The 57,671-nt window shown below is 67.6% G+C and carries 47 protein-coding genes and 7 pseudogenes (1 of these 54 running past the window's edge); 29 read left to right on the top strand and 25 right to left on the bottom strand.

Translation table 11 applies throughout. The features are described from left to right. Both OG206_RS00265 and OG206_RS00260 read left to right on the top strand, forming a co-directional pair. Positions 1-267: the 3' end of an SMI1/KNR4 family protein gene (locus OG206_RS00265; RefSeq protein ID WP_327110914.1), read on the top strand. The gene continues 384 nt to the left of window position 1, outside the view; the window shows 267 of its 651 coding nt (coding positions 385-651); the start codon falls outside the window, past its left edge; it ends in the stop codon at positions 265-267. 249 nt (positions 268-516) lie between these two features. Continuing rightward, positions 517-960, top strand: a complete 444-nt coding sequence (locus OG206_RS00260) for a hypothetical protein (RefSeq protein WP_327110912.1) — start codon at positions 517-519, stop codon at positions 958-960. A gap of 10 nt (positions 961-970) precedes the next feature. On the opposite strand, the gene OG206_RS00255 is transcribed toward OG206_RS00260, so the two are convergent. The 6 genes from OG206_RS00255 to OG206_RS00230 all read right to left on the bottom strand — a co-directional run bounded on the left by OG206_RS00255 (position 971) and on the right by OG206_RS00230 (position 6,357). Beyond that, on the bottom strand, positions 971-1,399 hold the full coding sequence (locus OG206_RS00255) for a hypothetical protein (protein WP_327110910.1): 429 nt from the start codon (positions 1,397-1,399) through the stop codon (positions 971-973). Between the two features lie 379 nt (positions 1,400-1,778). After that, positions 1,779-2,711, bottom strand: coding sequence for a hypothetical protein (locus tag OG206_RS00250; protein ID WP_327110908.1), 933 nt, complete (start codon positions 2,709-2,711; stop codon positions 1,779-1,781). Next, positions 2,711-3,265 (bottom strand): hypothetical protein, encoded by a 555-nt coding sequence (locus OG206_RS00245; RefSeq protein ID WP_327110906.1) that lies wholly within the window; start codon positions 3,263-3,265, stop codon positions 2,711-2,713. Before OG206_RS00245 ends, OG206_RS00250 begins: the two co-directional genes overlap by 1 nt. A 405-nt stretch (positions 3,266-3,670) precedes the next feature. Continuing rightward, the gene (locus OG206_RS00240) at positions 3,671-4,336 is read right to left on the bottom strand and encodes a hypothetical protein (RefSeq protein WP_327110904.1); all 666 of its coding nucleotides are present in this window, start codon (positions 4,334-4,336) and stop codon (positions 3,671-3,673) included. After that, positions 4,333-5,340 carry a hypothetical protein gene (locus OG206_RS00235; protein WP_327110902.1) on the bottom strand — a complete coding sequence of 336 codons (1,008 nt, stop codon included), beginning with the start codon at positions 5,338-5,340 and terminating at the stop codon, positions 4,333-4,335. Before OG206_RS00235 ends, OG206_RS00240 begins: the two co-directional genes overlap by 4 nt. A 129-nt stretch (positions 5,341-5,469) precedes the next feature. Continuing rightward, positions 5,470-6,357, bottom strand: a complete 888-nt coding sequence (locus tag OG206_RS00230; RefSeq protein ID WP_327110900.1) for a hypothetical protein — start codon at positions 6,355-6,357, stop codon at positions 5,470-5,472. Positions 6,358-6,692: 335 nt separating this feature from the next. Between OG206_RS00230 and OG206_RS00225 the strand changes: the two are divergent. Next, positions 6,693-6,818: pseudogene (locus OG206_RS00225) on the top strand (telomere-protecting terminal protein Tpg); the annotation flags it as partial. Between the two features lie 143 nt (positions 6,819-6,961). Next, positions 6,962-7,717, top strand: coding sequence for a transposase family protein (locus OG206_RS00220; RefSeq protein ID WP_327110898.1), 756 nt, complete (start codon positions 6,962-6,964; stop codon positions 7,715-7,717). A 283-nt stretch (positions 7,718-8,000) separates the two neighbouring features. On the opposite strand, the gene OG206_RS00215 is transcribed toward OG206_RS00220, so the two are convergent. From OG206_RS00215 to OG206_RS00200, 4 genes are all read right to left on the bottom strand, one after another. Next, positions 8,001-10,634 carry a tetratricopeptide repeat protein gene (locus OG206_RS00215; RefSeq protein WP_327110896.1) on the bottom strand — a complete coding sequence of 878 codons (2,634 nt, stop codon included), beginning with the start codon at positions 10,632-10,634 and terminating at the stop codon, positions 8,001-8,003. 107 nt (positions 10,635-10,741) lie between these two features. After that, positions 10,742-11,218: a hypothetical protein gene (locus tag OG206_RS00210; protein WP_327110894.1), complete on the bottom strand. Its 477-nt coding sequence runs from the start codon at positions 11,216-11,218 to the stop codon at positions 10,742-10,744. 862 nt (positions 11,219-12,080) lie between these two features. Continuing rightward, on the bottom strand, positions 12,081-12,851 hold the full coding sequence (locus OG206_RS00205) for a transposase (protein ID WP_327110892.1): 771 nt from the start codon (positions 12,849-12,851) through the stop codon (positions 12,081-12,083). Between the two features lie 239 nt (positions 12,852-13,090). Further along, positions 13,091-13,291 (bottom strand): hypothetical protein, encoded by a 201-nt coding sequence (locus tag OG206_RS00200; protein WP_327110890.1) that lies wholly within the window; start codon positions 13,289-13,291, stop codon positions 13,091-13,093. 317 nt (positions 13,292-13,608) lie between these two features. On the opposite strand from OG206_RS00200, the gene OG206_RS00195 reads away from it, so the two are divergent. From OG206_RS00195 to OG206_RS00180, 4 genes and pseudogenes are all read left to right on the top strand, one after another. Then, positions 13,609-17,391 carry an NACHT domain-containing protein gene (locus OG206_RS00195; RefSeq protein ID WP_327110888.1) on the top strand — a complete coding sequence of 1,261 codons (3,783 nt, stop codon included), beginning with the start codon at positions 13,609-13,611 and terminating at the stop codon, positions 17,389-17,391. A gap of 377 nt (positions 17,392-17,768) precedes the next feature. Further along, positions 17,769-18,086 carry a transposase gene (locus OG206_RS00190; RefSeq protein WP_327110885.1) on the top strand — a complete coding sequence of 106 codons (318 nt, stop codon included), beginning with the start codon at positions 17,769-17,771 and terminating at the stop codon, positions 18,084-18,086. After that, a pseudogene (locus OG206_RS00185) lies at positions 18,083-18,772 on the top strand (IS3 family transposase); the annotation flags it as partial. The gene OG206_RS00190 and the pseudogene OG206_RS00185, both read left to right, overlap by 4 nt. Before the next feature lie 45 nt (positions 18,773-18,817). Continuing rightward, positions 18,818-20,205, top strand: a pseudogene (locus OG206_RS00180) (IS1380 family transposase). A gap of 209 nt (positions 20,206-20,414) precedes the next feature. On the opposite strand, the gene OG206_RS00175 reads toward OG206_RS00180, so the two are convergent. Together OG206_RS00175 and OG206_RS00170 are read right to left on the bottom strand one after the other, a co-directional pair. Next, a complete protein-coding gene (locus OG206_RS00175) occupies positions 20,415-21,488 on the bottom strand; it encodes a hypothetical protein (RefSeq protein ID WP_327110883.1) in 1,074 nt (357 codons plus the stop codon). Positions 21,489-21,666: 178 nt separating this feature from the next. Further along, the gene (locus tag OG206_RS00170) at positions 21,667-22,344 is read right to left on the bottom strand and encodes an ankyrin repeat domain-containing protein (protein WP_327110881.1); all 678 of its coding nucleotides are present in this window, start codon (positions 22,342-22,344) and stop codon (positions 21,667-21,669) included. Between the two features lie 277 nt (positions 22,345-22,621). Here OG206_RS00170 and OG206_RS00165 point away from each other — a divergent pair. Then, a protein-coding gene (locus tag OG206_RS00165; RefSeq protein ID WP_327110879.1) for an IS5 family transposase occupies positions 22,622-23,532 on the top strand; the annotation gives its coding sequence in 2 pieces (ribosomal slippage) (positions 22,622-22,970 and positions 22,970-23,532; 912 coding nt in all). Here OG206_RS00165 and OG206_RS00160 read toward each other — a convergent pair. After that, positions 23,529-24,485, bottom strand: coding sequence for an IS481 family transposase (locus OG206_RS00160; protein ID WP_327110877.1), 957 nt, complete (start codon positions 24,483-24,485; stop codon positions 23,529-23,531). The genes OG206_RS00165 and OG206_RS00160 overlap by 4 nt on opposite strands. Before the next feature lie 160 nt (positions 24,486-24,645). On the opposite strand from OG206_RS00160, the pseudogene OG206_RS00155 reads away from it, so the two are divergent. Continuing rightward, a pseudogene (locus tag OG206_RS00155) lies at positions 24,646-25,520 on the top strand (IS5 family transposase); the annotation flags it as partial. A 690-nt stretch (positions 25,521-26,210) separates the two neighbouring features. Here the strand turns inward: OG206_RS00155 and OG206_RS00150 are convergent. Continuing rightward, complete coding sequence (locus tag OG206_RS00150; protein WP_327110875.1) at positions 26,211-26,696, bottom strand: NUDIX hydrolase; 486 nt, start codon at positions 26,694-26,696, stop codon at positions 26,211-26,213. Between the two features lie 108 nt (positions 26,697-26,804). Beyond that, positions 26,805-27,014 carry a hypothetical protein gene (locus tag OG206_RS00145; protein WP_327110872.1) on the bottom strand — a complete coding sequence of 70 codons (210 nt, stop codon included), beginning with the start codon at positions 27,012-27,014 and terminating at the stop codon, positions 26,805-26,807. Positions 27,015-27,754: 740 nt separating this feature from the next. Here OG206_RS00145 and OG206_RS00140 point away from each other — a divergent pair. Continuing rightward, a complete protein-coding gene (locus tag OG206_RS00140; RefSeq protein ID WP_327110870.1) occupies positions 27,755-27,964 on the top strand; it encodes a hypothetical protein in 210 nt (69 codons plus the stop codon). A 181-nt stretch (positions 27,965-28,145) separates the two neighbouring features. Here the strand turns inward: OG206_RS00140 and OG206_RS00135 are convergent, their stop codons facing one another. Together OG206_RS00135 and OG206_RS00130 are read right to left on the bottom strand one after the other, a co-directional pair. Then, positions 28,146-29,426 (bottom strand): MFS transporter, encoded by a 1,281-nt coding sequence (locus OG206_RS00135; RefSeq protein WP_327110868.1) that lies wholly within the window; start codon positions 29,424-29,426, stop codon positions 28,146-28,148. Positions 29,427-29,939: 513 nt separating this feature from the next. Then, on the bottom strand, positions 29,940-30,908 hold the full coding sequence (locus OG206_RS00130) for a hypothetical protein (protein ID WP_327110866.1): 969 nt from the start codon (positions 30,906-30,908) through the stop codon (positions 29,940-29,942). Positions 30,909-31,979: 1,071 nt separating this feature from the next. Here OG206_RS00130 and OG206_RS00125 point away from each other — a divergent pair. From OG206_RS00125 to OG206_RS00075, 11 genes and pseudogenes are all read left to right on the top strand, one after another. Further along, the gene (locus OG206_RS00125) at positions 31,980-32,318 is read left to right on the top strand and encodes a hypothetical protein (RefSeq protein WP_327110864.1); all 339 of its coding nucleotides are present in this window, start codon (positions 31,980-31,982) and stop codon (positions 32,316-32,318) included. 160 nt (positions 32,319-32,478) lie between these two features. Further along, positions 32,479-34,089: a carboxylesterase/lipase family protein gene (locus OG206_RS00120; protein ID WP_327110862.1), complete on the top strand. Its 1,611-nt coding sequence runs from the start codon at positions 32,479-32,481 to the stop codon at positions 34,087-34,089. Between the two features lie 417 nt (positions 34,090-34,506). Further along, positions 34,507-34,734: a hypothetical protein gene (locus OG206_RS00115; RefSeq protein ID WP_442805979.1), complete on the top strand. Its 228-nt coding sequence runs from the start codon at positions 34,507-34,509 to the stop codon at positions 34,732-34,734. A 329-nt stretch (positions 34,735-35,063) separates the two neighbouring features. Further along, on the top strand, positions 35,064-35,339 hold the full coding sequence (locus tag OG206_RS00110) for a hypothetical protein (protein ID WP_327110860.1): 276 nt from the start codon (positions 35,064-35,066) through the stop codon (positions 35,337-35,339). A gap of 502 nt (positions 35,340-35,841) precedes the next feature. Further along, positions 35,842-36,441: a hypothetical protein gene (locus tag OG206_RS00105; protein WP_327110858.1), complete on the top strand. Its 600-nt coding sequence runs from the start codon at positions 35,842-35,844 to the stop codon at positions 36,439-36,441. Positions 36,442-36,604: 163 nt separating this feature from the next. Continuing rightward, positions 36,605-37,090, top strand: a pseudogene (locus tag OG206_RS00100) (transposase family protein); the annotation flags it as partial. A gap of 147 nt (positions 37,091-37,237) precedes the next feature. After that, complete coding sequence (locus OG206_RS00095) at positions 37,238-38,269, top strand: DUF1963 domain-containing protein (RefSeq protein WP_327122137.1); 1,032 nt, start codon at positions 37,238-37,240, stop codon at positions 38,267-38,269. Positions 38,270-38,413: 144 nt separating this feature from the next. Continuing rightward, positions 38,414-38,713: pseudogene (locus OG206_RS00090) on the top strand (transposase family protein); the annotation flags it as partial. 27 nt (positions 38,714-38,740) lie between these two features. Beyond that, complete coding sequence (locus OG206_RS00085; RefSeq protein WP_327110856.1) at positions 38,741-39,355, top strand: hypothetical protein; 615 nt, start codon at positions 38,741-38,743, stop codon at positions 39,353-39,355. Between the two features lie 28 nt (positions 39,356-39,383). Beyond that, positions 39,384-39,695: a hypothetical protein gene (locus OG206_RS00080; protein WP_327110854.1), complete on the top strand. Its 312-nt coding sequence runs from the start codon at positions 39,384-39,386 to the stop codon at positions 39,693-39,695. Between the two features lie 217 nt (positions 39,696-39,912). Continuing rightward, positions 39,913-41,070 (top strand): hypothetical protein, encoded by a 1,158-nt coding sequence (locus tag OG206_RS00075; protein ID WP_327110852.1) that lies wholly within the window; start codon positions 39,913-39,915, stop codon positions 41,068-41,070. 63 nt (positions 41,071-41,133) lie between these two features. Here OG206_RS00075 and OG206_RS00070 read toward each other — a convergent pair whose 3' ends face one another. Together OG206_RS00070 and OG206_RS32520 are read right to left on the bottom strand one after the other, a co-directional pair. Then, a complete protein-coding gene (locus OG206_RS00070; RefSeq protein WP_442805932.1) occupies positions 41,134-42,093 on the bottom strand; it encodes a helicase associated domain-containing protein in 960 nt (319 codons plus the stop codon). Positions 42,094-42,384: 291 nt separating this feature from the next. After that, positions 42,385-42,510 (bottom strand): annotated as a pseudogene (locus OG206_RS32520) (helicase-related protein); the annotation flags it as partial. Between the two features lie 216 nt (positions 42,511-42,726). Between OG206_RS32520 and OG206_RS00065 the strand changes: the two are divergent. The 4 genes from OG206_RS00065 (at position 42,727) to OG206_RS00050 (ending at position 47,651) form a co-directional block, all read left to right on the top strand. Continuing rightward, positions 42,727-44,034: an AAA family ATPase gene (locus OG206_RS00065; RefSeq protein ID WP_327110850.1), complete on the top strand. Its 1,308-nt coding sequence runs from the start codon at positions 42,727-42,729 to the stop codon at positions 44,032-44,034. A 137-nt stretch (positions 44,035-44,171) separates the two neighbouring features. Then, entirely contained in the window at positions 44,172-45,782 is a 1,611-nt protein-coding gene (locus OG206_RS00060) for a Mu transposase C-terminal domain-containing protein (RefSeq protein WP_442805931.1), read from the top strand. Next, positions 45,782-46,525, top strand: a complete 744-nt coding sequence (locus OG206_RS00055) for an AAA family ATPase (protein ID WP_181493997.1) — start codon at positions 45,782-45,784, stop codon at positions 46,523-46,525. Before OG206_RS00060 ends, OG206_RS00055 begins: the two co-directional genes overlap by 1 nt. Positions 46,526-46,538: 13 nt before the next feature. Further along, positions 46,539-47,651: a hypothetical protein gene (locus OG206_RS00050; protein WP_327110846.1), complete on the top strand. Its 1,113-nt coding sequence runs from the start codon at positions 46,539-46,541 to the stop codon at positions 47,649-47,651. Between the two features lie 32 nt (positions 47,652-47,683). Here the strand turns inward: OG206_RS00050 and tpg are convergent, their stop codons facing one another. Then, complete coding sequence (gene tpg / locus OG206_RS00045; protein WP_111381700.1) at positions 47,684-48,241, bottom strand: telomere-protecting terminal protein Tpg; 558 nt, start codon at positions 48,239-48,241, stop codon at positions 47,684-47,686. Positions 48,242-48,919: 678 nt separating this feature from the next. On the opposite strand from tpg, the gene OG206_RS00040 reads away from it, so the two are divergent. The 3 genes from OG206_RS00040 to OG206_RS00030 all read left to right on the top strand — a co-directional run bounded on the left by OG206_RS00040 (position 48,920) and on the right by OG206_RS00030 (position 50,530). Then, positions 48,920-49,753, top strand: coding sequence for a hypothetical protein (locus OG206_RS00040; RefSeq protein WP_327110840.1), 834 nt, complete (start codon positions 48,920-48,922; stop codon positions 49,751-49,753). 141 nt (positions 49,754-49,894) lie between these two features. Further along, the gene (locus OG206_RS00035; RefSeq protein ID WP_327110838.1) at positions 49,895-50,203 is read left to right on the top strand and encodes a hypothetical protein; all 309 of its coding nucleotides are present in this window, start codon (positions 49,895-49,897) and stop codon (positions 50,201-50,203) included. Between the two features lie 6 nt (positions 50,204-50,209). Beyond that, complete coding sequence (locus OG206_RS00030) at positions 50,210-50,530, top strand: hypothetical protein (protein ID WP_327110836.1); 321 nt, start codon at positions 50,210-50,212, stop codon at positions 50,528-50,530. A 151-nt stretch (positions 50,531-50,681) separates the two neighbouring features. Here the strand turns inward: OG206_RS00030 and OG206_RS00025 are convergent, their stop codons facing one another. The 5 genes from OG206_RS00025 to OG206_RS00005 form a co-directional block, all read right to left on the bottom strand. Then, a complete protein-coding gene (locus OG206_RS00025; RefSeq protein WP_327110834.1) occupies positions 50,682-52,442 on the bottom strand; it encodes an ABC-three component system protein in 1,761 nt (586 codons plus the stop codon). Beyond that, complete coding sequence (locus tag OG206_RS00020) at positions 52,420-52,686, bottom strand: ABC-three component system middle component 6 (RefSeq protein WP_285573716.1); 267 nt, start codon at positions 52,684-52,686, stop codon at positions 52,420-52,422. The genes OG206_RS00025 and OG206_RS00020 overlap by 23 nt, the downstream gene beginning before the upstream one ends. Beyond that, the gene (locus OG206_RS00015) at positions 52,683-53,618 is read right to left on the bottom strand and encodes an ABC-three component system protein (protein ID WP_327110831.1); all 936 of its coding nucleotides are present in this window, start codon (positions 53,616-53,618) and stop codon (positions 52,683-52,685) included. Before OG206_RS00015 ends, OG206_RS00020 begins: the two co-directional genes overlap by 4 nt. 268 nt (positions 53,619-53,886) lie before the next feature. Then, positions 53,887-54,912, bottom strand: a complete 1,026-nt coding sequence (locus OG206_RS00010; RefSeq protein ID WP_442805930.1) for a YaaC family protein — start codon at positions 54,910-54,912, stop codon at positions 53,887-53,889. A 298-nt stretch (positions 54,913-55,210) separates the two neighbouring features. Beyond that, the coding region (locus OG206_RS00005; RefSeq protein ID WP_327110825.1) for a DEAD/DEAH box helicase at positions 55,211-57,671 on the bottom strand (2,461 nt) is incomplete at its 5' end.

Raw genomic sequence — 57,671 nt, 5'->3', positions numbered from 1 at the left:
GCTACACACGGTCAGCTTCACGCCTTCGTACATGGCATCTCTTGGCCCGGATACCTGTCGAAAGGCGTCTTCACCAAGGTTGCTGACGGCTTCGACGCCTACCTCGACAGTCTGGTCATCGATCCGGAGTTGGCGGCGGACGCGTGGGCTGAAATCGCCGACAGCGACACTACCGACCCGTGGCGGCGGACCGTCGAGGAGTGGCTGGACAAGGACTTGCCGTATTGGCGTGCCGAATTCGGGACCGCGACCCCTACAAGCATGTGAGGTCACCGGGACTTGAAGCCAGTGATCGGGCGACCCGAGCATGATCACCGGTCCATTTGCAGAGGTTCCGTCTGATCGTTGCAGGGGCCGGGCGGAGGTGAAGGTGCTGTCGGGGACTCGGACGTGCTGCTGGTGGAGCGGCAACTCCGGCATGGCCGATATAGGCGTGGCCTCGCCGTCTTCATCGCAGAATGCGGGTTCGGGGACGTACAGCCGGAAACGCAACCGCTCAAGCTGCCTGGAGGTTCCGTGGGATCCAGAGACGCCGACATTGACTTCACCTTCACGCGACCGACCACCGTGCGCGCGCTTCTGGACGCCCTGATCGCAACGGGTTGGTCCGCCGTGGTACCGGTCGGCCACGTTGCGTACATGCTCAATGACGGGGACGACTCGTACGAGTGGTACGACAGCAAACCCGAGCTCATCGACGAGGCGCTGGCGGTGCTCGACGCGACAGCCAACCTGCCGTACACCGTGGCCCTCAACGTCTACCACGCGGAGGCGAAGACGGGTGGCATGCTCATGTTCCACCCCGGTCGAACGGATGTCTCCTTCGTGCCCAGCATTGAACGTCGGCTCGTTCCCTCGGCACCGCAATTCACCGACCTTGCCTGGTACCTGCACGCGCTCGTCCCCGCCCTCATTACAGCGGGACTCAGGGGGTACGAGGCGCGCGAGGTGCGCTACTGAAGGTGTCGGCTCAGCCGGTGTCCGTAGTGGTGAGCCTTGTCGAGGAAGGCGCCTCGATTCCGGTTGCGGAGGCGGCGATCTCGGCGATGCGTTGAAGTGCGTCTTGGTACGCGGCCGCGTTGCCTGGCACCTTCTGCCAGGCGCGGATGGTGACGGTCGCGGACTGTAGGGCGCCGGGGCTGATGCCGAGGTAGCGGGCGGCTGCGGCGCGGGATCCGCCGCGGGCCATCTGGACGAGGCGGATCGCAGCGTCTCGGCGCAGTTGTCTTGCGGGCGCGTCCAGTTCGTCGAGTGGCCAGGCCCAGGCGTACGGCATGAGCTGCGGGATCTTGTTCGGGTCGAGCAGGCCATGGTGGGTCGGGGGCTGGGGGAAGAGCGCGGGCGGACCGACACCGGTTCCGTGGCGCAGGTGGCTGCTCTCGCCAATGGCGGCGTTCATGCCTGGTGAGCAGTGTGGGGCGAGGCGTTTCAATCGTCGGTATCCGGCACGGCTGGAGGGAAGCCGAGACAGAACGTGGGCGAGGGCTTTCTGGCCGCCCGGGTCGTCGAGGATCTGGACGACGAGGGCCATCAGGGCAGCCGCCCGCAACGGATCGCCAGGTGGATGGTCAACGGAGCGAGCCAGCCAGCCGTCCCCTTGAGGTCCGGCTCGCTCGGCAGGCGCTCGGTTCAGGGTCTCGGCGTGAGCGGCGACCGCATCCAAGTGTCCAGCACCGATGAGGACTTCCGCTGTGGCCGGCCAGGTGCTGCAGATGGCGAGCGTCGTGGCACGGATGTCGTTGAGGAACCGCTGGGGTGAAGTAGGGCGGCCCAGGCTTTCAGCATCCGGGCCTTGACCCCGAATCATGAACATGGTCTCGCGCAGCTTCACCGGCATCGGTGTCGAGTCCAGCACCAGGACCTGGCCCGGGCGGTGGACGACCATCCGGCCCGAAACGCCGGCTTCCGTGGCGGCCTGCGCCGTCCGTCCGTAGCGTGGCCGGGCGCCTCCGGGCCCGAACCACTCCTTCCAGCCGTCCGCGAACGTCCCAACGGGAAGGGATCTTCTCGGTTGGAAACGCCGGAAACCGCTCGCGCATGTACTGGTGCATCAACCGGTGCCGGGCGGCCAGACTCAGGCGGGCGCGTTCCCCGCACTCGGCCTTGACCGCGAAGATCGCCTCACGGACCTCCTCGGTGACGCTGCGATGGCCACTGCGTCGCCGGGTCCAGCGTCCGTCCGCGCAGGTCAGCAGGAGACTGTCGCCCGCGAGTCCCGACAGACGCTCCAGCGTGCGGAAACTGAGGTGCTGCAGACCGAGCCGGGCCGCCTCCGGCCGGGGCATCGCCTTCATCTCCGCCGCCTTCGTGTGCCGCCGCTGGGTCAGCGTCGTGCGGTCCGGGTCGTAAGCCGGGCCAGGCTCTCCGGGCAGGGCCCGAGCCGGGTGCCCCTCCCGGAATCCCGTCTCGGCTTCCAGCACATGCGCAGCCCGTAGCCGGGCCCGTTCCAACTGGTCCTCGGTCAGGTCGGCCAGTGTCCTAGGCTGCCGGGAGACCGGCGCCGCCGGCCTCCCCGGGGCTTCGGCCGCGGGCAGGAATCGCAGGTCGGCGTGGTTGATGAGCCAGCGGAAAGAGCGGGTCTCAGCGTGACCGTCGCCATCCACAAGCACGAGCCGGCCGTGCTGGCCGTGGACATCCTCAACCGTCCACTCGACACCGTTGAGCGCGAGCCGCCTGCCCGGCGCGACCTGCAAAAATCCTCTCGCCGCCATCACACCCCCCAGATCAGTGAGGTGTCGCGCAAGGGGCTGCCCAGATCGACGCCGAGCTCGCGCTGCCAGAGCAGCCGGACGATGTGGGCCCGGCCAACGGAAGGCACGCTGGTCGCGTCCGCCAGCGCGGAGAAGGTCATCACGCGCCCTTCCCGGCCGCCGATGATCGTGAGCAGCTGGTCCCGCATGCCCAGCAGATCCCTCACCGGCCGACCACGCGAAGACAAGTGGTCAAGAACGCTCCAGACATGCGGGCGCCAGCCCGCGACCACCGAGTACTGCCAACCGCAAGCCGCCGCCATCCCCCTGGCCGCCGCGAACTTCAGCGCGTCCTCGTCCTTGATCAGTCCCAGCGGGCGTACGTCCATCAGCCACATCCCGCCACCGATCACGGCCAAGTAGTCCGGGATGTGCCAGGACGACCCGCCCACGCGCGCAAAGTCCAGCCGGAACGGCTGCGACAGCACCTCCGACGCCCCCACGAAGTCCAACGCGACCAGCAGCCGCACTTCCTCCAGCGACTCGAAGCCGTGCCCCCTGCCCGTGGACGCCATCACCTCCAGGCCAGGACGATGCCGCTGCTTCGCCCGCCACGTGAACCCCCGCATCGGCCGCGACGACAGCACCGGAACTTGAGCCATGTCGCGAACCGGCCAGCAGACCTCACCGGAACCCACCCGCCACGTCGAACTCCACCGACAAATCCAGCCATCCGCGAGATCGAGTTCATCCCGAAATGCGGCACCCCCGCTGTACCCCGCGACAAGCTCGTCGAGGCGACTCGAGTCCGACCGGATCCTTGCCCTGGCTACCTCGCTCACTCACTCAGAGCATCACCACCCGCATGGCGACAAGGCACGGTCTTCGGAACTGATCACAACTGTCACTTAGCGCTGTAATGTGGCCCCTGTGGCAACCCGAACGCTCGGCGGTGGGACCAAGGGCTCGGCCTTCGGGAGTCAGTTGCCGGCCAGGCCCCATGCATCGAGCCCGCCGTAGATATGGGCCCTCAGGCAATGGGGGGCGCTGAAGCCTGAGGCTTCGCCGCGGTAGATGGCGATGAGCGAGTCCTTGCCCCGCCACCAGGTGTCAGCGAGTCCCTGGACTTCGGGTACCGGCTCGAATCCGTCGAGGTTCAGGTCCTCGACGGCACTGCCTTTGATCTTCGTGATGGTCTTGGCCCAGTAGCCCGCGTGGCTGGCCAGTGCCAGGGCTTCCACCCATCCCTCTGTGCTGGCGTGCAGCGGCGTCCAGCGGTCAGCGTCGATCCCGAACTCACCTCCTGGCCCGATCATGAACCCGTGGGCCATCGAGACGCGACAGCTGCCGGCCGGGAACCGCCACCCGTTCGGGGCCGAGCCCTCGGGGGCATCGGCTTCCAGAACGCGCGGGCCGCCCTCATACTCGGGGGCCGGGGGCAGGGCGAGACCGCCCCAGCGCTCTTGGAAGGCGACAGCCCGGTCGATCTCGGCATCCGGAATCCCTTGCTTGAGCCATGCCTCCCGAAAAAGCTTGAGGTCGCGGTGTGGAACACGCAGCCCGTGTCCCTCGACGAAGTACCGAGCTCGTCGACTCAAGCCTTCAGGCGCCTGAGGAATCAGCGGCACTCGGGGGTCTGCCGTCACGGTTGCTGCCTCTCGTATGGAGAGGTTGGTGCAGCCGGGTGCGGCGGTGCCGAGGGCTGTGGAGCGCTGGACCAACGGACGGGGTCGCCGCCGGCGCCGCCGGTGAGCCAGGAACCGTCGCCCAGGGGCACCAGCTCGTACGGGTTGCTCGCCTCGACGGTGAACTCGCCGCTGAGGGTGCCCGTGCGTACGTCGACCAGGTGGTGACGGAACCACTCCTCCTGGTCCTGACTCTCACCGCCCAGGGTGACGATGGCCGTGTCCTCGGTCAGGTAGCCGCCGCTCCATTCCACGAAGGACTCCTCCGGGTCGTACCCGAAGGCTTCGACGGGGAGGATGAAGAGCACGTCCCCGTTGGGGTGGTCGTGGAAGGCGACGTCCGCCTGCCCGTGGTCCACGGTCATGAACTGCTGCCCGGACGGAGCCAGGTCGATCAGGCAGCGGTCCTGCCACGGGTACGTCACGAACTCCGGTTCGCTGTCCGCCCCGACCGTGCCCCGGAGAATGACGGAGCCGTCCTGGCCCTCACCGATGTCGAGGTAGATGCTGCCGTCCACGGGATGCACGTGGTGGAAAGCGCCGTGCCCGACCGTCTCAAGCTCCCGGCGGGCGAGCACCGCCCCGCTCTCAGCGTCGTGCACGACCCACTGGTCCCCGCCCCCGCGGCCCGCCATCGCGTCCGGCCGGTAGACCCACACCGTCCGGCCGTCCAGAGACAGCACGCAGCCAGGCCGGTGGCCATGGCGTACGTCAGAGTGCGGCTGGAAGTCCGCGGCCCACACGAGGTCGCCGGCACGCGTGAGGCAGACGACTCCGTTCAGCGTCGTGTACACGACCCGCTCCAAATCCTGCCGGACCACCGACGCTACGACCTCCTCGCCATCCCGCGGCTGGAAAACCGCTGCGGGCTCCAGCGTCCCGTAGACGCCGGCGCCCACGACGTAGGCGTGGATCCGCCCGTCGCGGAGACGCGTGATGACCTTCGGTGGCGGCTCAGGAATCATCCGCTGAGGCTAACGCCCAGCTCAGGAACCTCATGAGCCGGGGCGGTGGGCGCCCGAGTCGGGTAGTCGGGCCGAGCACGGTAGTTGGCCTCACTGGACAATTCCGATGCACGACCACAGATCGGTTGCTCAGAGCAAGGAGTCCCAGAGGACCTCTTCCGGGTCAGATTCTTCTGGGTGGAGCATGCAGCGTCTGCAGCGCAGGAGTCCTGGTTCGTTAGTGCCCGAGGCGGCGCTCATCCACGGCAGGGCCTCCATGGCGTGTGCGCGTTCGTTGTCGGCGAGGGTGTCGACGGCCCGGCGGAGCTCCTCCGGTGCGGATTGGTCGGTGAGGCAGAGCCAGCCGACCGCCGCCGACAGACGGGCTTCGGGGGCCTCCGCTCGGTCGTGCCACCGTTCGCGCAGCCACCTGACAGTCGGCGGGTGCGGGTGGGCCCGGGTGATCTCGGCGGCGGCCAGGAGCAGGGCGGCGCGGACCATGGCGTCGCCTTCGGTGGCGAATTCGTTGGCCAAGGCAGTCCGGATGGTGTGGGCGGGGTCGGCGGCGGTCGCCAGGACGTAGGCGGCGTCGACCCGGACGGTGGGGTCGGAGTCTCCAAGAAGGGGCAGGAGCGCGGTGGTGGCGGTGGTGATCGCGGCTCGGGCGGCGGCCACCGACCAGCCGGCCGGGTAGCCGGTCACCTCGTAGCCGTAGTCGTCGTGGGTATCGGGGGCGTGGCGCCGGGGATTGTTCCGGTGGAGGAGGAATTCCTCGCGAGAGGCGACGCCGTGGTGCCTGGCACGGGCGGGGCCGGAGAGGACTGCGAGGGCGGCGGTGCGGTGTGGGTGGCGGGTGTTGATGGCGAGGGGAATGAGGAACGGCACGGCAAGGGCAGCGGCGGCCCGACTGCCGTCCGCGCACAGGCCCCACAGCACACCCGTCGCGTCCACGACCGGTTCGCCGCCAGCGCGCAGGAGGGAAACCGCCTCCCGGACGTCGTACCCATGGGGGAAGTTACCCCACGGGACGGCATCCAAGTCCAAGGACTGTCGAGGCTCGGGCGGGATGCTGGCCACCGCCGCCCGCACGTCGAACGGACCCCCCGAGAACGAGGCCAGGTCCGCCCCGTCCGTCACTTTCCGACACATCTCGAACGTCGGATCGGTCCGCCAGTCCACGTCACACCCCAACCGTCGAATCCCCGGAACTTGATCATGGCTGGCCCGGCGGCCCACCGGAAGCCTCTCGGCGGTGATCCAGCGGCTCGTACGGGGCCACCCATCATGCACAGGGGCCAACCGGAATGCTCAGACCGGGAACTGGGTGTCGGGCCACAACCCAGGCTCTCTGGGCGCGCAGCCGGTGGATCCTGCGCAAGATGCGCGGAATCATCGCCGAAGGATTCAAAGACGTCTATTTCCAGGACGGCGGAAACCGGGCCCTCGGAATCTCAGACGTCGCCATCAACGATATTGATTACCTGGACCTGGATTACTAGAAACCAGCTACACGGCCTCGCGAATGAATGAGCCTCTTCCAAGCTGGCGGCGCTGACCGCGAGGTGGACAGTTCTACACAACGACGAAGCTCCTGGTAGACGGGTTCTCGACCAAGATCACCCGTGTCCGCCAGGAGCTTCGCGTGCTTGTCTACCCGTCCTCGATCGACTTGTCCACCCGCACCCTGCGGTTCCTGGCCGGACAGCTGACGGCCAGGCGCCGGGACATCGGGACGCGGTGGCGGCGGCTTCCCGTGGCACGTCAGGCCCTGCTCGCCCTGGCCCACCTGCGGTGCGGAGACACCTACGCCCAGCTCGCGGCCGGGTTCGGCATCGGGATCGCCACCGTCTACCGCTACATACGTGAAGTCATCGAGGTCTTGGCCGCCCTCGCCCCGACCCTGACCGAGGCGATGAAGACCATCCGGACGAAGGCGTTCGTCATCCTCGACGGCACCCTGCCGCCCATCGACCGCATCGCCGCCGACACCCCGTACTACTCCGGGAAACACAAACGCCACGGCATGAACGTCCAGGTCCTCACCGATCCGTTCGGCCGTCTGCTGTGGGCCTCACCGGCTCTGTCCGGCTCGACCCACGACCTGACCGCCGCCCGGCAGCACGGGATCATCGACGCGCTCGCCGCAGCGGGCCTCAAGTGCTGGGCGGACAAGGCATACCAAGGAGCCGGCAGGCCCGTCCGGGTCCCGTTTCGAGGCCGCCACCTCAAGCAGTGGAAGCGACGCCACAACACCACTCACGCCAAGATCCGTTGTCTTGGCGAGCAGGCCATGGCCACCCTCAAGGGCTGGCGCCTCCTGCGGAAACTCCGCTGCAGCACCAACCGCATCACCAACATCTTGAAGGCCGTCCTCGTCCTTCACCACACGTCAGCATGAGGTTGGAAGAGGCTCCGTGTGTTTGAGCCAGTAGCGTCCACATGGAGATAGCGGCGGTCACTACCGCGGCGCCGAGTACTGTCCACAACCAGGAGATTGGCCGGACTACTCGACGGGACGTCCTCATAGAGCCTTCGCCCCGGCGCTGACTGAGATCGCCTCCACTCTGTCTGGTTCCCCCTGCCGTTCATGATCGGGGTATACCCGCAGTTCTGGCGCAACTCACGTCCCAATGGGTGGCGGGGTTCTCTGCTGTACCCGAGGTTGAGGTCGTGTGCCCCCTCTATGCCCGATTTTCTGTAGCTTGCCGCCATTGGTTGAGCTTGTCCCGGAGGATGGGGGTGTGGGGGTGGTCAGGGCCCAGATCGTTAAGCATTCTTTCGAAGATGTTGGTGATGTCGACCGAGTGTTCGTCGTGTGTGTGCCAGGAGACGAATTGAGGGCGTGCAGCGAGGACGACGAGGCAGCCCGGGCCCAGTCTTTCTTTGTGTTCGGTCAGGAGTGTGTCGAGGGCGGCGATGGCGCTGGTTGCGTCTGCTGCATCTGTGGACCATCTGTAGACATTGATGGAGACGAGAACGATGAAATGACCGGATCCCAAGACTCGTTCCCTTTCACTGAGTAGTTGTTCGTAGGCAGCGTGGGATCCTGCTTCGTCTCCCGCCAGACTCCGCCAGGCTACGATGCAGCTTCGGGTGGCGAGAGTGTAGAGGCTGGGGCCCCATAGCCCGGTCTGCTGCGTGAGCAGTGCTTCATAGGCAGTGCTCGCACCTGTAGCGTCCCCCGCACGCCCGCGCCACTGAGCGAGCTGACTGCGGGCGCCGAGAGTGTTGATGTGGTCCGGTCCCATAACCTGTTCAAGGCGGACGACTACTTCTTCGTAGCCGGTGATTGCGCGTGGTAGGTCTCCTGCCCGTCCTCGCCAGTCGGCGATGCGCTCACGGGTGAACAGCGGGTCGAAGTCGTCGGCGCCGAGGTGTTGTTCCTGGTCGGTGAGCAGTTCTTGGTAGGCGGCGATGGCGCCGGTTGTGTCGCCTGCCCGACCACGGGCATTGGCGAGGAGGCTTCGGGTGAACAGCGGGTCGCGGTCGTCGGCGCCGAGGTGTTGTTCCTGGTCGGTGAGCAGTTCTTGGTAGGCGGCGATGGCGCCGGTTGTGTCGCCTGCCCGACCACGGACACTGGCAAGGAACCTTCGGGTGGTGAGGGTGTCGCGGTCGTCGGGGCCCAGATGCCGTGCCTGGTCGGTGAGCAGGCGTTCGTAGGCGGTGACCGTGTCAGCCGGGGGCGCATCTCGCCGCGTATCTCGCCAACTGATAAGTCTGCCACGGGTGGTGAGGGTGTCGCGGTCGTCGGGGGCGAGCAGCTGTTCCTGGTCGATGACGAGCTGTTCGAGGGCGGCGATAGCGCCCAAGACATCTCCCGTCATCCCTCGCCATTCGGCCAGCGTCCGGCGGGCGGTAAGAGCGTCGCGGTGTGCGGGGCCCAGGTGACCCTCTGCGGTGGCAGCAAGGCGCTGGTAGTGCTGGCGGGCAGCGCTGGCCTGACCAGAACTAGCTAGGCTGCGCCCTATGCGGTGCAGCACCTGGTGCATGCTGGGCTGAAACAACGCTGGTTCAGCATGGCGGGTCAGAGCTTCAGTGTTGGCACGCAGTGCCTGAGCAAGATCGGTGTCGCGTTCGATCTCTGGCCAGGCCGCGAGCAACGCGTCAGCATCCGCGAGGGCTGCTGTCCGGCAGAGGCGGGTGCCGAGCGTGTCGCGCGTGGCGCGTTGGATGAGCTGATGGACGCGGATGGTCTGGTGGGGTTCTGTGGGGGAGTGATCGACCAAGCTCAGGCGGTGCAGGGCCCGAAGGGCCCCGGCAGCTTCCTCGGGCGTGACTGGAATGGTCGGGCCCGTGTCCTGATCAATATGCGTGACTGCGGACCGGTGCTCGGTCAGGTAAGCAAGGGCCGGATCGCCGGTCAGAATCGATGACGGAATGCCGTTTGGGTCGAGCATGGCGGCCAGATGTAGCATCGGCCGGGCCAGCCCTTGAGGGCGGAGCCTGTCGGCACGTTCGATGGATAGCGACCAGACGGCTGCGGTGGACAGGGTCTGATCGTCGGGCAGGCTCGACGGCTCGGGCAGCACCGCGGCCAGCGCTTGGGAGCGGCTGGCGAGCAGGGCACGATACGCTGCGACGCCCAGGCCGGCATCAATGAGGTAGGCGGCAGCCTGCGACAGGGCCAAAGGCAGGTTTCCCAGATCGGCCGCGAGCGCGGCCACTTCGTCTGAAGGTTCTACTTGCCCATGGACGGCCAGAACATCGGTGACATAGGCGGTGGCCTCTTCGGGCGTGAAAAGGTCCAGCGGAACGATGCGACGGGCAGGGCCGGTCAAGGCGGCGTCACGCCTACGGGTGGTGATCAACGTATGACCATAGGGGCTGTTCGGGGGCCAGAGACCCTGCAGATCAGCTGGATTGCTCACGTCGTCCAATACGACCAGCCATCGACACGGCTCCGCAACGGCCTTTGCCTCCAACCACGCCAGGAACGCCTCCGCTGCCCGCTCGGGGCTCTCTGCGCTGCTCACCACCGGCAGGTTGATCTCAGCTGCAGCCTGGGCATAGGCGGCCACGACCGCGGAGCGAGTCGCAGCGGTGACCCACACGAGAAGGTCAATACTGTCGGCCGCCCAGGCTCGCCGGGCGTAGGAAGCGGCTAACTGCGTCTTGCCGACACCTCCCATCCCCACCAGAACTTGGCACGACATCGGCATGGCACTGTCCACGCCACGCACTGGCTGTTCTGACTCTCCGAGGGGCACACGCTTCTGGAAGCAGTTGGCCTGTCGCGGCAGCACCCCGACCTGATGAGGTCCGGTCACCGCAGGACGAGGCGCCGCGTAGTAGGTGACCTGGCCGCCATCGGCCACGTAACCGACTGCCAGGCTTCCGTTCCGAGCTTCCGCTGTAATACCAGTCTGGGGGCCAGTGGTCGAAAGTGGAGTGGCGTGCGGTGGGCTGGTGATGGCCGGTCCGTTCAGCCCTGGGACGGATCCGGCGCCGAAGGGTGACCGGTGTGCGCACCCCCGTGAATGACTCCGGCGGCAACCGAGCCCCCCTCCGCCCGAATGGTCACATCGCCGCCTGCGGTCAGCCCACCTGGTCCGGCGCTCACCCCACCGCGCGGGACGTATACCGTGAGCAGTTGTCGCAGTTGGTCGGCGGCCTGGTTACGCTCCGCCTCGTTCAAGCCCTCCAGCACTGCCTCAATGCGCGCCTGCCACAATGCCTCCTGCCGCACCCGGGCCCCCTCCAGTTCTGCCGGGCCGCTGTCCCGCAGGACAGCAGCACCGCGTTCCAAACGCTCCAGCTCCGTCTGCTCGCGCTGCGCATCTCCCCGACCGAACCAGCGTGCCACCGCGCGCCGCACCTCGGCCCATGCTTCTGTCCCAGCAGCTGTTGCCACTGCCGTTCCCCCGGCTGCCGCCAGCGCAGTCAACGCCTGATCGAGCATTTTGCCCCTCCCCGTATTGCTGATGCTGATCGGACGGTAACGCCAGCGCTACGGCTCCTGCAGCGTCTTGCAGAAACACAACGGGCAGTCCACCTTCTTCGCCGCGCCCCTGCCCAGGACACGGCGCGGGGCACAGGGGCCCCGGACCCTGCGCCGCCGGCGCAGGAAACCGGCACCCATTGGCTAACGCGCAGGCGGACGGCTTGTGTACGCAGCACGGTGTGGCAGCGCGTAGATCCGGACAAGTTGTACCGGCGGCTCACCGAGGGCCCGCGCCCTGGGCCGTCGACCAAGTGCATGAGACGGCTGCACGAGCCGGTCGGCGAGCACAAGGACGCGCAGGCAGTTCTGTACGTGCTGTCTTCGCAGGCGCCGCTACGTCGTTGGGCCGCCGATCCAGTACAGGGCGGTGTCCAAGTCGCGCGCGGTCCACCCTGCTGCCCGCTCCCCGCCTTGGTTCAGAAGGCAGTCGAGGAGATCCATGCAGCGCCCGTACCGCCCTGGTGCAGGGGTGAGCGAGGACTGCCGATGCCAATGCGTCGCCGGTATGGAACCCGGGGAGCTGCCCTATGACGCCGCGACCTGCGCGGGCTGCTTCGGCGCGTGAGACGTCCATGTCGCGGACCGCCTGGACGGCGCGTGTGGTGACCGTGCGTACAGCTGTGTCTGGCCAGGACATGAGCTTCGACGCCCACGGGGTTCGCGCCGACAGCCTTTTCCACACCATCAGCGCCCCGATGTCGGCCTTACCGAGACAGCCCTCCGTGCGATGTGCAGGACATACGCCGAAGTCCGGCTGGAGTACTAGATTGTTGCAGAAGGGTGGGTGCGGGCAGGTCAAAGTGGTGTTTGACCTGCTGGTTCAGCCTGTCATGGCGAGGTTGTGCATCGTGGCGACGGCTTGTACGGCGTGGTGGAGTCCGTCCCCTTTCTGGAGGCAGTCGCGGAGGATTTTCCAGTTCTTCATGCGGGCGAAGGTGTGCTCCACGCGGGCGCGGACGCGTCGGTGTTCGGCGTTGTCCTCCTCCTGGCCGCGCAGGAGTGGGCGTCCGGCTCTTCTGCGGTGCGGGACGATCAAGCCGGTGCCCAGGTAGGCGCCGTCTGCGATGACCGTTGTCCCGGCCGCGATGGCGGGCAGGTCCGATTCTCGCCAGGCGTGGGCATCGGCCTTGTTCCCGGGGACGGGGCGGGCTGAGGCGATCACCAGGCGGCTGTCCGCATCGATGATGACCTGCACGTTCGCCGAGAACCGATAGTTACGGGAGGAAGCGGCGACCATACGGTCGCGGACCGGGATGAGTGTTCCGTCCACGATCCACAACCGTTCGACATCCGCGACGGGCCGCGGCGCCGGCTCCAGCGCAAGAAGCGGCCGCAGGCGATGGATGACCCGGCAGACGGTGGCCGGGGAGATCCCGAAGAGCGGGGCGAGCTGGCGCATCGTGAGGTTGGTCCGGTAGTAGACGGCCACCAGGAGGACCCGGTCCGCCAATGGCAGGCACCACGGGCGCCCTCCACCGGGACCGTTTCCGCCCCGCTCCCGGACTACCTTCACCAGCTTCTCGAACCGGCCCATCCGCAAGCCGGTGAACGTCTCCACCCACAACGACTCAGCCCGCAACACCCCGCCCATACAAGAAAAATGCCCTATCCCAGACGTTCTGCAACAACCTTTAGAGCGTGTCTCTGAGCGTTGGCAGTGAGATCGCCGCGATCATGATCGATCGGCGAGTACGACTGCCTGCCGAGTTCTGGGTCTAGGGGCGCCGCTCCGCGTCCGGCCCCCAAACGCTTCGAGGCCAGTCGGGCACGTCAGCTGCAGCCTGGACGGCAGGTGGAGGGCTACTGGCGCGGGCCCTCCACCCGCCGTCGTCAACGGCACTGGCTGACCAGGTTGGCCACCACCGCCAGCACGGCCAGCAGCGGGCCGACCGACGCAAGCGAGGCGAACAGCCCATGCCGCAGCGCCTCCCACCGGTTGTCGCCGGCCCGTCGGCTGATCCATACGACGCCCCCTCCCGTGATCAGGCCTGCCAGTGCGACTATGACGACCCACGGTAGGAAGCTCAGCATCAAGCTCCACAGGGAAGGCGCGACGCAGCCGGCGGCCGCTGCAAGATCAACTCCACTCCACACGAGGTGCCCCCTTCGGGTTCTCGGACGCCGGGTGGCGTCAACGCCTCCTTTCTTCCGCGTCCCAAGCTCTCCGGCGGGCTCCGGACCCTGCTTAGCGAGGCAAAGCGCTGGTCAGGCGACCACAGCGAGCATTCCGGCCAGATCCGGGATTTGGTCCGGCACCATGCCTGGCGGGTGCACGGGGAAAGATGCTGCGGTGAGTCCGGCCTTTGCGGTAGAAATCTTGGCGCCGAGGGAAGAGGGAGTTCACCGCCATGTCGCTGGCCAGTCCTGAGTTTGGGCGCTTGATCGTCCACCTCTTCGACCTCTGCAGCAGTCCGCCTCCACTGCTCGATGTGATGGGCAACACCAAGACCGTCTCGGGGTGGAAGAACGGCACGCACGTCCCCCGTCCCCAAACTCTCGACGCGGCGCTGGCGAGTATGAAGTCGAAGGTGGGCTACAACAGGTGGCCTCGACGCAGGGTCGACGCGTTCGACCACATCGCCAGGCAACTGCAGTTGATCAGCCGAATGCACCAGCACGACGGCTACGCCGTCTTCAGCCGGCTGCGGACGTTGAGCCGCCAGGCTTGGGAAGATGCCTCACAGCTCATCAAATCCGGCCCGCTCTTCCCTCGCGGCGTGCGGCTGGAGGAGCTCTACGTTCCGCGGTCACTTGAGCAGCGCATCCTCACCGCTGCTCTTGGCCCAGCCAGCGGGCAGCTGATCGCCGGCGAGCCTGGGTGCGGAAAGACGACCCTCTTGTGGAGCATCTACCGGGCTCTGCAGGGTCAGGACGGCGTAGTGCCGATTTTGCTGAAGGCCTCGCACCTGATTGAGGCGCTCCACCAGGAGACCGCAGCGCGGAGCACTGCCGTGCCGATCGAGGACATCACCACTGCAGTGCGCTGCTGCCAGGCGGCCAGCCAGCGTCCAGTGGTCCTGATCGACACGTTGGACCTGCTCGTACACAGTCCCGATGGCGTGTCCGTGGTGGGCCGTCTCCTGCGGGCGATGAAGGCACGGCATACACCGGTAATCCTCACCTGCCGCCCAGGCGAGGCGGTCCTGCTGCGGTTCCCGGCAGACGGGGACACCACGGACGGCGACGCGCGAGATGCGGCGGACAACCTCGACGGCTATCTCCAGGCGCAGCACACCCTGGGCTGGTACGACGAGGAGGAGCGGCGTGTCGCCATCGGCCAGCACGCCCAGGTCTTCTGTCCGGACTGGAAGTATGGGCCGGGCGCCGCGGCGAGGCTGGAGGCGGACGTCCTGGGCGCCGTCTACCAGGACCTGCCGTTGCGAGAGGTCTGCGATAGCCCGCTCTATCTGCGGTTGTTGTTCGACATCTACGCACCCGACCCCCCGCTGCAGGAGGTCGACGTGGCCAGCCTGTTCGATCGGGTACGTGAGATGCGCATCGAGTGCGACGCGCGTCCCGGGCAGATTGACGCCGAAGGCGCTGCTCAGCGGGACCTGTCGGCGACGGCTCGTGCCCTGGCCCGCTACATGCTGGCGGCGAATACCATCGAGTATCTCCCGCGCGACGCCGGCGACGCGCTGCAACGTCTGCTGCCCGGCACGGTGCCCGCCCGTATCAGGGCTGACCTCGATGAGCTGCGTCGGCGGGGGTTGTTGTCCGACGTGGCGGGGACCGGAGCGGTGCGCTTCTTCCACCAAACGTTCTTCGAGTACATGGCCGCCGATTATCTGCGTACCGTCGGCCGAGGCGGCGAGCTGGTTGAACGGATGCGCGAGAAACCGGAGGACTTGGTCCTGGCGGCGGTGGCCGGGCAGCTCGTCCCTCGTGCAGCACCGGGCACCGGCGAGGAACTGCTGAAGCCGCTGCTGGACGACGCGCACTTGGCCGACCGTGCCTTGGAGCTGTATGCGCAGATGCGCAGCCCTGCCTCGGTGGAGGAAGCGGCCCGCACTGCGATGGAGAACGCTCCGGACGTCTCCCTGCGGCGCTTTCTGCGGGTCCTGCCAGGTCACCGTCACAGCGCTGGCGCCGACCGGTGGGTCGCGGATCTGGCGGCCGTGTGGTCGCTGACCAGGGACCGGCACACCCTGCGCTACGAGCTGTTCGCCACCGTCCGCAGACTGGCTCACCAGCACGGGGACCATGGGGCCGCCGCGGTGGAGTTCTGCGACGAGGAGGACCGCCTGTCGTGGTGGCTGTCACTTGGGCCGGGCAAGCTGGCGGGGAAAAAGGACGACTGGCTCGCCCTGCTGCGGGTTCTGCTGCCCCACGATCCGACGCGAACCTTGGGCTGGCTGGTCCAGGCATGTGGCCCCTTGCTGGCGGCGGGCATCAACGGAGTGGTCGCCGAGGCCGTTGACCTGGTGCGCGACGAGGTTGATCGGATCACCCCGTCCGAGCGACGAACCAAGGTACGGCAGCAGGCTGTTGCCCAGTTCGAGCAACTGCTGGAGGACCGTTCGGGCAGGACACGCAAGTCTTTGAGCCAGGTCGAGCAGGCGGTCGGCCGACTGTGGTCGGCCTGCCAGCATGCTGAGGACGCCCAGCAGATCGCAGCTCTGTTCACCAGGGCGTTGAGCGAGGCAGAAGGTCGCGCGGCCAGGGCCCGGTTGTTCGGCGCCGGGTTCCTGGCCACTCGGCTCTCCCCGGAGACAGCCCAGGCCGTGGTGAAACAGCTGCTGGCGTTGACGTCACCGGCGGTGCAGACCGTCGCGCTCACGCATGTTTTGGTGCCGGCCCTGCGTGGTGAGAGCAACAATCTGCGGGACGAGCTGGAGTATGCGTGCCGCACCGCGATGGCCAAGCTCCCCTCCCAACCTTACGAGTCCGACGGACGCCGAGCTGTGCCGGCTTGGCTGGCCAACGCCATCACAGAGTCGGGCATCGACGGCGACCGTCTGCTGGCGGTCCTCCCCGATGACCCGCCCCTCGAGGTGTGGCTGGCCACCGAAGGGCTGGCCGAATTCGTCGTACTTGCGGCGGTAGCCGGGCATCTGGGCGCCCGAGCCGCAGTGCGCGTATGGGCAACGGACGGCCTCGACGACGAGGCGGCGGCCAGCACCGTGCGAACGGATCTCAAGGCGCACGTGAAAGAGCAGCCGGACCTCCTCGACTTCCTTCTGGAGGACGCCGCCCGCCGAGGTGCCCGCGATCTGGCCGATGTCGTCGCGGAAGCAGGCCGGGCCGGCCAGGTCCCCGACGAGGCCACAGTGGAACGGCTTATCGCGCCCGTCCTCGACAACGCCCGCCAGTCCAAGACACAGCGGCTGAACCTGTGGCGGGCGCTGATCGCATACTGCGGTCTCAGACCGCCCGAGCCCGACGAAGTGGGTCGCACGCTGGCTGGCCTGGAGCCCGGCACGACCGACTACGCGGTGGCCCTGCAGCTTGTCGAGACCGCGGTCGACCACTCCAGTTGGACGTGGAGCGCCACGGCACCCCTACGCACGCACCTGGTCGCGGAAATCGGCCGCTTCCCTCCGCGGCGGAAAGGGGCACCATCTCCCCACCGGGCCCTGGCCGTCGTCCACGGCCGTCTGGCCCCGCTCGACACAGCCACCCGCCAACAGACGGCCCTATCTACAGTGCTGGATCTGATGCTTCCGGACGACGAGAGCCTGCAGGCAATTGATACGCAGGAAGTCCGCGAGCTCGCCAGCCTATTGCGCAGGGTGGCCCAGGTCAGCCCGGAAGAAGCTGCCAAGACATTGACAACCGCGTCACACAAGCTCTCCCGCTCGACCAACTCGGTGTCCAACGACTTCACTGCGTATGTCAGTGACGTCCTCGGCAGCATCCTCCGTGCACTCGGGCTCACCGCACGCAAGAGCCTGGTCTTGGACCTGGTGCAAGGCGATATCGCCCTAGCCTGCCGCGCCGTCAAGATCTACGGGGCCCTGGTCGACATGACACTGGGCCAGCCACCAGTCTGGTTCCGCAAACTCGGACACGACCTGGACATCGCCCCCAAGGTCCGCACCGAGGTCAACAGTCGACTGCGCATCCACGCACGCGTCCGTTGCGGCGGGCCATGGCCGGAGCTCATGGGCGAGGCGCGGGCAGCTGGTTGATCCTGCTCCTGCTCAGAGGGGCGCGTGTACCTCTCTGAGCGGCTCCTGCTGGCTCGGGTATCAGCTGTCAGGGCGCTGCACTGTCATGGAGACCCCGGCGAGTAGCGACTCCAAATGCGTACCGCCCCGCCCAAGAGGCCAGTCGCGGCTCGTCCCGTTGACCAACCTGCTACACCAGCCACTCCACTACAGAGCGCGACAACTAGAGCCTGTCTGACAAATGATCTCTGCGAAGCTGTGAGGTAGAGATCATTGGAGGGCCGATGGGTATCGAGCTTGAACTGCACTCCGGGAGGCCTCGTAAGGGTTCGTCTCGGACGACGTTGTGAATCGCCCCGGGTTTGATGGAGACATCGAAGACCCGGAAGGATCCGATCATGGCTGCTCCCCGTAAGTACCCCGACGAACTGCGTGAGCGTGCGACGCGTCTGGCGATCGAGGCCCGCAAGGACCCGGTCGGCCGGGCCGGCGCGATCAAGCGCATCGCCGACCAGCTCGATGTCCACCCCGAGGCGCTGCGGGGGTGGGTCAAGCGGGCCGAGACCGACGGCGGTCTGCGCCCCGGGACCACCAGCGTGGAGGCCGCGCGGATCGCCGAGCTGGAACGTGAGGTCAAGGAACTGCGCCGGGCCAACGCGATCCTGAAGTCGTCGGCGACTTTCTTCGCGGCGGAGCTGGACCGTCCACTGCGCTGAAGGTCGCCTATATCGACCAGCACAAAGAGGAGTTCGGCGTCCAGCCGATCTGCGACGTCCTGAAAGGCACGGACGCCGAGATCGCATCGAGCACCTACTACGCCACGCATGCCCGGCCCGATTCCGCCCGCGCGGCCCGTGACCGGGAGCTCACCGAGGAGATCCGCGTGATCCACTCCGACAACTACGGCGTCTACGGCGCCCGCAAGATCCACGCCGCGCTGCGGCGCGAGGGTCGGCCGGTGGCCCGCTGCACGGTCGAGCGCCTGATGCGGGCGGCCGGCCTGCGCGGCGTGATGAGGGACAAGAGCCCGCGCACCACCCGGCCCGCCCCGGAGACCGACCGCCCCCGCGACCTGGTCGAGCGGCAGTTCACCGCCGAGGCACCCAACCAGCTGTGGGTCGCGGACATCACCTACATCAAGACGCACTCGGGCTGGGTCTACGCGGCGTTCGTCATCGACGTCTTCTCCCGCATGGTCGTCGGCTGGCAGGCCGCCACCAGCCTCTACACCGAACTCGCCCTGGAGATGGGCCTATGGAGACGCCGGCGCACCGGCGCCGACCTGACCGGACTCATCCACCACAGCGACCGCGGAGTTCAATACCGGGCCCTGCGCTACACCGAGCGCCTGGAGGAGGCCGCAGCCGTGGCCTCGGTCGGATCCAAGGGCGATTCGTACGACAACGCCCTCGCCGAGGCATTCAACAGTCTGTTCAAAGCCGAGCTGATCCGCAACGCGGGCCCGAAGCGTATCGGGTCGTACCCGCGTGTCCGCATCGAGGGTGGCGGTCGGGCGGTGGTCTCGCAGGCCGGGGGCGTGCTGCTGGTCGAGACCGTCCGCAAGGCCGGCTTGGACACCGCGATTCAGCGGCGCTGACACCGTGGCGGAAGGCTCGGGCGGCGCACGATCCGGGCAAGATCCTGCTGGACGTGGCCTTGGCGGTCGCGCTGGGCGGGGACTGTCTCGCGGATGTCGCCATGCTGCGGGCCGAGCCGTCCGTGTTCGGGTCGGTGGCCTCCGACCCGACCGTCTCCCGCCTTATCGACACCCTCGCGGCCTCCGGGGAGAAGGCCCTGCGGGCGATCCGTGCCGCGCGGGCCGAAGCCCGGGGACGCGTCTGGCGGTTGGCCGGCTCCAGGGCGCCCGATGCCGACGGGACGGTGACCGTGGACCTTGACGGGGTGCTGGTGATCGCACACTCGGACAAGGAGGACGCCGCACCCACGTGGAAACGGACCTACGGCCACCACCCGCTGATGGGGTTCGTCGACCACGGACCGGGCGGCACCGGTGAACCGGTCGCGGCCCTGCTCAGAGCGGGCAACGCGGGATCGAACACCGCATCCGACCACATCACCGCCACCCAACTGGCCTTGGCCCAGCTGCCGAAGGAGTACCGGCGCGGGCGCCGGACCCTGATCCGCACCGACTCCGCGGGTGGCACCCACGACTTCGTCGCCTGGCTCGCCCGGCGAGGGCGGTGGCTGTCCTACTCGGTCGGCATGACAGTCACCGAGCAGGTCCACCAGCATGTGCTGAAGGTTCCGGCATCGGCCTGGACGCCGGCCGTCGAGACCGGCGGCGAGGTCCGCGACGGCGCCTGGGTCGCCGAACTCACCGGCGACGTCCTAGACGGCTGGCCCAAGGGCATGCGGCTGATCGTCCGCAAGGAACGGCCCCATCCCGGGGCACAGTTGAGGTTCACGGACGCGGACGGCATGCGGCTGACGTGTTTCGCCACCAACACCTCGGGTCGGCCGATCGCCGAGCTCGAGCTCCGTCACCGGCTGCGGGCCCGGGCCGAGGACCGGATCCGGGCTGCCCGGGCCACCGGCCTGCGGAACCTTCCCCTGCACCGCACCGCCCAGAACCGGATCTGGCTGGAGATCATGCAGATCGCCCTCGACCTGCTGGCCTGGATGCCGATGCTCGCGCTGACCGGCAAGGCCCGCCTCTGGGAGCCTCGCCGCCTGCGGCTCCGCCTGTTCACCACGGCCGGGCAGCTCGTGACCACCGGCCGTCGACGAATCCTCCGCCTGGCCCGGCACTGGCCCTGGTCCAGTCACATCACCGCCGCACTCGACCGGCTCGCACTCCTGCCGAACCCCGGCTGACCAGCAACTTTCCCGTCCCTACGACACAGTCCGACACCGGAGCAGTGGAATCCGGCGCCTCCCCGAGACGACACTCGGGCCCTCAACCTGTCCACTCTCCGCCCACGGAACGAAAACGGCCCACCGACTTCGTCGGCGGACCGTCATGAAACTTCGAGGTTAGTGAAGGTACGAGGCGGCTACGGGTCGTACACCGCTTCATCGGATGCTCACGCGTCCGCTGGATACATCGTGATGATGTCGTCGGTGAACTTTGACACGACGAGGGTGACCTGAGTGGAGGGCAGGCTGTTGCCGAATTTTACGGACCGGACGCCCACGCCGGAGTAAGGGAAGGTCTTCTCGTAATAGTTTGACGAGTTGAGCGTCCAATTTCCTTGGTCCATCATTCCCGCCTCGAAAATGTGCGCAAGGTCGCTGTCCGTGACGCTAGAGAAGAACAGCCCCTTCGTGTCGTCCACGTGAGTGCCGCCAGGGAAATGATAGGGGCGGATATTAACATCGATAGCGACGTCACCCAAGTACGGGAATATTTTAGAGGGCGGCAGATTGTAGCAGGCAGTCACCGCAGCAATGCGCTGCATGGAACCGGCCGCCGGGGCTGCTGTGGTTGCTGTGGCCGCAGTGGTGGAGCAGTCCGGGAGAGAGGGCAGGTTGAACAGCTTCGCCGTGCCGGCCGGGACGCTCGCAGCACAGGTCAACAGGGGGCCAGCCACACTGCAGTTCGCGCCTACGCTGGTCCAAGTGCTGCCGGGCTGCGCCTGGTACGTCACCTTGGCCGAGATCTGCCAGGCGCCGGAGCAGTCGGTTCCGGCCTGCCGGTTGTGTAAGCAGGTGTAGCCGGTGTTCGCCGCGGTGAGGGCCGCGCACCCCGCGCAGGAACCTACGGCGATCGGGTGGGACACGCTTTGGGGGTCGATCGCGGACAGTTGATACGACATGGCGAGCATGGGAGCGGTGCAGGTGGCGGTCGCGCCGCCCACCCAAGCCACCTGGGCCAGCTCACCGGGCGAGCCAGCCGCATAGGACACCGTGGCGGAGGCACTGGTGACGGTGCTGGAACACTCGAACGGGGTGCTGGCGGCCGATCTGAGACGCCCGCCCGCCGACGGCGCGACGCCGGCGGCATGAGCACTGAGATCAGCTTGCACGCGCAGCGTGGACACGGCGTGGGCGGCGGGTGCGGCGTCGGCTGCCATGGAGGCGTACGAGCTACCGGCCGTTCCGAAAAGCGCCGAAAATATCGCGGCGATGACGAAGAGTACTCTGCTGAATTTATTCACGCTACCGAATCTCTGAGATCGAGTTGATGGCCTGTGCACAGTTATAGCTCTATGAAGTTGGCTCATGCTGTGTTTTCGGGATGTGGCCTAATATTTGCCGCACACAGGGGGACAGGGTGTCGCGAATTGCCGAAAACGCCTCTCCCCCCGTGGGCGCAGTGGCCGAAATCCCTTACGCCTACGCTTGTTCCGGATCTCCAGAATTCGGCCGTTTGGCCGCCTCCGCCGAGGTGAGTGCCTGGATCACCTCCGTGTACGCAGCAATGCGCTCGGGGGAGAACTCGTCGGGATACTCGCCCGCACGCAGAGCGGCCAGCGCGGACGCCTGACCCTGCCGGGCCTCGGCCAATGCCTCGGCCCTGCGCCCAGCCCCCCGGGCCAGCAGCAGACAGACGGCTTCCAGCCGCCCGGCGTGCGCCGCCCACTCCAGCGCCGTCCAGCCGCGCCCACCCGCCGCGAGCTCTAGGTCCGCACCTCGGGCCAGCAACACCTCGGCAACGGCCCCTTGGCCTGCGGAGGCGGCCACCATCAGCGCGCTGGCCTGCCGGGCGTGGAGTCGGCGGTCCGGCTCGGCGCCCGCCTCCAGCAGCAGTTCCGCCAGTGGCAGGTCGCCGCGTCCGGCAGCGAAACGCAAGGGGGTGTCCTCGCGGTATTCGCCGATCGGCTGCTCAACGTCCGCGCCGGCGGCCACCAGCAATCGGACGGCCTCCGTCGCTCCTGCCCAGACCGCACGGTCCAGGGCCGTCCGCCCGCGCCCGTCGACCGCATCAACCGCGATCCCCGTGCTCAGCAGATCCATCAGCAAATCGGTATCCCCAGCGGCAGCCGCCACCGTCAAACGATCGGTCGTGTCCATGTCGTTCATCCTGCCGCAGCCGCGCCATGTGCAGTTCCCGACAACGGAGTGTCAAGCCCCGGGTTTTGTGGAGTGTCGATTAGCTGGTTTTCAGGGAGTGGTCTGAGGTGCGGGTGATGCCGCGTGGGAGGAAGTTGCTGTCCTGGTGCGCAACTGCTCCGACGGGGGACAGCGGGCGGCCCTCCTCGACCTGGGTGTGCTCCTGGAATCGTGTGCGGCAACGCCGGGCAGCTACCTGTGGTTCATGGGCGACTGAGGTCGGTCGATAATTGATCTTGTGGCGGGTCGAGGCGAGCTGACGGATGCGGCATGGGAGCGGATAGAACCGCTGTTGCCGCAGGTGGACGGGCGTGGCCGTCCGTGGCGTGACCACCGCCAGGTGGTCAACGGGGTGCTGTGGCGGCTGCGAACCGGGGCCCCGTGGCGTGACCTCCCCGACCGGTACGGGCCGTGGCAGACCGTCTATGAGCGGTTCGCCCGTTGGGAGGCCGATGGGACCTGGGTGAAGCTGCTGGAGCATGTCCAGGTCCGCGACGACGCGGTGGGCCGAGTGGAATGGACCGTCTCGATCGACTCCACCATTAACCGGGCTCACCAGCACGCCGCTGGCGCCCGCAAAAAGGGGATACACACCGGGACGAACTGGAAGATCCGGGCCGCTCGCAGGCGCGCCAGGCCCTCGGCCGATCCCGAGGTGGACTGACCACCAAAGTCCACCTCGCCGTCGACGGCCGGGGCCTTCCCCTGTCGATCGTGCTCACGCCCGGCAACGTCAACGACGCCACCGTCTTCGGCCAGGTTCTCGCCGGGATCCGCGTCCCGCGCGCCGCAGGGGGCCGCCCGCGCACAACGCCCGAACGCGTGCTGGGCGACAAGGCGTACTCCAGCAGGGCGATCCGCCACCTGCTGCGGCGCCGAGGCATCGTCGCCACGATCCCCGAGCGCCGCGACCAGGCGGCCAACCGCCGACGACGCGGGGCCCTCGGCGGTCGGCCACCCGCATTCGACAAGCCCATCTACCGCGACCGCAACGTAGTCGAACGATGCTTCGCCCGCCTCAAGCAGTTCCGCGCGATCGCGACCAGGTTCGATAAACTCTCCGACCGCTACCGAGCCGGAGTCGTCCTGGCAGCCCTGATCCTCTGGCTCCGCGAGCCGCTCGGTGATCATTTGTCAGACAGGCTCTAGGTGTATTGACCCGCAGGGTTGTTCACACGGCTGATGGGTGGGTGTCCGTCGAGTGCGGTGTGGCAGCGGTGGTGGTTGTAGGTGTGGAGGAAGTCTGTCAGGGCCGCTGTCCGCTCGTCGTTTGAGGTGTAGGGCCGCAGGTAGGCCCATTCCTCCAGCAGGGTGCGGTTGAAGCGTTCCACTTTGCCGTTGGTCTGGGGCCGGTAGGCGCGGGTGAGCTTGCCGGTCGCGCCGAGGTCTGCCAGGACGGCTTTCCAGGCCAGGCCTTTGCGGTAGGCCCAGGCGTTGTCGGTGAGGACCCGTTCGATGCGGGTGATGCCGTGGTGGTGGAAGAACGCGGCCGCGCGGGTGAGGAAGTCCGCGCAGGTCGCGACCTTCTCGTCGGGGTGGATCTCGCTGTAGGCCAGGCGGGAGTGGTCGTCGACGGCGGAGTGGACGTAGTCGAAGCCCATCTGGCTGCGGGTGGCCCGGCCGGCCTGGCGGCCAAGGGTTTTGTGTCCGCCGCCGTCGGGGATCCGTCCGAGTTTCTTCACGTCGACGTGGATGAGTTCGCCGGGCCGTTCGCGTTCGTAGCGGCGGATCACGGTGCCGGTCGGGCGGTCGAGCCAGGCCAGCCGGTTCAGTCGGTGCCTGGTGAGGATGCGGTGGACGGTCGAGGCGGGAAGGCCCAGGATCGGGCCGATCCGGGCGGGGCCCAGTTTGCGGGCCTGGCGCAGGTTGCAGACGCTCGCCTCGACTTCGGCGGAGGTGCGGTGCGGCGTCGTGCGCGGGCGGCTGGGGCGGTCGTGCAGACCGGCCGGGCCCTCGGCTCGCCACCGCCGTATCCACTTGTGGGCTGTGGCCCGTGAGATGCCCATCTCGGCCGCCACGTGCGCGACCGGACGGCCCGAGCAGACCCGTTCGACCAGCAGCTGCCTACCGAAAACGGTCAGCCGGGCATTACGGTGGGACACGAAGACCTCCGTGCGGTGAGTTCCTAGACAGCTCCCACCACACCGGAGGTCTTCGTCATGTTCAAGACCTGCCGAGTGTCAACAACGCTCGTGATCAATACATCTAGGCACTGTCCGGCGGATCATGTGACTTTCCGACTGGTCGCTCGTTGGGTGAGGCATGAGTCGGGGGGATCTGACGAGTCGCGAATGGTCGCTTCTGGAACCGCATCTGCCGCTGTCCGGTGGCCGGGGAGGCCGGTGGAACAACCACCGCACGGTGCTCAACGGGATCCTGTTTCGAATCCGCACTGGTGTCCCGTGGCGTGACCTCCCAGGACGATACGGCTCCTGGAAAACCGTCTACGAACGGCATCGCCGCTGGTCTGCGGACGGAACCTGGGACCGCATCCTGCAGGTGGTCCAGGCCAACGCCGACCTGGCGGGCCGGATCGACTGGGGCATGGTCGGCGTCGACTCGACCTCCTGCCGGGCCCACCAGCACGCGGCCGGCGCCCGCAAAGCCAAGCCTCGGGTCCCGAAAAAAGGACGACGCCCCGGCACCACCGCCCCGACGAGGGGCTTGGACGGTCTCGGGGCGGCCTGACCTGCAAGATCCACCTCGCCGGCGAAGGCGGCTGCCGCCCACTGGCCCTCCTACTCACGCCGGGCCAGTGGGGCGACGCCCCGCAGATGGTCAAGGTCCTTGACCGGATTCGGGTTCCCCGACCGCAGGGCGGACGGCCGCGGACCCGGCCCGACCATGTCAGCGGCGACAAGGCATACAGCTCCCGCCGCAACCGGCGCTACCTGCGACGACGCGACATCAAGCACACGATTCCGGAGCCGAAGGACCAGCGGGCCAACCGTCGGCGCAAAGGCAGTAACGGCGGCAGGCCCACCGGCTTCGATCGCGATCGCTACCGGCGGCGCAACGAGGTCGAGCGAACCATCAACCGGCTCAAGAACTTCCGTGCTGTCGCAACCCGTTACGACAAACGGGCCTACGTCTTCCATGGCACCGTCACCGCGGCAGCGGTCCGCTTATGGCTCAGACCATGTTCCGCAGGACAGTGCCTTGCCGTGCCGCGCGGATCCAGGCTGCACCCGCATGACCCACATGTACCCGGCCAGACCCATCGATCCGCGCACCGTGGCGTCGGCCCATGCCGGCAAAACGCTGCCTCCGGCATTCCATCCCAGGCTCCAGAAGAGGAGCAGACTCAGTGCGCTTGCCACTATGACTGCGCTCCCGTACCTGACGAGCGTCGTGCGGCCTCTGCCCAGCCAGGTTCCCAGAAGCCCAGCCGGGATCTGCACCATCACATGGAAACTTGCGCATGCCAGCGGCACAGTAAGGAGGAGGACGAAAGGTGCATCTGCTGTGGGATCGCCTGGCGGGGTCGCATAGCCGGAGTCCAGCATCCACAACGGCGGCACCAAGAACGTGAGCAGGAGTACGGCTCCGCTCAGGTGCATGGCGCCAAGGTGCCGCAGTGCCGAATGTGGAGCCCCGACGCTTCGTCCCCTGGCAGTCGGCCAATTGGTTCTCTCGCCCATATCTCCCCTTCCGCCGCCCTGCAGGCATGTGACATGGTAGTCAGGCGGTTGCCCCGTCCTCGCACGGCGTAGCACGTCCCGCACGGGAGTCGTCATGATCCGCCGGACAGTGCCTAACCCGGTCCGGTAAAAGGGAGTGAACGGTTCGCGGTCCGTCGAAGATCTGGGCAGTTCCCCGCCCCGGCGCTACACCGGCACCCCGTACTCCAAATACACCGTCAGACCATGCTCGCGCGCCCGCACACACGCCTCCACCCGCACCGCCAGCCGCTCCACCAAGCGCTCCCGGACCCGGCCGACAGCGACAAACTCCATCCCCCCGAGCTCCTCCGGCTGCAAACGCACCCTCGCCAGCCGGTCCCCGCTCAGCACCCCACCATCGAACACGTAAGCCAGGCCCTCACTGCGCCCTGGCCGGGGCCCACGCCAGTCCACACCCAGGAGCCGCCCCGGCTCCCACTCGAGCCCCAGTTCCTCCTTGATCTCCCGCACCGCACCTGCACGGGGCGATTCGTTCTCCTCCACGGCTCCGCCGGGGATCTCCCACAAGTCCTTGTAGACCGGGTCCACCAGCAGCACCCGGCCCTCCGGATCAAAGAAGAGGACCCCCGCAGCGACCCGCTTCCGCGGCAGTGCCTGTTCATACTCTTCCGGGCTCAGTAGCGCCTCCATGCACAGCACCTAAACACACCGGACAGCGAGAAGCGGCTCCCTCAACATCGGGCACCCAACTGCCCCCCGGTGGTCATGGAGTGCGCTTCAATACCCGCCGGCCGTCAGCTACGCCGCTTCGTACCGGTGAGCCCGACCGCCCCGCCACTGCACCCACACCGGGTCGTCGAGCAGCTGCTCGGAGTCGGGCAGCCCGGCCCGGCGCAGAAACTCCACCACATCGTGGTCGTCGTGGGCCAGGCCGACGATCTGACCTTGGATGGTGACCCGCCGGCCCCCGGTCGCGGAGGGGCGGTGGATCACTATCGGCACGCTCATACCCCCAGGGTGCGCCCGCGTACCGGACAGGGCATCTGTCTGGTCAATAGTCGTCGGGTGTGGTGTTGCCGGCACCGCATGACCAGCAGTCGAACTCGAAGTCCTCCATGAGCCAAGGATGACGACCCAGGCCGCCGCCAGGGCCCGATTCCGCACCTCGCACCCGCAAGAGCGAGCACCGCAAGCAGGGTGGGCAAGCCCCGGACCCGTTTGATCCGGAGGCGTCTCACGGGCCCGCGGGGGTTGCACCCACGGTTGCTCCCACCGTTGTCTCCATGGGGGGATTCAGGGGTGCACCGCAGGTAGGACCGGAGGTGTGAACCCCTCTTTTCAAGATCGCGTCGTTTCCCCAGGTCAGACCCTATGGGCAAGCCGATCATGCACACCGACACCTCTTTCACGCGATAGCCGTAAAGAGGTGAAAGAGGTCCCGGGCCGCTGTCGTGGGCTGAGCCGTAGTCGCCTCCCGGGCTGGCCGACCACCGCGAGGTCTCTGACTCCCTTACTGCCCGGTGAGGGATCCCCGGGGCTTGCGCCGCTTGCCCGCCCCTCCTCCATCGTGCTGCCCACCACCCCGCAACGCCCGATCGTCAAGGATTCGCGAATCCGCTCCACGCCCTTCAGCAACCGCTCTGCGACGGCGCGGAACGGACTTTCGCGAGAACTCGATCTGATGGCCCGGAGCGGAGACCGTGGCGCCGCGCTCCACCGGAGTGCACCACTCAAAGGGAGAAACCACCGTGTCCACACCCACCCTTGTCCTGACCCTTGCGCTGTTCGTCGTCCTGCTCCTGGTCCTTGTGTCCGGGCTCCTCCTGGCCGGCGTCGCATACGTGACTCACCGCCACCCTCGCCTGGAGAAGCCCCTCGGTGTCGCGGGCTCGTTCGCCGGCGTCCTGATCGCGGCCGTTGCGGTCCTGATCGCCGTCGTTGCCCTGACCGCCCAATGACCGGCCCCGGCCGTGGTGAGTTCCTTGGTGAGCAGGCCTGGGCTGTGGTGAGTTTCGGGCCCGAAACTCACCACAGCAGGTCAGAGCGCCGCCCGGAACCTCACCACGACAACATGCGGGCACGCGCCGCTCCCACCTACAGCAGTCGGCCCTTCGGCGACGATGACCACATGGGGTTTTCTCATGGCTCGCGAGCCTCCCGGCGCTTGTGCCCCTTCGGCGCCCTGCTTCTCGGCACGCAGGGGTTCCCCGATGGCGGGGTTCCTCTATGTGTCCGCGACCCGTGACCAATGAGGCAGCCGATCGCGGTGGCGGCTGCTGCGGTTCCGGCTACGAGTAGCAGGACACGGTGGTCCACGAAGACCAGCAGGCCCGCCCCGACAGCCAGGGCAACGGCGTTGGGAGCAAAGAGCAGGGTGTTGGCGGTGGCCGCCACTCTGCCCAGGAGATCGCCCGGAGTCTCGCGCTGAACGGCCGTCATGGCCGCGATCAGCACGCAGGGCAGTCCCATGCCGATCAGCCCGCTGGCAAGCAGCACAACCGGTACCGAGGGGATGACACGCAGGGCGACGCCAAGCGCGAACAGCATGATCCCGACAGCGGTGAAGACACGTTCGGGCATCCGCCGCAGCAGAGCACCGGCAAACAACCCGATCACCACGGAGCCGCTGCCCTGCACGGCGTACAGGACACCGGCGAAGGCGGGCGGGCGGTGAAGACCCGCATCGACGACGGCGTAGACCGACGCTCCGTTCAGCCCGGCAACGCCCATTGTTGCGGCCCCGGCCAGCACCAGCCGCCACAGAGCCGGGTGGTGTCGCAGATAGCGGATTCCCTCGGCAGCCTGAGCGCTCCATCGTTGGGCCTGGGCCGGGCGAGGCACGGGTTCTGACACACGAATGAGGGCGAAAGCTATCGCGGCGAGCACGAAGGCGGCCGCGTCCAGCAGGGCCACTGCCGTGCCGCCGAACTGAACGAACAGAAGCGCGCCCAGAAGCGGAGCGACCAGCTTCATGCCCTCGTTCGCCGTCATCCGCAGGCCGTTGAAGTCGCCGCGCAGTGTCTCCGGTACAGCGGTCGCTACCAGTGCGGCCTCCGCCGCATCCAGCAGCACCGAGCTGGTGCCGTACACGATCAGTACAGCAAACAGAATCCAGACATGGTCGCTGGAACTCACGACGAGAAGCGGCAGCAGCACCGCGGCCATTCCGAGATTGGTCCAGATCAGCAAAGGACGCCGGCGCGCCCGATCAGCCAGTGTGCCAATTAGCGGGCCGAACAAGATGGGCGCCCATACACAGAAGGTCGTCAGGGCAGCCAGACTGTCCGACCCGGTAAGCGACTTGGTCCACACACCGGCTGCCAGGGCCATGGCAGAACTCCCGAAGCCCGAGACCACCACACCGCTCAGGTAAAACAGCACGTTGCGGTCGCGTAAGACCCGCCCTCCGCCCCAGCCCATCCCCGTGCCCCTTCCCTCGCCCGCGAAGACCCGGGCGCCCCCGCTCGGCGTACGCAGAGCATTGTGCCCGCAGCGCCAGGACGGAAGTGGATCCGAGCCTGTATCGCCCGGCCTCGTAGGGGGCACCCTCCGGCCACTCGTACACGGCTTCGCCGGTCGTGCAGCGCATCCGGAGGTCAGGCCCCTCCCAGCGGGCACCCCGCCGGGCCTCGGTCGCGGCGTCGACGGCGTCGGCCAGGCGCTCGAAGGACAGGTCGTAGTCCTCCATGTGGCGCCAGCTGCCCGGCTCCTGCTTCCGTATCAGTTCACGGAACTCCAGCAGCAGCCGCTCCAGGTCGTGCCGCCCGACCCGTAGGGTGTCGCTCGCGTCGTCGTGCGCGTCGTTGGGGGTGATCTTGACGGGCATCGCACTGCTCCTTGCCGCGCACGCTGGTGGGCCTGAGTGTGCCGCGAACGCGCGGCCCGAGCCGCCGTATCCATCAGTTGCCACCCGGGCGGCAACGCGTATCCGCCCTAGAAGCTGTCGTTGGGGTCAGTCCTCGCGATCGGCAGGGCCAGTTTGAGTGTGGCAAGGCGCTCTGCGGGGTCCGGGCCTTCAGCGACGATCTGCGTCAGGTCCTCCACGGAGTACTGGAGAGTGGTCGGCAAGCCCACGGCCTTGACTTCATCCGTGGTGGCTAGGTGGAACCCGCACAGGCCGCAAAGGAGACCTTCAGCTGCCAGTTCCATATCGAACAGCGCGGAGTCCTCTCCTACGGCCAAGAACAGAGCGGCGGCCTCTCGCTCACAGGCAGGGCACTGGCTCAGCGTCTGGAACAGTGCCTTCGCAGGACCGACCTCGACGACTATCAGCCCCCGCTCGCTCACCGCCTGCGCAACGCCGTCGACTGCTCCCTCCGGAAGGTCACCGAAGCGCGCTCGAAAGCGGTGCCGGGCCTGGCCCATCCTCAGCCGCACAGCCTTCTGCAAACGGTCCGCCCTGTCGTCCAGCACCACTTGGGCCGTGTCAGACCAGGACTCCCAGAAGGAGCCGCGGTCCCGTCCCACGTTCTGCAGGAGTTTGTCCACGGTCGCAGTGAAGGTCCCCAGGTAGTCCTCCACATCCCCTGTGCCGAGGTGAGCGACACCGTTGCGAAGCTCGATCAGACCATCCAGGTCATCAGCCTCGCTGCTGAGTTTCTGCGGGAGGACGTCCATCTTCCTCAGCCGACCGATCGCCGTCGACGCGCCGATGGTCCTGAGACGGGCCGGCGGTTTGGATACCGCACCCGCGAAGTGCAGCAGCATGTCGTCCTTCCCGTTCACCTCGGTGAGCAAGGTGGGGTGGACAAGGGCCAACGCCGCCTTCGCCAGGCGTTCGACGCTGACGCCGGCGTGTAACAGGAAGACCTCCTGATCCTCTTCGGCGTGGGCTTCCATCGCGAGGTGCGCGAAGCGCTTGGCGCCTTCGTAGAGACGATCGAACGTGACCGGCGATTCCATGACCGGACAGTACCGACAGCCCACGGCGGAACGGGGCGCATTTTGAGAGTGTCCCGTGCCACCGAACTTGGATCATTTGCCACTGAAGTTGGACCACTGGTAAACGTCCCCATACCTGACGACTGGTGCTGATGATCAAGGGATGCGAGGGGTAGGCGTCAACCATGGGCCGATGGTCGAAGTGGACAAGCGCCGGGGTGACCGTGGGGGTTGCGACGAGCACCGTCATGACCCTGGTGGGTAGTAAGCCTTGGGGGTGGGACTTCGTAGTCCTGAGCCTGATCACGTCGGTGGTCTACACCGTGATGGGACCGTTGATAGCACGCTCCCGCCGTCGTACCGAAGAGCGGGATGCGCAGCACATGCGGGACATCCGAGCGGCACGCCGCAGCCGGGGCTGACAGCAACCGGTTGGCTTTGACCGGTCCAACTTCAATGGCAAACGGTCCAGGTTCGATGTCAGAAGACAGAGAGCGCCTGGACTTGCCCGACGACGCGCAGCCTATGAGCCTCACAAGCTGTTTTCCCAGGTGGCGAGGTGAGCTGTGAGGCTGTGAGCCTGTGAGGTGGAGCTCGCGCTCGTACTTCCGTGCGCCCTGGTCGGGTCTGTCGGCGCGGAGGACGATGGAGTCGTGGGCGAGGACAACGAGGACCAGAAGCACGGCGTTGAACCGGCGCGGCCGCCGCTGACCGAGGCCCGCGCCAGGGAGATGACGGCCGGGCTGCGCGCGGCGATGGACGACGTCCGGCGCTCCGTGGCGATCCTGGCCGCCCGGATCCGCGACGCGCATGCCGCCCGCGTCTGGGTCCCGCTCGGGCACAGCACCTGGGAGTCGTACTGCCGGGCAGAGTTCGGCATTAGCCGCGCCCAGGCGTACCGGCTCCTCGATGTCGCCCGCGCGCTCGCCGCGATCCACGACGCCGTCACCGCCGGCCCCGGCCTGTCTCGCACGCGAGACACCGACCCGGCCGCCGCGGCCGCGCTCGACTACGGCCTCTCCCAGCGGGCCCTGATCGACGTCTCCAGCCACAGCAGCGACGTCGCGGAGCCTGATCACTCACCGCCTCACCGTGCTCGCCCACAGCGGCCTCCAAGCCCTCGACACGGCCACCGTGGGCGCCGTGGTCCGCCAGGCCGTCCGCGACGTCCGCACCGCACCGCCCCCGCCGCCCGTCGAACCGCCGGCGGACCCGGCCGTCGCCGCGCTGCGCGCCGTCGTCGACAACCTGGCAGCGTGCTCGCACCAGCTCGGGGAGCTGATGCTCGAAGTCGCCCCCGCCTACCTCTCCGACACCGAGGCCGCCGACGTCCTGGCACTCCTGTGCGACGAGATCGGAGAGACGGTCGAGAACGGACTCGCTGCCCGCCGCTACGCCCTGACCGGTGACCGACGGGCGCTTGTCCTCTGACATCCAAGTTGGATTGTTTGTCATGGAAGTTGGCCCGGTCAGGCGCTGCTCGTGTGACTGTTCGAGCTAGTTGTCACCTGACGTGCAGCAGGCCCATCCTTTACCGGCGGATCCAAACTCACTCGCGTGGCAGCCTGTTGACGGGTGAGACTGGCGCGCAATGAATGAGCAATCGGGTGCTGAGGTGGTCTTCTGGACAGCGACGGGCCGTGTGCAGGGCAGAGGGCCCACTAACGGCGTCACTGCGGTGCTCGGCATCCCGTACGCAGCCGCGCCGTTCGGCGCCCGTCGATTCAGGGAGCCGCAGCCGGCGCCTGCCTGGGGTGGGATTCGGGACTGCACGGCCTTCGGACCCATCTCGCCGCAGTCAGCTGAGCTCCCCGGGGCGCCCGTGTGGCGCCCCGGGGACGAAAACGTTCTCACCGTCAACGTGTGGCTGCCGGAGCACACACATGACAGCGCGCTGCCGGTGTTCTTCTGGATCCACGGCGGCGCCTACACCTTCGGCTCCTCGGCTCAGCCCGACTTCGACGGCGCGGCCCTGGCCCGCGCCGGGCTGGTAGTGGTCAGCTGCAACTACCGCGTGGGCTTCGAGGGCTATGGTCACGTGCCCGGGTTCTCCGACAACCGCGGTCTTCTGGACCAGGCCGCCGCCCTGCGCTGGGTGCAGGAGAACATCAAGGCCTTTAGCGGCGACCCAGGTAACGTCACCGTCGCCGGGCACTCCTCCGGGGCAGGCTCGGTCGCCTGCCTGATGGCGATGCAGCAGGCCAAGGGGCTGTTCCGGCGGGCCATCGCCCACAGCGTGCCCAATGCCTTCTACACCCTCGAGCTCGCAGCGGCGGTCGCCGAGCGGATCGCCTCGGAGGCTGGCGTCGCACCGACAGCGGAGGGGCTGCTGTCCGTACCGCCCCAGGCTCTGGTGGCCGCCTCCGACAAGGTTGCCGCCCAGTGCAGGGCCGCTCCCGTAGCGACGGTCCATGCCTATGACCCGGTGATCTTTCAGCCCGTCGTCGACGGCGAGGTCCTGCCCGCGGACCCGCTCCGCCTGATCGCCTCCGGGGCGGCACGGGGCGTGGATCTACTCGCCTGCCACACGTTGGAGGAGTGCTGGTTCCTCCACGCGGTCGGAGCCGTTCGGGAAGTCACCAGCGAAGCAGAGCTGGAAGAATTCGCCGAAGCCCTGCGGCTGCCGGCCAACTTGGTCAACGACTACCGGACGTCCATGCCCGACGCACCGGTGCTCGACCGCTACCTCTCGATGTTCGGCGACGCCCGGTTCGGCGAGTACACCACCCGCCTCGCCGAGCACCACGCGAAGGCCGGAGGCCGGTCCTTTCTGGCCCGCTTTGCCCGCAGGCGCGCAAACGCCCGGCCCTGGCACAACGCCGACATCCCTTTCGCGTTCGGCAACCTGGACGCTCTTGGCGCGGATTTCCTCATCGGCGGCCCGCCCGATGAGCTCGACCGCGCCCTCTCCCAGCGCATGCTCAGCTCCTGGGCCGACTTCGCCGCCACCGGCGACCCGGGCTGGCCGGCCGTCACCACCGCAACCACGCCGGTCAAGTCTTGGTCGCACCCCCACGACCACCTGACCGATGACGACACGTCCCCCTTCCGCACCCAATGGCACAACGTCAGGTTCGACCTGTTGCACCCCCGGGCGAGCGGCGATGGGGCATCGATAGGCAAGGGAATGCCCAATGCCCGAGCCCAGCCAGCGGCCACAAAATCACGGCCGGTGACAGCAAGCATGGAAGTCACGAGGTAGTGACAGCAAGAACGACCAACCGCAGCCTGGCTCTGTCCGCGAGAGAACGGGCTCTGGCCCAACTTCTGTGATGCCGGCGATCACGCCGGTTTCCGGACGAGGCCGCGCCCGGCATCTCGCTGGTCAGACAGCGAGGGCGGCGTCCCGGACTGACCGCTCTTGCTCCGCATCACAGAAGGTGAGCCAGAACCCTGCGACGTGAACAGAGCCAACGATCACCGGCTCCGCCTCGCCGTCGACCTCAATCCGTTCGCTGTGGCCTCTCGGCACCGGCCGGTCGGCGCCTGCCCGTTCCACCCACCGCGCGAGCGCTGCCAGGGAGTGGGGCGCCGTAGGCGGACCGAACCCGCGGCTAGTGCCAGAGCCCGGGGCTTCCCCGAGTGGCACACCTCATCCAGACGGAGCGGAGTAGTACGCATGCGCCGTGTTGACCGCAGCACGCTCGTCGCCGTCCCACCCCGCGCTGTCGGTGGCGGCTGGGAGGCTGGCCGGACGAACGACGGTGACGAGCAGTTGCTGCGCGGCCGGGTCTACGGCCACGACCACGACCACGACGACCCCAACCCAGGCCAGCTCCCGCACCAGACGTACGCCGCCCTGGTCGGCGGACCGCTGGACGGACTACTGCTCGACATCACCGGCTAGCGACCGGAGGAGATAGCGGAAGGTGTCGCCCTGATGACCGAGCTGGGGCGGTGACCCGGGGCGCGGGGAAACACCAGAGGAAATCTCCTGTAGATCTGACGGCATGAACCTGAACGCCCTCATGCCTCTGATGAAACGCCGCCAGGACGGCGGCCTCGGCTTTGAATGCTTCCGCGCCGACCCGGCCCTGACCGGCCTGTCGTGGCCGGACGACGCACTGCGGGACTTCCTCTACGAACACGGCGACCACGGACCCTTCGTGGACGACTACGGCCACCTCGACCTGAGCACCATCACGTGGACGCTGGACGACCGCGGACTTCCACACCATGCCGACCGGCAAGAGCGAAGCCGGACTGATCGAGCACTTCGCACAGCACCCGGTGCACTGGGTCACGGTGCGACCCCCACAAGTCGGCCAGCACTGGAATGACCACGGTACGTGGCTGCGCCCGCCGCTCCTGATCGACCGGCGCACCCTGAACCCGGGGGATATCGGACTCCAGGTTCTGGAGGGCCGAACCCGCGTCGGTGTCCTGCGGGGCCGCCTCCGCGAGCAGCTGCACGTCGCTTACGAACACGCGGCGTGGGTGGGACGTTCGTAGAGTCACACCAGGCCCGCTCCAGCAGAGCCTTCGACAGCTTTCAGAGATCGGGCAGCACCCACCATCGTGGGCGGACCGTCGCTCGGGGCGCCTGTTGTCAGTGCTCACTGGAAGACTGGTGCGATGGCTTTGAGACACCCGAGTTTTCTCGATCTTGAGACGCTGCTCTCCCAGGCGGAGTACCACAGCATCGATGTCCCAGTGGCGCAGGAAATCGTGGAGACGACTGCGAGGAAACGGTCTGGGGGCGGCAAGGCGGGGATCGGCCCCCTTGCCCTGAACGGAGCTGCGGGAACCGATGTGCAGTTCCAGTCCACCTACAGCTTGGCTCCGCGAGAAAAGGCCACTGAGCCATTTCCAACCTGACTGAGGTGGCCGCGTGTTATGACTGAGCGCTTCGTTGCCGACTGCGTCCGGACGAAGCCAGCCACGTTGGAATCAACTGGGCGATCAATCCCGATCGTGACAGGATGACGGTTCAGGACAGGGGAGGTGGGGCGGTATGGGGCTGGACTACAGCTATGAGATCTTCATGCCCCCTCGGAACGTTGCGAGAGCGCTGACCCGGCTGGCCGAGCTCGCCCCCCAAGGCCGCGAGACGCCGCCGCTTCCGGTGACTCTGCCGGGCGGAGAGCAGGTGATCGTGCCGTTCACCTCGAAGTTCAAGAGCGAACCGGTCGACTGTTCGGCAGGCGGCTCGCTCGAACTGGACACCTCGATCGTCGTCGGCGTCGACGACGCGGTGCGCGAGTTCTTCCTTCGTGATTCCGACAGGGTCGACGAGCAGGGACGGGTGTCGGTCGGGTACATCTACCTGACGGTCAGGTTCTCCCCCGCATGGCACCCGAACTTTGCGTCACTGCAGTTCACCGCCGCTACCTCGAGCATGAGCCGGATGTTCGTGCAGTCTGCGAGCGTTCGGAAGGTGTTCACTGACCTCACCGCCACCACCGGTGGTGTGTGCTGCCTCCTCGACACCGAGACCGACATCTTCGACATCTGCTGGCTCAACGGCGAGACGGTCAGTGGTGAGACTGTTCCTGGCACCCGTTTCTCGGGCTTCCAGGATCTCGTCGCCGCCTGGTGCGAGCCGGTGGAGTAGAACGGGGACGGCGCCCGCACGGGATACGGCGCACCTGCCCGGTCAACGCTCAACCGGCCAACTGAAGGGCTCGGTCAAACGTGTTGGACGGGACGGCGGAACGGCGAACCTCCCGGTAGACGGGTTCTTGACCAAGATCACCCGTGTCCGCCAGGAGCTTTGCGTGCTTGTCTACCCGTCCTCGATCGACCTGTCCAGTCGCACCCTGCGGTTCCTGACCGGGCGTCTTACAGCCAGGCGACAGGAGATCGGGACCCGGTGGCGGCGTCTGACCGCCGGTCGTCAGGCTCTGCTCGCCCTGGCCCATCTGCGCTGTGGTGACACCTACGCCCGGCTCGCCGCCGGGTTCGGTATCGGCATCGCGACCGTATATCGCTACATATGCGAGGCCGTCGATGTGCTAGCCGCGCTCGCGCCCACCCTGGCCGAGGCGATGCGCATCGCGCGAACCAAGGCGTTCGTGATCTTGGACGGCACCCTGCTGCCGATCGACCGGATCGCCGCCGACACCCCGTACTACTCGGGCAAATACAAGCGGCACGGCATGAACATCCAAGTCCTCACCGACCCGTTCGGCCGCCTGTTGTGGGCCTCGCCCGCGTTGCCCGGCTCCATCCACGACCTGACTGGCTCTGTCCGCGAGAACGGACAGCGAATGTTCGCCGGTTTGGGAGGCAGTCGACCCGGTCGAACGAATCGAAATGTTCACGGGTTTCGACAGCAGCTTCAGAACCGCAGAGACTGCTGCCGGGGGTGCTCGACCGCCAAGATCGCTGGGTGTTTATGGTCGCGTTCCATGACGAGGACCACTCCACCGCGCCTGCTTGATGTCGAGGTGCTCTTCCCGGAACTGGCTGCCTACGGGAGTACGACGACGCGGCTCCACCCACGACCGGGCAGCCCGCAGACTTCTGACAGCTCGGTGGGCGGTCCGATGCTGTGGCCGGCGAACGAGCCGTGGCCGGTGTGCGGTGAGGCCCACGGGCGGGGGCGAGGACGGCGCCCGGCCGATATCCACCGCTACCGGCGAATCCTGGCTGCCGCGTGGGCTCGGGAACAGAACCCGGGCCCGACGGAGGAGGAACGGGAGCTGCTGGCCGAGCTGTACCTGGAGCACCGGCTCTCCGAGGTGTCGGAGACGGATCCGCTGCCGATGATCGGCCTGGCCCAGCTGTACCGGCGGGATGTCCCGGACCTGCCGCAGGGTCCGAAGGAATGCGACCTGCTCCAGGTGTTCTGGTGCCCCTTCGACGCGCACGGCCCGAGCCGGTACGACCTGAATCTGCATCTGCGCTGGCGGCGGTCGTGGGAAGTCGGGGACGTGTTGACCGTTCCCCCGCAGCCGTTGGTCGCCGGGTCCGCTGGGTTCGTGCCCGAGCCCTGCGTCCTTCAACCGGAGCAGGTGACCACCTACCCGTTCGCCGGCCTCCTGCCCGAGGAGCTGTGTGCCCGACTCGACGCCTGGGAGGAATCCCAGGAAGAGCAGGCCGAGCAGCAGGCCGATGAGAACGCGGTCGATCCGGTCTACTACCAGTACGACCTGTCCATCCCGCCCGGCTGGCGCGTCGGCGGCTTCGCCTCCTGGCACGCCACCGACCCGTACCCCATGGACTGCCAGACCTGCCGCACGCCGATGCACCTACTGCTGACCATCGACAGCTCGGAGTGGGACGGCGGCAGCGGCAGCTGGAAACCGTTTGAGGATCGAGACCTGCCCACCCATCGGTCTGCCACCCCCACCGAAGTCGTCGTGGGCCGATTCGGCGAGCTGAACGTCTTCGTCTGCCCCACCGATCTCAACCATCCGCACCGCTGGAGCATCCAGTAGCGCGGGCGGCGCCCAACGCCCGGCTCGGTGCCCCGATCATCGGTGAACTCGGGTGCTGTCGCTTCTCATGAACATCGAACACGACTCGCCGCCGACGCCTCCCAAACTCGTGTACAGGTGCTGTCGGTTCTCGTGAACAAAGCCAACCTGACCGCCGCCCGCACTCACGGGATCGTCGAAGCACTCACCGACGCCGACCTCAAGTGCTGGGCCGACAAGGCATACCAGGGCGCCGGCGGGTCCATCCGGGTGCCCTTCCGCGGCCGTCGCCTCAAGCGGTGGCAGCGCCGCCACAACAGCACACACGCCAAGATCCGCTGCCTCGGCGAGCAGGCCATGGCCACCCTGAAGGGCTGGCGCCTTCTGCGGAAGCTCCGCTGCAGCACCAACCGCATCACAGCGATCGTCCAGGCCGTCCTCGTCCTTCACCACGCGTCAGCGTGAGGTTGGAAAAGGCTCACTGTCTCCAAGGTGATCGACGGCCTGATTCGCGAGAAGGCGGTCAGCATGAACCCCGCCGGCGATACGGCTCTAACCAAAGATGCCCTGGTCGAGATCGAGGGCACCGCGCGTATCACGGCAGCAAGCGTGATGAGCAAGCTGTTCTTCGTCTTCCGGCGCCTGATACTGGAGCGCGACATCAACGATCTCAGCGAACTCGCCAACCTCGATGTCGGTGACGCAGACGTCGCGCAGGCGATCCAGCGGGTGTATCTGAACAACGAGCTGCTGCCCCTGCCCATGCTTCTGGAGATCACGGGCAGCTCTCTGCCGCACAAGGTGTACGTCAACGTCCGCTCTGGCTACTTCATTGATGAAGCATCAGCTGATCGGCTTGAAGGGGACATGCGCATCCTCGGCAGCGTCTACCGACTCGTTCCGCAGGACGAGTACAGGGTCACCGACGAATGGCTGCTGCACGGGTGGGAGTTCATGATGCGCCGCATCATGATGGCGCAGATCCAAGATGATCTCCGAGAGGTTACCCAGCAACTCAACCGGCTCGGCTTGGACGTCCCCGACGATGACGTCCAGGCGTACATCACCGGCCCGGCCGTCGTCCTCGATGCCGTCGCCCTGTACTGACCAGTATCCGTCCAGGAAGGGATGAGCTGTGCCCAATCGACCTGAGATCGTCTGCATCTGCGGCTCAACCCGGTTCGCGGACGAGATGCGTACAGCGAATCGCGATCTGGCCTTCGCCGGAATCATTGTCGTCGCGCCAGGCGAAGCAAACGAGCCGATCACCGAGGTGCAGAAGGCAGCGCTGGGCGCTCTCCATCTACGCAAGATCGACCTGGCGGACCGGGTTCTGGTCGTCAACCCTGGTGGGTACATCGGCGAGTCCACGCACAGGGAAATCGACTACGCCCGAGCCACTGGCAAGCCGGTCTCGTTCACCGATCCTGCCTCCGCTGCAACGTAATTCGCTGGGAGAGCGGCCGAAGCTCCCAGGGCCTACACGCACAGCAGTGCGATGCCGCAGCTCAGAGCCCCCGGGCATCGCATCCCAGTGCGTGTAGGGCCTCTGGCGCGATGTCGCCGAGCCTCTGGCGTGGGCACTGGTTACCTTCGCATGGTTGGTCGTCACATGCAGGTATATGCCTTGCCTCTGCACGTTCTGGGGCAGGATGCTTATCCCCGTGAATACTCCGCTTCGACAGCCAAACGAAGGCACCGGCCTTTTCGGCGAGCAGTACAGCCGCCGAAACTGCCCGCAGGCCACCCGGGATGGCGAGCCGATGGGGCGATGGATAGCCCTGGACGAGTCTGGATGGGATGGAGATCAGCTCCATGGCGAAGACCGTAGCCGCTACCTGACCATCGGATCCGTGGCCATGAGCGACGAAGACGCCGCCGACCTGATCGACGGCCTCCGCCGGACCACACGGATCCAGGCCCCTGAGCTGAAGTTCGGTACCTCCTTCGCCAAGGACGGGCAGAGCCAACGCCGCAAGGCTCTCGCCGCGCTGCTCGGCCCTGGCGGCGCCCTCGAGGGGCGTGCATCGGTGTATGTCCTGGACAAGCACTACTTCATCGTTGGAAAGCTCATCGACCTCTTCGTCGAGGAGCTGACGTACAAGCAGGGCCTGGATATCCGGAACACCGGAGTCGCCCGCAAAATGGCCCGGGACCTGTTCACTGAGGGCCCGCGCGCCCTTGGGCCAGCACTCTTCAATCGGCTGCTCGTCGCCACGGTCGCCTTCGCCTCGTATAAGAACCGCGACCAACAGGTCAGCGTCGACGACTTCTACGACGTCGTCGAAGAGGCGTGGGCACGCTCATCCCGGCGCAACGTAACCTCCCTCCTGGGGCTGCTGCGCACTACACGGGCGGAGGCCCGCGAGTACCTCGATGACGCCTTCGGACCGAACGCATCACTTCTTGCCGCGCTGGAACCTCTGATCCCTGGCGTGGCCGCAGTTACGGGGAACTGGTCCCGTCGGGTGGGCCGGGTCAATATCCTTACTGACGACCAACGCACGCTGACCGACCAGCACCTGGACGACATCGCCGACGACGCTCGTGGTCTTGGGCATCCTGAGTTCCGCTACATTTCACGGGATGTGAGCCTGGGTGAGCTCTTGCGCGGCAAGTCAAGCCACCATCCGTCTTTGCAGCTCGCCGACCTGGTTGCTGGTGCAGGGTTCGCCGTGGCCAAGCGCCACGCTGGGCACCTCACCCCCGCAGGAGAAGACCTCTACCCAGTGATCGTTCCGCTCATTGACCCGGCCGGGATGCTGTCTCACGATGATCCCAGCAGAGTTGCTCAAGCAGGGGCGTCGGCGCTGGCAGGCTAGTCTGCAGTTCCGTCGGCCAACGAAAAAGGCCAATGGGTCTGGGCTGGTCAGAAGGGTTGCAGCTCAAGCCTGCAACCCTTCGTGTAGTTCGCCGCAGCTATAGGTGGCCGCGGCCCACTCCAGCCCGAGGCCGGCCAACGTGGCGAGCTTGTCGGGGGTGAGCTTGGCCCGGCGGCTCTTGCTGTTGCTGAGAAATACCCCGAGGCGGACTTCTGCCCCATCCTCCAGCCGCTCTACGTGCCCTCGTGGGACGGTCATGGAGCCGGTTCGGGCCTTGTACTGTGCGAGGGCTGCTACGCCCTTCTCGAAGGCGCTCAGGGGCACGGTAGACGCCACGGGCGCCTCCGACTCCCGGGCGGGGGTGGGTGGTGTGACGCCGACGGCCTCCAGGCGCTCGCGCTGTCCCTCCGTCAGGGCCTGCCACACCGCCGGGGTCCGCTGCTTGGCGAGCCATTTCCCGATGTCCATGCCGTGGACCGTGAGCCCGGGCAGGACATCCGCCGCACCGGTCTGGTCTTGTTCGTCGGCGACGAGTTCGCGCAGTGCGGCGTAGTGTCGCTGCCACTCTGCCGGCCACACGGTGTTCCAGTCCTCGTCCACGGCCAGGAGCGCGGCCTCCCAGTCCGGGTGGCCGTCCAGCGCACCGGGGCGGCGCAAATTGCTCAACCACTGTCCTACCGGCCTGTCCAACGCCGTGGCGGACCTCGGAGCGCAGAGGGTCCAGTGCAGGTCGTAGTACGCCTTCGCGGCCTCCAGGTTCTCCTGGAACCTCTCATCCACCAGCGACCAGACCATGCCCAGCTTCTCCAACCGGGCGGCGCGCTGGCCGGTCATCTGCCCCGCCCCGTACGCCCTCCGCTGTTCCGCGACCCACTGCCCCAGCGGTGTCGCCCCCTCCCGGTGCCCGTAGGGAACCCTCGCGTGATGCTCACGCTCGGTGAACTTCTTCAACGCCGCCCACCCACGTGCCCAGTCCTGACGTTCGGTGTCGATCACACTGAACGACACCCACTCCGCGACCATCACCGGATCACGCGGAACAGCAAAACGCAGCAGCAAACGCGATTCGTCCTCGCCTTCCTCGGGCGGCGAACCGATGTACTCCGACGGCTGCGCCACGTCCTTCTGAGGCTCCTGAGGAATCGCCAGCAACTCAATTGCTTCTTCATCATGAGCCCGAAGACCTTCAAGGACTTTCACCAAAGGCCGATACGACCCGGAGGTGAACATGTCTTCCGGATTTTCTCCAGGCTGGAGAAATACCGGCACGATCAGAGACGCGACTTTCCCCTGTCCTGGCTTCTGACGCAGCGCCCGGCCAATCGCCTGGACGATGTCGTGCGGAGCACCCTTCGGGTCCAGGAGGGCCACCGAGTCCACCGCCCGGATGTCCACGCCCTCGCCCAGGACACGGCAGTTCGACAGCACCGCCTGCGATGTGCCGGGTTGGTGTCGGTGTGTGGTGTCAGTGACGGGACGTCAGGACTAGCCGTTTCCGCTGGTCGGGTGTTGAGGGAGGGTGTGGTCACTGACACGGGGCGGTACCTGGTGCCTTCATGGCTGTCATGGGGCGGTACACCCCACTCCACTCCGCTGTCTCGGGAACGGCACTTCTGATCCTTTAGAGGGCTGCGCGGCTGCACGGTGGTGGGGTCGGTGTCTGCGGCGGAGGGTTTTTCGGTGGGCGAGCCGGGCGTGTGGGGTGAGATCACGGCGGGGTTGAGGGTGTCCCGGCCCGTGCTGGTGGCGCGGCTGATGGAGCTCGATGCGGCCGGGGCGTTGACGACGGCGCATGTGCGTGCGGGCGCACAGGTCGGTGGGGTGACTGCACGGACGGTGTGGCGGTGGCTGGAGGCGGCGCGGACCGAGGGGCGTGTGGAGCGCAGGCGTCGGGCCCGGTTGGAGTTGTCCGACCAGGCGTGGGAGGTGCTGGCGCAGGCGGGCGGGAACGTGGCGGTGCTGCACCGGTACTTGAAGCGGGTCGGGGGCGAGGTGCCTTCGCTGGCGTCGTTGTACCGGGTGGTGCACCGGGACCTTCAGGCCGGCAGGGTATTGCCGGACCGTGCGGTGGTGCGCAGGGAGCGGGAGGAGCAGCAGACGAGGCAGGCGCTGGCTGACCTCGCTCTGGCCGGGCCGCGGGAGGGCGGCGCGGCGAAGGTGGCTGCGCGCCGGCCGCCGCACCCTGCGCCGGAGGCGGTCTCGGGCGTGCCGTCGGGGGAGAGCGGCACGCTGGAGGGTGTGGCGTTGCCGGCGGGGGCTCGGCTGGTGGAGACGTCGTCGGTGCGGGCGGTGGCCGAGGCGGTCGGGCAGGCAATGGCGGCCGAGGGCGCGGTGTGTGTGTTCGGTGACCCGGGCCGGGGCAAGACCGCGGCTGTGCGGATGGCGCTCCGCGCAGTGCCTGCGGGCTGGAAGGTGACGTGGGTGCCGGTGCCGGTGCGCCCGTCGGTGGCCGGAATGAGGCGGGCGGTGTTCGATGCTCTGGCACTGCCGGGCCGCTTCCCGCACACATCGGCGCTCGCCGACGCCGCAGTTACGGGGGCTCTGGGCGAGGCGCGGGTGCTGGTGGTCGATGAGGCACAGCGCCTGCCCGTGCCGTGCCTGGAGTACCTACAGAGCCTGTGGGACCACCCGGGCACACGGGTCACGCTGGTGCTGTGCGGGGCGGGCACCGAGCGGGCGCTGGCCCGGCTGCCGCAGCTGGCGTCACGCATCGGCGCGTGGCAGGAGGTTCCACGTCTGGCCGCAACGGAAGTGACAGCCGTGGTGACCGGCTTCCATCCGCTGTGGCGCACTGTCTCGGCCGAGGACCTGACATGGATCGACCAGACGTCGACACACGGCACGCTCCGGACTTGGGCCGCTTTGACCACACACCTGCAGAACGTGTTGCTCACCACCGCTGACGCGGTCGCCGACCGGGCCTTGCTGGGGCGGCTGTGCCAGCGGGTCGCGCCGCCGCTGTGAACCCAGCGCACGCTCCGGCGGCCGGCACACGTAGATGTCCCAACCGCGTGAGGGGAGCTGACATGGAGGACGGTGACGCGGTCCGCGCAGTCGGCGGACTGCCCGCGGCGTCAAGGACGGCAATGCGTGGCCCTGCGGTGCGGAGGCTGCTCGCCCTGCGGGCCGGGGGAAACCTGACAGCAGGTCATGTACGAGTGGCTGCGGACGCGCTGGGGGCGTCGGAGCGCACGGTGTGGCGCTGGCTGGCCGCTGCTCAGAGCGATGAGACTGCAGCCGCCTATCCCGGTGCGCGCTCCCGGGCCGATGCGAGGTTCACGGTCACGCCCGAGATCCGTGGACTGCTGGCGTTGTGGAAGGGGAACGTGCGGGCGGTTCATCGCGAGCTGGTCCTGCGCGCTGCCAGGCAGTCCCCGCCTGCAGACGCGCCGTCGCTGACGACGTTGCACCGGGCGATTCGCCGTGATCTGACGCCGGGGGAGCGGGCCGGGCTCGCGGGTGGAGAGCGGGCGGCGCGTAAGCATGATGTGTTCCTGGCCAGGCCGCGGGGCTGGCGGAACCAGGTGTGGGAGACCGACCACATGCAGGCACCTGTTCTGGTCGATGTCGAGGGCAGGGCTCGCAGGCCGTGGATCACCTGGTTCACCGACTGCGCCACCAACGCGATCACCGGTGTCGCGGTGACACCGGTGCATCCGTCGCGGGAGTCGGTGCTGGCCGCGCTGCGCTCCGCTGTCCTGCGCGAGGACCCCTACGGCCCGTTCGGCGGCCTGCCCGAGAAGGTGCGGGTGGACCGTGGCAAGGACTTCCTGTCCCGGACGGTGACCGCAGCGTTCGATCTCCTGGACGTGACGGTGGAGGACCTGCCCGCCTACACCCCGCACCTCAAGGGCACGGTGGAGGGCCTGAACCGGGCGGTAGAAGGCATGTTCCTGGCCGCGCTGCCCGGCTACGCCCGCCAGCCGCGCCCCGGTAAGCGTGCTTCCCGTCCGAAGGACGAGGTGCTGCTTGGCTTCGAGGACTTCACCGCCCGGCTGCTGGATTGGACGCTGTGGTGGAACACCGAGCACCGTCCGGCGCCGTTGCGGGGCAAGACTCCGCTTGAGGCGTGGCAGGACGATCCCACCCCGCTGCGGGACGTACCGGCCGCAGATTTGTGGACGTTCACCCTGGAAGACGCCGGCACCCGCATGCTGACAAGCAGCGGTATCCGCTTCAAGAACCGCGACTACGTGGGTCCGTGGATGACCGGGCAGGCCGGGATCCAGGTCCGGGTCCGTTTCATGCCCCATCACGACCACCGCATCGAGGTCTACCACGCCACCACGGGCCGCTACCTCGGTCCCGCGGATCTGGCAGACCAGGCCACTGAGGAACAGGTCAGCGCCGTACGGCGGGCACGGGCCGCCCGCGCCCGCCGCCTGAAGAAGGACCTTCAGGCCTCACAGCGCGAGCGCTATGCAGCCGTGAACCAGCCGGAGGCGCCCCGGCGGCTCGGCGCGCTGACCACCGCGCAGGCCGAGGCCGAGCTCGCCCAGGCCGCCGGCACCGACCTGTCGGGTCTGGCGATGCCGGACCTCATCCCGCCCGCCGCGCCCCCGGCCGACTGGCGTACCCCTGCTTCCCTGGCCGCGCTGACCACGCCAGGCATGCCCGCCCCGATCCCGTCCGGCAGTGCTGGCACTTCCGCCCAGGGCGGCCGCGACGGGCGGGCCGCACCTCCCCCCACCGACGAAGATGGAGATGCCTGATGACCGCGGCCACCTACCAGTACGTCGACTTGCCCGACGCTTCCGTGGTCACCACCCGCGCTCTGCTCACCGCGCGGGAGAACATCGGCGATACGGTCGCTGCCCGCGCGATGATGTGTATCCACGGCGGCGCCGGCTTCGGCAAGACGCTCGCCGTCAACACCTGCCTGCGCGAACTCGAACCGGGCGAGGATGTCCGCCGGGTCACCTTCCGCGCCCGTCCCACCGCCCGAGCGGTGCGCTACGAACTGTTCACCGCGCTCGACCTGGCCGGCGAGCCACCGCGCCACCCCAGCGAATTCGACCGTCTGCTGAAGACCGCTCTGGCCGAACGCCCCCGTACCTTCCTCGTGGATGAGGCCCAGTGGCTCAACGGGGAGGCGTTCGAGTACTTCCGTTACCTGTGGGACGAACCCTCCACCCAGCTCGCGATCATCTTCGTCGGCGGTGAGGGCTGCCACACCGTGCTGCGCCGCGAACCGATGCTCTCCTCCCGCATCTTCATCTGGCAGCACTTCACCCGCCTCACTCCCAGCGAGGTCCTCGACGTCATCCCGCTGTTCCACCCGATCTGGGCCGATGCCGACCCCGACGACATCACGTTCGCCGACCAGCATGCCGCGCACGGCAACTTCCGCGCCTGGGCCCAGCTGACCGCGCACACCCGCACCGCCCTGGCACGCACCGGCCGCCCCCGCGTGGATCAGGAACTGCTGCGCTGGGCCTTCAGCCGCCTTGGCTGACCACCACACCGCCATGCCTCCCGCCACGCGGCCGCCGTCCGTCACCGTGGTCATCGACCGCGATGACGACGTCATCCACACCCACACCGCCCTGGCCGCCCACCATCCGCCGTCCGGCCGGGTCACCCTGCACCCCGGACCGGGCACCAGCAGCGAGACCGGTCTCGCCCACGACCTTCTCGCCGCCCTGAACAAACCGCCCCTGCTCACCGGCCGCTTTCCAGGCGGTCGTCAGCCCGCCTGGGCAGCCGTCACGGCCTGGATGACCGCCCTGCCCGTCACCCGGCTGACCGTCCTGCGCGCCCACCGCCTCACCACCCACCGCACAATGCGACTCCTGGAGCTGCGTGCCCTCACGGGTATCCACTTGACCCTGGTCTGCCACCGTCCCCGCCTTCCCGCCGCCCTGTACCGGGCCCTCCAGACGGCCGACTACTCCCTCACCACCGACCTCGACGCAGCCCGCCGCCACTACTACGGCATGCCTATCGCCGAACCCCCGCTCGCAGATGAGTCCGCCGGGACGGCCGGCCGGTGGCTCACCCTGCCCGCACTGGAACGCCTCATCTCTTACGACAGCCCCCGCCCCTGCATCGATCCGTGCGCCCCGCCCTCGATCATCTGGCGGCACCGCCCACCGCCCGTGCCTCTCACCGCGCACACCGCCCAGAAAGTCGCCCGCCGACTGCACGCGGCGACCGCACATCCTCGCCTGGCCGCGGCCGTTGCCGTTGCGCTTTTCACCGGCGCCTCCTTCCAGCAACTCGCTACCGCACGCCCCCGCGACTACGACACCGCCGCGGCCACGCTCGCCCTCCATGACCGCGCCCGCTACACCGACGGCTGCGCCGCCCACCCCGTACCACCCTGGGCGGGTGTTTTCCTGCGAGCGGCGGCCTGCTTCACCCGGCTCGTCTCCGGCGAGGACCAGGAACTGCTCGCCGCGCCAGATGACCGTGCGCACCTGCTGCGCGTGGCGGAGACGGCCAAGCTGCGCCCGCCCCAGCCGCCCGCAGCCCGCCGCGAAGGCCCGGTCGGCCGTGTGGAGTGGGACTGGCGCGAGCGGCAGGAAGCCGAGCGGTACGAAGCGGTGCCGATCAGTCGCGTCAGGCCCTCACGACGCTGAACACCCTGACGCGGTCGCTCGAAGGGGCAGTCTCAGTCGATCGAGAAGTCGGCGAACTCGACGTCGCTGAAGACGATGTGTAGACCGTGGGCCCGGCGGCCCCATTCGCGGAAGTAGGTGTGTCCCAGCGCACGGGCGAGGATCACCGTCTGCTGCTGCTCGCCCGCGCCGGCGTCCCGGGCGGCGAACAGTTCCCGGGCCACTTCTCCCGGCAGATCCTGGGTGATCCACCGCACCCGCGGATCGTCCGAGGACCCCGCAGGAGCCGCGAACCCGAACCGCGCCCTGGTATGGAAGACGAAGCCCTCCGCCTCGGCCTGGGCACGCCGACGGGCCCGTACTCGCGGCTGCCACCGAGCCAGGACCGCTTCCTCGATCGCTCGCACCTGTGTTGGACCCGGGGGACGACGCGCTCCTGGCTTCCTCGTCACCCACCGCTGCACGGTGCGCTGCGAGACCCCCAGCACGGCGGCCACCTGCCGGGTGGAACCCCGATGCGCTGCCAGCAGAAAACGCAGGCGGGCCCCGGTGCTGGAGGGAACGGGCCGGGTACGCAACGCGCGCTCCAAACCCTTCTCGATCTGTCCCATGCCCGCCTCTCGAAGCGGCCAGCCGGCAGGGCCGACACACGCAGTCCGTTGCGTCAGTTCTCCCATGTCGGTTGCCCCTGCCTGCCAGTTTCTGCAAACTCCAGACAGTGCTGGCTGACGCAGGCTACGAGCCTCTGGGTGAGCATCAGCGATAAGCCGAAGGAACGGGTCACGACAGACGCCACCGGCATGCCAGTGCTGTCCTTCTGGTACCGAGCCCAGGGCGCGGCGGGTGAGCTAAGCTCCGCCGGCATCCGGGGCGACTTCAGGGCAAGGCCTCGGGCGCTCGGGACGATCGGTCCGCGAGCGAGATCGGCATCCTGTCTGCCTTCGGCGGCGCCGGCTGGAGCGGCTACAGGGCCCCTGTGCGGGCCCGATGGCGGAGGGCACGTTCCGGGGGCGGGAGAGGGGCCCCTGGGCCCCTCAGGGGGCCTTCGCGGGTTTCTGGCGAAGCGGGCGGCAGTTTCTGCCTCGGAGGATGGTTCCCGTGCCGGGGACCCACGGGTTCAGCGCTGCGCCTTCTGAACCTCACCTACTAGTGTCATTGACATTGAGCTCGTCACTGTCATCGTTCAGATGTCATCGTCACTCGTATCCTCCAGACACCCGCTACAGCGTCTGAACTACGGAAGTTGGATTGTTTGCCCTGCGGGGTGTCCGTCCGGCATGTTCTGTGGTGTGAAGCAGCAGACATCCCAGAAGCCGGTCGCCTCTCCCGCCCAGACGAGGGAAGCCCTCCTCGAGCGGGCCGCGCGCGACTTCGCGCCCATCCGGCGGGCGTTCGTGCAGAAGAAGCGAGACGAGGCGGACCGGTCCAGCCGACTGGCCGAGTTCGTCACCAACGGAGACGTGCGCGGTCTGCGCGCCTACCTGTTCATCGTCGCGGTCACCAGCGCCGAGACCGCCGAGTCGGGGTGGAGCACCACCCTCCCCGGCATGGTGTGGGCCAGGGCCTTCGGCACCACGGAGGACGCGACGCCGGCCTCCGCCCGCACGGCGGTGACCAAAGTCCTCAAGCGTCTCGAGGAACGCCGCCTGATCACCTACGAGCGGCCCAAGGGAACCTGGGACATCCAGGTCACGCTGCTGCGCGAGGACGGAAGCCTCGATCCGTACACCCGGCCCGGCAACCAGAACCGCGACGCCTACCTGAAGATCCCTTTCGAGCTTTGGCGTACCGGCCTGATCGACCAGCTCGGCCTCCCGGCCCTGGCCATGCTGCTGACGGCCAGCTGCGAGCTGGCCTTCTTCGAGCTTCCGACTGAGCGGATGAAGGAGTGGTACGGGTGGTCGCCCGATACCGCCGAGCGCGGCTTCCGGCAGCTGGCGAAGGAGGGCGTGCTCCAGGCCCACAAGACCTACATCGCCGCCCCGCTCAGCCCGACCGGGACGGCCGAGGTCAACCGCTACGTGCTGCTCGACCCGTTCATCGCACGCTCCGCGCAGAAGAAGGCGCCCTCCACGCAGAGCACCGTCGCGACCACAGGTGATGCCCAAGCCCTTGGGCATTGAGGAGAAGAGAATCACGAAAGTGGGCGTTACCCACTTTCCCCAATGCGGGTACCTTGGTAGTAAGCGCCGGAGGGCGTGCCTCCTGCTCGAAGGAGGCATGAGCCGTGGAGAGCCCTCCGGCGGAACCGAGGGAGCACGCACATGACCGCCATTCACGAGCGCGAGGAGTTCGAGACCGTCGCCGAGACTGAGGTCGACAGCCGCGGACGAGTTTCCCTCGGCCGTGCCGGAGCTCGTGCGGGCCGCCGGTACCGGGTCGAGAGCAACCCGGACGGCGTGCTGTTGCTGACCCCGGTCGTCTCCATCCCGGAGCGGGAGATGCAGGTGTGGAACGACCCGCACCTCGCCGAGCGCATCCGCACCGGGATCGAGCAGGCCAAGGCCGGCAAGACCATCGACCGCGGCGACTTCTCGCACTACCTCGACGAGGACGAGGACGACGAGGACTAGGACCAGGTGCACAGCCTCCGCTTCACCGAAGACGCCGACGAGACCCTCAACCGCCTGACCGTCGGCTCGAAGGCCGACCCGGCCAAGCTCAAGAAGGTCAACAACGCACTCGCCCGCCTGCAGGCCAACCCGCGTCACCCCGGCCTGCACTCCCACCAGTACGAGAAGTTCCCCGGGCACGCCTCGGAGAAGGTCTGGGACTCCTACGTGGAGAACCACAACCCCAGCGCCTGGCGCATCTACTGGATGTACGGGCCGGACGAGAGGAACGCGGCGGGGGAGACCATCTCGGTCATCACCGTCCTCGTCATCGGCCCCCACCCGTAGAACAGGCTGAAGGGGAGATCAGCAATTGCTGATCTCCCCTTCAGCCTGTCCGGCACCCGAGCAGGTGGTGAGCGACGTCAGATCTCTCCGTCGGAGGCCCGGCCACAGCGGCAGACTGAGCAGCGTGGCCGGGCGTGCGGTATGGGAGTGGCTACGCCTTGCCTGCGGCTTTGAAGCGGAAGCCGAAGAGGCCGCCCTCTTCGTCGTCGGTGAGGCGGGGGCTACGGATGTGAGGTTCGGGGTTGAATCCGCGCTGGGCAGCGGTGCTGAGGGTGTCGGTGTTGAGGGTGACGATGTACTGCATGTGCTCTTCCTGCGTGACTTCGGCCGCGAGCGCGAGAGCTCGTGCGACCTGGCGTTCATCGACGCCGTCGTAGAGGTGGCTGTCGTGGACGAGGAAGTCGGGGCCGCGCTCGTGGCGGTGTGCGAGGACGGCCAGGGTGAGGTCGAAGCAGAAGATGACCATGTTGTTGATGCCGCGGCTGTCGTCGGCGTCGATGCGGGGCGTGATGCTGAGGCTGGTCCGGCCGGCCTCGATGGCGAGATAGGCTTCGCGGCCCTCGCCGTAGAGGCGCTGGGCGTACCGGGAGAACAGCAGGATTGCTTCGTCTGTCTGTTGCCGGCGCTCTCGGAGGTCGAGGTCGACGGCCTGTTGCAGTTCAACGCTCTTGGCGGTGATCTGGCGGGCGCTGGCTTCCAGGGCTTGCGCTGCGTCGAAGCGGTGGCGAAGAGCACCGAGAGCGGCCTCCTCCCGGCCCAGGGCTGTCTGTAGGGCGGTCAGCGCTTCCAGAGCTCCACCCTCCGCCAGCTCGCGCAGGAGGCGAGCCTGGTCCTCGCCCAGGTCGGCACGTTCCTGACGCCGGGCGGCCAAGCGATCGGTGAGTTCCTGGATCTCTTCCTCCAGGAATCTGCGCCGGTTGCGTACGACGGAGTGGTGGAACGCCTTGACGTCCTCGAAGCGACGCCGGACTTGGTCGTTGAGGATGACCCCGAGCTCGCGGTAGGCCGGCTCGAGGTAGGACACCTCGACGTCGGTGGTCTCGGTGACCGCGCCCCGGAGTTCTTCGAGGTTGTGCTGGTCGATCACGTCGTCTTGGGCGAGCTGCTTGATCCGGCGGCTTACCTGGTCTGCGCGGTCTTTGAGGCGCTCGTATTCAGGGACAACCTGGAAGGCGGCAACCTGCGTCCGCAGCCGTTCGACCTGTGCCTCGGCGAGAGTGATCTGGCCTCGCAGATCGGCCGTGGACCCGACGATCCGTCCCCATACGGGATCGTTGACTGCCTTCCTCAGCTGGTCTCTGGTCGCCTTGCGGGCATTGAGCTCGCGGTATCCGTTGACCAGTTGCCAGTCCAGCCCGAGGAGGTAGGCCAGGTTCGACGATGCCTCGGCGGCGGCCTGCCGGGAGAACGTCCGGGTCGGTTCGTTGAAGCCGTGAGCGGAGACACGGCGGATGAGGAACGACAGGAGCGTGCGACCGCTCACTCCGGGATGGTCACCCTCCAGCCCGAAGAGATCCCGCTCGATGACGCGATTCCACTGCTCCACGGACAGCTCGACGTCCTGACCGTCCGTGAAGAGCGTGTCGGCCGGCACGCCGGATACGTCCCGACTCAGCGACACGACCTTGGGATTGTCTCCGCGCCGTCGTACTTCAAGCGGATCGTCCTGCCACGGCCAGTCCATGGCGAGGCCGAAGGTGATGTGGCGCAGCGCCTTGTTCGTGGCCAGGGACCCGGAGGATTTTGCCCCCAGCAGGAAGTGAATCAGCTCGATCACGCTGGACTTGCCGGCGCTGTTACGGCTGTCGGTCTCGGCCGACGACGAGGTGGTGTCCGCGACCAGCAGGTTCAGTCCCGGCGAGAACTCCACTGTTCTGAACCGCGCGTCGTCAGCGCTCAGACGGCGCAGCATCTGTACTCCTTGCGATGAGAACGTCCTGGGCCAGCTCCACAGCACCCATGGCGAAAAGGATGTCCAGGGCCAGAACGAACCACTCGAACGATACCGGCGAGGTATGGGCCTGATCAGCGCGCCAGCTCTTCAGCCTGGCCCATGCCTGGCTGACGGTCCGCGGTTCATCGAGCTGGAGGAGAACCTGCGCGCCGACAGCGAGCAGGCAGCGGTCAGGAGCGATTCCCTTCGTCGGAGTGATCATGCGGTCAGCCCGATGTTCGGCTGCCAGCCGGCGGGTGGCGTCTCGAAGATGTCGCATCGTTCGAAGAAGTGCGCCAGGACAACAAGGGCGGCGCGCAGCACCTTCGGCCGGGGCTGGGCGTTCCCCAGGAAGTACATCTTGAGCTGCCAAAGGACGTCGTCGGCGTCGCTGTAGTCGCGACGTACCTGCTGGTAGTACAGGCGGAAGCCCTCCGCGACCTCGTCGTGCTCCAGCTCGCTCCGGGTGCCGGCGTAGAAGGCGTCTACCAGGTAGCTCTGTCGCATGCCGCGGAGGAGGTCCTCACGATCCGCTCCTTCAATCCGGTTGAAGTCCAGCTTCTCTATCGGCACGTCGGGCAGGGACATGAGGGGGTTGGACTCGGCGCGGATGTCTTGCAGCTGCTTCAGCAACGGCGCCAGGTCCTCCATCCCGATGCCGAAAGTCGTGTCCTTGATGGGTATCTCGCAGCGGAGGACGTCCTCGGCCGCCATCTGATCAAGCTGCATGCACTCGTGCCACAGCCGCCGGGTGCCCATCTGTTCGAATCGCAGCGAAGGCACACTGTTCCGCGCGCTTGCCAGCAGAGATGTCACTTCCGGATGCACACCTCGCCTGTCGTTGTGCACGAAGACAAAGGTGTCGAATTCTCCGTTTCGCTTGGTGACCGCCCCGGAGAGGTCTCCGTCGAACTTCTTGCGGATCTTGTCCGGCTTCACGGTCTGTGGTGCGTAGCAGGCGTACAGCTTTCGCGAATGCAGGCTGAGGCCATCGGCCGACCTGTCGCCCAGACTGCCAGCCGTGCGCACGTCGAGGAAGTCTGGATAGCGCAAACACATCAGCCGATGGAAGAAGTCCTCGAACTCGTTCTCGTAGAGCTCCGCCATCAACTCGAGGAACTTGACGTGTGCATACATCCGCTGCTCAAACAGCATGAACCCCCCCTTGCGCACAGAGCTGTCAGCGTAGCTGTGTGTAACTAGACCCGACCCAACACCCTTTGATCAGATCCTGTGGTTGCTCACGCCCAGTCCGTGCCCGGCTCCCCGAGGAGCGGGTGAGCTTGTCGCGCCGACTCTTCGTGTAGGAGACCCCTCGCGGACGAGGGACTGGAACCGAGATCCGGCCACGGCCCTCGTCTCGTGCTGTCGGGGTGAGAGAGGAGTTTGCCGGTCGGTGGGGCGGGAGTATGCCGCTCAGCGTCTACGACCAGGCGGCAACTTCCTCGATGGTGTCCGCGATCAGGACGGGCAGATGTTCCATGGCCCGTTCCAGAATCTTCTCGATGGGCACCGCGTGTCGGCTGCCGTCGACGTTGATGTGGTTCGCCCACTGGGCGGGCTGGTAGCGGGCGAGCATCGACAGCGCGTACAGCACCGCCCACCACGCCATCAGCGGGTGGAGTTCACGCGGCAGGCCCGCGACGGCGGGGAGGAAGTAGCGATGCCCGGCGTACTTCCGGGTCATCTCGGACAGGCGCTCCAGGCGCTCCTCTCGGGTGCCCGTTTCCGCGGGCATCTCCCAGTGCATGGCCAGCAAGCCGGCATTCGGCTGGTGCCGCTCGAAGTCCGGCCCGGCATCGGCTTCCGCCCGGCGACGGGCGAAGTCGTCATACCCGGCGGCGCCGGGATAGCTCTGCAGGAATTCATCCAGAGCCGTGCGGCTGCCAGCGTCCACGACGCGGTCCAAGATGTCGCCGACTTCAACGGTGAGCAGCGGGTGGAAATCAATGCCTCTGATCACGTCCGTGCTGGCGTACAGAGGCGTGAACCGCTCCCGGTCGGTGAGCGGGTACTGCAAGTTGACAGGAAGGGTGTCCCAGACTTTCTCCAGCCGCACGACCGTGTCACTTCCCCAGACCGGTGACCGCAGCAGCTTGCTGAGCCGTACGAAGCTGCCGGCCGTGCCAGCGGGATCCGTTCGGATCTCGATGTCGGCGAAGTCCAGGTGGTAGCCCGAGGCATGGATGCCGTGAGAGGTCAGGTTCCAGTCCTCGCCCTTCAGGTCGACGGCCGCAGCCGCAATCGCTCTGCCAGCCTGACTCAGTCCGTAGAACACCAGCAAGGGACGGGTCTGCGGGCCCACGACCTCGGCGGCTTTGAACATCTGCTGCGCCTGCTCCAAAGCCGTGGCGTACGTCTTGGCCCGCGCCCCACTGCTCGCTCTACCCGGTCGGCTGGAACGACTGGCCCGCAGTCTCTCCCACGCCTCAAGGGGATCTATCTCCATGTACATGGAGGGACGCTATCCAACAGTTGGCAGGGGTTGGAGGGAGTTCACACAGTGGCCGAAGAGACCAACGACTGCAACGCCCTCCCTCGACCGTGCAACACCAGCGCTGCAACGCGCCTGTGCGTTGCAGCCCTGACCTGCGCAAACATGAGTCAACTACCGTCAAGGGACCTGTGTTGCAGCCCGTGTTGCACCTCTCTTCGCTACCGGAAGACAAGACGAAGGCCCCAGGGCCACGACGTCCCGAGGCGTCCACTTCGCTGACCTCCCAGGTCAACGACGGGCGAGGGGCGTGTCACACCCAGTCCACGCCTAGTTCCCGGACCGCAGCGAGTTGGTCGGCGTCCAGCCGGTCTTTCCTCGATTTCGTGTTCGAGATCCATACGCCCAGCTTCACGGTCACCGGCTCCGCCTCGCCGTCGACCGCGATCTCTTCGCTGTGACCCCTTGGCACGGGCCGGTCCACGCCCTCTCGCTCCACCCACTGCGTGAGGGCCGTCAGGCCCCGCTGGAACGCCGCCTGCGCCTTGCTCGGGCCCTTCGCCGCACGAGCGGCCGCCGGGGCGGGAGACGCGCTCTCAGCGGGCTGCACGCCCAGCTTCGACAGCCGCTCCTGCTGCTCGGGGAGAAGCTGCGCCCAGGTGCCCGGCTCCTGCTGCCGCCATCGCCACTTGCCCACGTCATCACCCTCGAACACGACGCCCGGCGCGATGTAGGGCAGGACACCGTCGGCGTCGATCAGGTCGGCGAGGACGCGGTAGTGCCGCTGCCAGTCCAGTGGCCAGGGGCAGTTCCAGTCCTCATCGACCGCGGCCAGCTGCTGCGCGCGCTCCGCTGCCCTATCCACGTCCTTCCCTAGGCCGCCCTTCCGGCGCAGGTTCGCCATGTGCTGCCCGACCGGCACCATCGCCTGACCCTCGCCCCACACCGCGTCCTGACGCGGCGCGAGGTGCCCCATGGCCCGCCGGTAGGACCGCAGCGCGGCGAGCTTGTTCTCCCACGCCTCCTCGCCCGGCTCCCAGACCATCCCGGCCTCCGGGGCGTCCAGCAGGACCTTGCGCCGCTCCTCCAGCTCCCCGGCCCGCAGCGCCTTGCGCTGCTGGTGCACCCACCGGCCAAGCGGAAACGACTTCGTCGCCCCGACCTCGACGTCGTACGGGACGGCGTGGACGCCGGTGATCTCGTTCTCCTTCCGCCAGCGGATGAGGGCCTGGTAGCCCTCGAGCCACACCAGGGACTCCGGCCGGTAGACCCGGGTCCGCAGGAAGGCCGCGATGGTGGCGGCGTCGCGCGGGCTGGAGAAGTGGAGTAGGGCGGCTTCGGCGGCGGCCTGTGTGTCGTCGTCCTCCTGGTCCGCGCCGTCGCCCTCGCCGCCGGCGCCGACGATCTGCCCGTCGTCGTCGCGCTGGACGTGCACCTTGCGCTTGCCGCTGGTGAGCGCGCGGGAAGCGAGCTGCTCGACCAGACGCTCGTCATGCGAGCGGAGGCCCTGGAGGACCGCTACAAGGGGGCGGAACGAGGCACTGGCCACCATGTCGGTCGGGTCCTCACCGGGCTCCAGGAAGACCGGCACGATGATGCGGGCGACCTTCGTGGAGCCGTCGCGGTTCAACCTGAGCGCACGGCCGATGTTCTGGACGATCTCGACCTGGGAGCCGCGGGTGTCCGCGAAGCAGACGGCTTCCACTCCCCGCTCGCCCGTGATGTCGACGCCTTCCCCGAGGACGCGGACGCTGGCGAGGAAGGCGCGGTGAACCCGGCGGCCGGCCGCGTCGATGCCGTTGGCGAACTGGCGCAGCGCCTCCCGCCGTTCGGCGACGAGGTGGTCGCCGCACAGCCACGCCGACCACACCCGGTCCGGCGGGACGTGACGGCCGGCCTCCAGCTCGTAGAACTCCGCGTCGATCGAGGACTTCGGCAGCTTGTCGGCGGCGGCCAGGTCGGCGTCGGAGGCGTCGTTCAGGTACAGCTCGGCAGCGGTCTCCGGGAGCTTGTCCGCGAACGCGCGGGCCTCTTCGACCTTCTGGTGGAACGTCATGACCGTACGCAGGTTGTACGCCGCGGCGTGCTCCAGGAGCGCGGTCTGCAGCAGGGCCAGGCGCCGGCCGCGCCGGGCCTCCTCGGACTCCCCGAGGACGGGGGAGGGGTCGCGGATCTCCAGGACGTCGATCTCGAACCCGGCGAGGATCTCCCGCTCGATCGCCTCCGAGAGCCCGAGCTTTGCGAGCCACGCGCCGTACGTGCCGTCCGGGTCATCGGCCATGCTCGCGATCTCCGCCTCCTGGCCGCCGGCGCCCCGCTGCGGGCGGGCCGCGGCGAGGATGCGCGGGGTCGCGGTGAGATAGAGCCGGAAGTCCGCCGGGATCCGCTGGTTGTCGTGGATCGCCGCCCACGGACGACCAAGATCACCAGCGGTTCCGTGTGCCTCATCCACGATCGCAAGGTCAAAGCCCGCCATGCGCTGCCCGTACAGGCGCTCTCCGCCCGCCAGAGCGGTCTCCAGCGGCCCGCGAACCTTCCGCTGGCCCCCGGGTGCGTCGGTGTCCTCGCGGTCCACGAGAGAGGCGTACGTGGCGAGCACGACGACCGGCCCGGTCCCGGCCCACAGGGCGAGCTGAATCGGGTTCGTGGTGGTGCGCACCCCCAGCTCGTTCAGCACCGCGTCGTTCTCCAGCGAGCACACTGCGACCATCGGAGCCCGGTGGCCCACCAGCCGCCACGCCTGGGCGGTCTGCGCGAGCAGGTCCAGGGTTGGC

Source organism: Streptomyces sp. NBC_01341 (assembly GCF_035946055.1).
Lineage (GTDB): Bacteria > Actinomycetota > Actinomycetes > Streptomycetales > Streptomycetaceae > Streptomyces.
Note: the sequence above shows the minus strand (reverse complement) of the source record. Positions and strands in the feature narration are given on the sequence as shown.

Coding starts and splice junctions, on each gene's coding strand:
- OG206_RS00255 (WP_327110910.1), bottom strand. CDS start 1,399: ATGAACGCCGCCATTGGCGAGAGCAGCCACCTGCGCCACGGAACCGGT.
- OG206_RS00250 (WP_327110908.1), bottom strand. CDS start 2,711: ATGGCGGCGAGAGGATTTTTGCAGGTCGCGCCGGGCAGGCGGCTCGCG.
- OG206_RS00245 (WP_327110906.1), bottom strand. CDS start 3,265: ATGGCGTCCACGGGCAGGGGGCACGGCTTCGAGTCGCTGGAGGAAGTG.
- OG206_RS00235 (WP_327110902.1), bottom strand. CDS start 5,340: ATGATTCCTGAGCCGCCACCGAAGGTCATCACGCGTCTCCGCGACGGG.
- OG206_RS00210 (WP_327110894.1), bottom strand. CDS start 11,218: ATGCTCGATCAGGCGTTGACTGCGCTGGCGGCAGCCGGGGGAACGGCA.
- OG206_RS00205 (WP_327110892.1), bottom strand. CDS start 12,851: ATGGGCGGGGTGTTGCGGGCTGAGTCGTTGTGGGTGGAGACGTTCACC.
- OG206_RS00200 (WP_327110890.1), bottom strand. CDS start 13,291: ATGCTGAGCTTCCTACCGTGGGTCGTCATAGTCGCACTGGCAGGCCTG.
- OG206_RS00195 (WP_327110888.1), top strand. CDS start 13,609: ATGTCGCTGGCCAGTCCTGAGTTTGGGCGCTTGATCGTCCACCTCTTC.
- OG206_RS00190 (WP_327110885.1), top strand. CDS start 17,769: ATGGCTGCTCCCCGTAAGTACCCCGACGAACTGCGTGAGCGTGCGACG.
- OG206_RS00170 (WP_327110881.1), bottom strand. CDS start 22,344: ATGGACACGACCGATCGTTTGACGGTGGCGGCTGCCGCTGGGGATACC.
- OG206_RS00150 (WP_327110875.1), bottom strand. CDS start 26,696: ATGGAGGCGCTACTGAGCCCGGAAGAGTATGAACAGGCACTGCCGCGG.
- OG206_RS00145 (WP_327110872.1), bottom strand. CDS start 27,014: ATGAGCGTGCCGATAGTGATCCACCGCCCCTCCGCGACCGGGGGCCGG.
- OG206_RS00135 (WP_327110868.1), bottom strand. CDS start 29,426: ATGGGCTGGGGCGGAGGGCGGGTCTTACGCGACCGCAACGTGCTGTTT.
- OG206_RS00130 (WP_327110866.1), bottom strand. CDS start 30,908: ATGGAATCGCCGGTCACGTTCGATCGTCTCTACGAAGGCGCCAAGCGC.
- OG206_RS00120 (WP_327110862.1), top strand. CDS start 32,479: ATGAATGAGCAATCGGGTGCTGAGGTGGTCTTCTGGACAGCGACGGGC.
- OG206_RS00115 (WP_442805979.1), top strand. CDS start 34,507: ATGCGCCGTGTTGACCGCAGCACGCTCGTCGCCGTCCCACCCCGCGCT.
- OG206_RS00110 (WP_327110860.1), top strand. CDS start 35,064: ATGCCGACCGGCAAGAGCGAAGCCGGACTGATCGAGCACTTCGCACAG.
- OG206_RS00105 (WP_327110858.1), top strand. CDS start 35,842: ATGGGGCTGGACTACAGCTATGAGATCTTCATGCCCCCTCGGAACGTT.
- OG206_RS00095 (WP_327122137.1), top strand. CDS start 37,238: ATGACGAGGACCACTCCACCGCGCCTGCTTGATGTCGAGGTGCTCTTC.
- OG206_RS00070 (WP_442805932.1), bottom strand. CDS start 42,093: ATGGTCGCGGAGTGGGTGTCGTTCAGTGTGATCGACACCGAACGTCAG.
- OG206_RS00055 (WP_181493997.1), top strand. CDS start 45,782: ATGACCGCGGCCACCTACCAGTACGTCGACTTGCCCGACGCTTCCGTG.
- OG206_RS00050 (WP_327110846.1), top strand. CDS start 46,539: ATGCCTCCCGCCACGCGGCCGCCGTCCGTCACCGTGGTCATCGACCGC.
- tpg (WP_111381700.1), bottom strand. CDS start 48,241: ATGGGACAGATCGAGAAGGGTTTGGAGCGCGCGTTGCGTACCCGGCCC.
- OG206_RS00035 (WP_327110838.1), top strand. CDS start 49,895: ATGACCGCCATTCACGAGCGCGAGGAGTTCGAGACCGTCGCCGAGACT.
- OG206_RS00025 (WP_327110834.1), bottom strand. CDS start 52,442: ATGCTGCGCCGTCTGAGCGCTGACGACGCGCGGTTCAGAACAGTGGAG.
- OG206_RS00020 (WP_285573716.1), bottom strand. CDS start 52,686: ATGATCACTCCGACGAAGGGAATCGCTCCTGACCGCTGCCTGCTCGCT.
- OG206_RS00015 (WP_327110831.1), bottom strand. CDS start 53,618: ATGCTGTTTGAGCAGCGGATGTATGCACACGTCAAGTTCCTCGAGTTG.
- OG206_RS00010 (WP_442805930.1), bottom strand. CDS start 54,912: ATGGAGATAGATCCCCTTGAGGCGTGGGAGAGACTGCGGGCCAGTCGT.